Genomic DNA, 57,671 nt, shown 5'->3' with positions numbered 1-57,671 from the left:
CGCTATGGCTTTCGCTCCATTATGCCGGCCGGGCTCAAGCTGCTGAGCGGACCAGGCTGCCCCGTCTGCGTTACCGCCAACCGCGACATCGACCATGCAATCGCGCTCGCCAACATAGACGGCGCCATCATCACCACCTTTGGCGACATGATGCGCGTGCCCGGATCGTCTACCTCGCTCGCTGCGCAAAAGGCGACAGGGCGCGACATCCGCATCGTCTATTCCCCGCTCGATGCGCTCGACATTGCCGAGCAAAACCCCGATCGTCCGGTCATTTTTATGGGCGTGGGCTTTGAGACCACAACGCCCACCATCGCCGCCGCCATCTTGGAAGCCGAGGCGCGCGGGCTTTTGAACTTTTCGGTCTATTGCGCCCACAAGACCACGCCGCCGGCGTTGCGCGCCATCGCCAACGATCCCGAGACCACCATCGACGGCTTTATCCTGCCGGGCCACGTCGCCACCATCACGGGCTTGGCGCCCTTTGGCTTTTTGATCGACGAATTCAATACCCCGGGCGTGGTCACGGGATTTGAACCGGTCGATATCCTGCAAGGCATCTGCATGCTGGTCCAGATGGTTGTCGAGGACAGGCCCGCGATCGGCAACGCCTACCGCCGCGGCGTCAACGCAGACGGCAACCCCGTGGCGCGCCAGCTCGTCGAGCAGGTGTTTGAGCCATGCGACACCACGTGGCGCGGGCTGGGGCCGATTGCCAACTCGGGCCTTTCCATCCGCCCCGAGTTCTCGCGCTTTGATGCCCGCACTCGCTTTGACGTGCCCGTTGAGCCGACGGTCGAGCCGCGCGGATGCCGCTGCGGCGACGTGCTGCGCGGGGCCATTGCACCGAGCGGCTGCCCGCTCTTTGGCCGCACCTGCACGCCCGAGCATCCCGTCGGCCCGTGCATGGTGAGCTCCGAGGGCAGCTGCGCGGCTTACTACCGCTACCGCAACTAGCCCGGACGCACCCGCACACTGGCACCACCCACGATTGGAGTTTTGGATATGTCCCATAGCATCACTGACAGCACCGTCCTGTTAGGCCACGGCTCTGGCGGTCAGATGATGAAACGCATCATCGATGAGGTCTTTTTGGACGCCTTTGGGTCGCCCGAGCTGCTCGAAGGCAACGACGCCGGCGTCGCCGCGCTGCCCGCGAGCGGGCGCATCGCCATGTCGACCGACAGCTTTGTAGTCTCGCCGCAGTTCTTCCCCGGTGGCAACATCGGCCGCCTCGCCGTGTGCGGAACCGTCAACGACGTCGCGACCTCGGGTGCCAACGTGCGCTACCTATCGTGCGGCTTTATCCTCGAAGAGGGCTATCCCATGGATAAGCTCCGCCAGATTGTGCAGACGATGGCCGAAACGGCGCATGAGGCGGGCGTGTCCATAATCACGGGCGACACCAAGGTGGTCGAGCGCGGCGGGGCCGACGGCGTCTACATCAATACCGCCGGCGTGGGCGAGGTTCCCACGGGCGTGGCGCTCAGCGGCGCCAACTGCCGCCCCGGCGACGTCATCCTGGTGTCGGGCACACTGGGCGACCACGGCATCGCCATCATGAGTCAGCGCGAGGGTCTGGCGTTTTCGAGCACCATCGAAAGCGACGCCGCGCCGCTCAACCACCTGATTGCCGATGTGCTTTCCGCAGCACCCGACACACGCTGCTTCCGCGACCCCACGCGCGGTGGCTTGGCGTCCACACTCAACGAGTTTGCCCAGGCCAGCAATGTTGCCATGGAGGTCGACGAGGATGCCGTGCCCGTGCGTCCCGACGTGCAGGCCGCCTGCGAGATGCTCGGCTACGATGTGCTGCAGGTGGCAAACGAGGGCAAGATGGTTGCCGTCGTGCCGGCCGAGCAAGCCGATGCGGCGCTGGCCGCCATGCGCGCCGCCCGCTACGGCGAGAACGCCGCGATTATCGGCCGCGTGTTGCCACTTGCCGAGGGCGCCCGCCCCGCCGTGCGCGTGCGCACCGGCTGGGGTTCGACCCGCATCCTCGACATGCTCGTAGGAGAGCAGCTGCCGAGAATTTGCTAACGACAAAGGCTCAGGGCTATTAAAGATATTCAGATTCCAAACATGCCCGGCACGCATGCCCAGTATCATGGGGTGCGTTTTACAACTCAAGCGGCAGGAGCACCCATGGCAGCAGCTTTTTCCCATGTGATCTTTGACCTGGACGGCACCATCCTCAACACGCTCGAGGACCTGGCGGCCGCCGGCAACCATACCTGCGAGGCGCACGGCTGGCCCACGTTTGCCGTTGACGAGTACCGCTACAAGGTGGGAAACGGCATGCTCAAGCTGGTCGAACGCTTTATGCCTGCCGAGTATGCGGGCGACAGCCGTATGTTTGAGCAAACGCTTGCCGAGTTTAGGGCTTACTACGGCGAGCACAAGGAGGACCACACCGCCCCCTATGCCGGTACGATCGAGATGCTCGACCGCCTGCGCGCCGCGGGCGTGCAGCTTGCCGTGCTCACTAACAAGGACCACGTCTCGGCGGCTCCGCTTATCGAGAATTATTTTGGTTCCGAGCGCTTTGCGCTGGTGCAGGGCCGCATCGATGCGTTTCCCCCCAAGCCCGAGGCGCCTGTTACGCTGCATGTGATGGAAGAGCTGGGCGCCAATCCGGCGACCACGCTCTATGTGGGCGATTCCAATGTCGATATCCTGACCGGTCACAACGCCGGCCTTAAGAGTGCGGGCGTCAGCTGGGGCTTCCGCGGCCGCGCAGAGCTGGAAGCCGCCGGCGCCGACTACGTGGTGGACACCCAGGACGAGCTCGCAGCGCTGATCCTGGGCGAGTAACGAGCGACACTGCTTAACGCAGCTGCGACAATTCTTCCGCGCAGAAAGCGCATCCCGTTTTGGAGCTCCGGAATGGGATGCGCTTTCCGTTTGAGGCACATCAGGGAAACCGCATCCCGTTTCAGAGCAATATTCCGGGTCGCACTTTCCGCAACCCACCCCATCCGGAAAATGCGACCCACTATTCGGCCAAAAACCGGGTCGCGGTTTCCCAAGCACTCGATGCAACGCTGGCACAAGGAGTGTCCCCAACTGCCGGCAGAAAAGGAACGTCCCCAAGTGCCGCCCCAATGACCACCATGGCAACGCCGCAGGTAGAGAACGGACAGCGAAAACGCCCCTAAGCGAGCAAGGTGACGTGAAATGAAAGGGCGCTGACCTTCTGGTCGCGCCCTTGAAATTGAACGTCAGATTGCCGCTTAGGGGCGTTTGCAGCGTCGAGCAGTTACGGCGTTTGGTAAAACGCCGTAACGAACTACCGCGTAACCCCCTAGTTCAGCATTGCATCCATCATCTCGGAGTTGACGGAGTCGTCGGCAGACCACTCGCCGTCGTCGTTGCAGGTGTACTTGAAGATAACCGTGGTCTTCCTGGGCTCGGTGGCCTTGGTCACATCGACCATAACCTGACCGGCCATCTTGTACAGCTCGTCATCGGAAGGAACCGTGTCAAGCGCGGCGACCTTCTCCTGATACTGGGTGGAGAAGTCCTCGACGATCTTGTTCATAGACTTGCAGGTGATAGAGACCTCGGCGGTCGCGACACCCTTGTCCTCGTCGACCGTCACGTCGCCGATCTTGTAGTCAAAGCCCTCGAGATAGGTCTTGGCATACTCCTTGGGATCGATACCCAGCTGCTCGAACTCGTCGCCCGAAGCTTCCTCCAGACCAGAAAGGAAGTCGTCGCCACCGTTCTTGACCTCGTCAAACTGCGTCGTAAGATCCTCGGTGATGAGCCCCTCAACCGAAGGACCTCCACAGCCGGAAAGCACGACCACGCATGCAACCAAGACGGCCATGAGGGGCGCAAGCAGCAGCTTCTTTTTCATGTTGTTCCTCCCAATGAGCGGCACCGCGCTTCCCGGACGCGGCACACGTTGTAATAAGTAAGCCCATACTATCCACTTATGAACACCCTCGGCAACGCGAAGGCGCGGTCGGTTCGTTTTAGCGTCCGAACGGTTTGCAAGCCCGCCCAACGCGCAATAAAACGCTTCCCCACGGTGCAATAAAAAAGGTGGCCGGAAAACCCGACCACCCTTGCACATCCTTTGAACGCCGCAGTTTACTTGCGAACGACCTTAACGATGGCGTCACCGGCGGCGACGGCGGACTCTGCCTCAACGGTGAGCTCGACGTCGGCAAACTCGGCGGTGTTGGACACGGCCACCACGACGCAGTCCTTGTAACCGGCAGCGGCGATCTTGGCGCGGTCGATCTTGAGTATGGGCTGGCCAGCCTTCACAACGTCGTCGGCCTTGACGAAGCCCTCGAAGCCATCACCGTTCATGTTGACGGTATCGACGCCAACGTGCACCAGAACCTCGATGCCGCTATCGGACTGCAGACCCACGGCGTGACCCATGGTGACGGTCACCTTACCGTCGCAGGGAGCGTAGACCAGATCGTCCTCGGGCCACACGGCACAGCCCTTGCCCAGAACCTCGCCACCAAAGACGGGATCGGGCACGTCGGCCATCTTGATGACCTTGCCCTTGACGGGCGAGCACAGCACGTCGGCGCCGGCAGAAGCAGAGATGGAGGCCGGAGCAGCGGCAGCCGCGGGCTCAGCCTTCTTCTTGAACATGTCAAACAGACCCATACGTTTTCTCCTCTTGATTAAGCGCAACGTTGTGCGCATGCCTATGGTGATTATAGTGCCAAATGGTTCAAATGCTAAGGTGGGGACTCGAATCGCGAGCCCATCCCAACGCTTTTCCCCGGTGGCACTCATATTGTCGATTAATCCAGGCCCTCGGCACCGTTGGACTTGATGATCTTCTGGTAGGCGTAGAAGCTGTCCTTGCGGCGGCGCTCGTAGGTGCCGGTGCCGTCGTCGTACTTATCGACGTGAATGAAGCCGTAGCGCTTGCGCATCTCGCCGGTGCCGGCGGAAACCAGGTCGATGGGGCCCCACCAGGTGTAGGCGATCAGGTCGACGCCGTCGGCAATGGCCTCGCCCATGGCCTTGACGTGGCTCTGCAAGTAGGCGATACGATACGGGTCGTGGATGGAACCGTCCTCCTCGACCTCATCGTAGGCGCCCATGCCATTCTCGACCACCATCAGCGGAATCTCGTAGCGGGCGTAAATCTCGTTGAGGGCGATGCGCAGACCCAGCGGATCGATCTGCCAGCCCCAGTCGGTGGACTCCAGATAGGGATTCTTGCCGCCAAAGGTCATGTTGCCCTCGGTCATCTCGTGATCCTTGTGGGTGCCCACAGTGCCGGACATGTAGTAGCTAAAGGTGTAGAAATCGACCTTGCCGTCGGCGATATCCTGCAGGTCACCGTCCTCCATCACAAGCTCGACATCGTTCTCGGCCCAGAAGCGCTTGGCATAGAACGGATACTTGCCGCGCACCTGCACGTCGGAGCAGTACCAGTTCATGGTATTCATCTCCTGCTGCGTGGCGAACACGTCGGCCGGATCGCACGTGGCGGCATAGGAGAGGATGAAGCAGTCCATGTTGCCCATCTTAAACTGCGGATAGTGCTCGTGGGCATAGCGCACGACGCGGCCGCTGGCGACAAACTGGTGATGCAGGGCCTGCATACGGGCCTGCGGCGTGGTGTGGACCGCCGAAGCCGGGCCCTCAAAGCCCTGAATCATGCTGGTCTCAAAGAGGTTGCCCATGTCCTGAGTGCCGCAGTTGATCTCGTTGAAGGTGAGCCAGAACTTGACCTTGTCCTGATAGCGGTCGAAGACGGTCTGGCAGTACTTCTCAAAGAAGCCGATGAGCTCGCGGCTCGCCCAGCCGTTGTATTTCTCGACCAGGTGATAGGGCATCTCGTAGTGCGACAGGGTCACGAGTGGCTCGATATTGTGAGCGCGCAGGCAGTCGAAGACGCGGTCGTAGAAGGCGAGGCCGGCCTCGTTGGGCTCGGCGTCGTCGCCGTTGGGGAAGATGCGGCTCCAGGAGATGGACATGCGGAACATGTTGAAGCCCATCTCGGCGAACAGCGCGATATCCTCCTCGTAGTGATGGTAGAAGTCGATACCGTCATGGTTGGGATAGAAACGGTCGGGGTCGATGTCGATCGTGATCTGACGCGGCTCCTTGTAGCTGCCGCCCAGGAAGTGGTCGTCGACGGAAGGGCCGCGGCCGTCCACGTTCCAAGCACCCTCAAACTGGTTGGCGGCGGTGGCGCCACCCCAATAGAAGCCCTCGGGGAACTTGATGTTTGCCATGAGCATCTCCTTTGCATCGCGGTTCGATAAGCCGAGTATCGCCCACGCACGCGACAGGCAGGGGCAGGGGTGCCAAACCCGACACTTCTTTTCGCAGACGCGCGCTGCAACAGCGCTGCAGCTGAAACTTTTTGACACCGAAGGAGCGAAGACGATCCGCCCCGCGCTTACCGGCGGTATGCCGCGGGGGTGCAGCCATACTTGTCGTGAAACTTACGGTAGAAGAAGCTCATGTTTTCATAGCCCACCGCATGCGCAGCCGCCCCGGCCGTGGCGCCGCCGCGCAGAAGCTCGGTCGCACGTACCAGGCGTCGCTCCTGCACAAGCTGCCTAAAGGTCTTGCCCACATGGCGCTTGAGAAGCGCCGTCGCATAATTAGGGCTCAAGCCAAACTCCGCCGCCATCCCCTCGAGGGAGCATGCAGCGAATTCGCGATCGATATAGCCAAGCATTCCCGTCACCAGGGCAGTGGGCCCCGCCGTGCCGTCCGCCGCGCCGCGCACCAGCTCGCGCTCGTAGCAATCCATGAGCTCGGCCAAAAACAGCTGAAACAGACGCAAGACGATCTCGGGACCGTTGGGGCTCGGGTCGTACAGCTCGCAGAGCATCTCCTGCATGTAGCGCCGAATCCGACGGCTCTCGCCGCAATGAAAACGGACATGGCCCCGATGGTCCGTCTCGCTGTTGAGCGCGTTGAACAAAAACCGCGAGACCGCGCTCTCGCGCGAGAGGCTCGACTCGAGACTCCGGCGCAAAAAAGAGCGTGAAACGGTCATGCTTAGCATGATGTCGTCCTCACCAAGCGCCGCCACGGCATGCGGGCAGAGGGCGTCGAGCAAAAGCACCTCGTTGCGGCCCAGCTCGAGCCTCTCCCCCGCCACCGTCTGCGGGCAGCGTCCGCGATACACATAGCTCAGCTCCACGTAATCATGCACGTGCTCGGGAACTGCATTAAAGCGCGAGTTTTTCCTTATCGTCAGGCCACGCGGCATGCCGGGCTGGGCATAGGCAAACCCTGGCTGCCCAATCTTGCGCACTGGGCATCCGTCGATTTCGACATGCTCGGTCATAATCGACCAATCAAATGCCATGCCGTCTTTATAAGCGATCTCACTGGTGCTCAGTTCGCTGAGCCTACGCTCGAGCTCGTCGATCTCCATGGCTTGCCAATCGTTGATTTGGTCATAGTTCGTCGTGATTCAGATATTAGCAGAACGCGCCGACGCGTCCATAATCTGTGCTATGCAGCAGATCGATCGAGCCAAGGAGGATCCATGACCGCGTACTATCAGCAGGTGCTCGAGGGCACATACGACAACCACGTGCTTCCGTTTTTGTGGATGAAGGGCGAGAGCCATAAGACCATTGCCGAGTATCTGGAAAAGATCGCCGGCGCCGACATCCACGAGGTCTGTCTCGAAAGCCGCCCACACCCCGATTTTTGCGGCGAGGGCTGGTGGCGCGACTTGCGCTTTGTCATTGACGAGTGCAGGCAGCTGGGCCTTAAGCTCTGGATCTTGGACGACGCGCACTTCCCCACGGGCTTTGCCAACGGCGCCGTCAAGGAGGCCGTGCCCGAGCTCCGCAAGATCGTGCTCACGCACCGCACGTTCGACATCGTGGGCTCCACGTCCGCCGCGAGCATCGCGCTCGCCAACATGCTCGACAAAACGGAGCGCTTCTACGGCGTGACATTTATGCAGGACGGCAGCCCCGTCGACGTCGCTTACCGAGTAATCGACGATGCAGACGGCAACCCCAGCCGTCTGGTCTTCGATGCACCTGCGGGCCTCACGCAGGCATGCGTGATGTTCACGAGCGGCAAGACCTCCTACAACGAGGACTACATCAATATGGTCGACCGCGCCTCGGTGGCGCAGCTCATCGATGCTGTCTACGAGCCGCATTTTGAGCATCTGGGCGATGAGTTTGGCAAGACGATCCTGGGCTTTTTCTCCGATGAGCCCGGATTTGCCAACGAGAAGGGCACCACGGGCCCCGATGGCATCTCGGACACGCTCATCGGCAAGGCCACCGCGCCCCTACCCTGGTCGGCCGAGCTTGAGCGTCGCCTACGCGCGGCACTGGGCGAGCGCTACCTGGCCGAGCTCCCGCACCTGTGGGACCGCGAGCCGGCCGGCGCGCACGTACGCCACGTCTATATGGACATCGCAAGCACCCTCTATAAGGAGTGTTTCTGCGACCAGCTCGGCGACTGGTGCCGCGCGCGCGGCGTGCAGTACATCGGCCACGTTATCGAGGACAAGGACTGCCACGCGCGCCTGGGCGTGGGCGCCGGGCACTACTTCCGCGCCGTGGGCGGTCAGGACATGGCGGGCGTCGACATCGTGATCAACCAGCTGGTACCCGGCATGGACCGCGGCCTTCACAGCTACGGACGCGGCGTGTGGGACCTCGAGTTCTATAACTACGTGCTGCCCAAGCTGGGCTCCTCGGCAGCACACCTCGACCCCAAAAAGCAGGGGCGCTGCATGGCCGAGGTCTTTGGCGCATTTGGATGGCACGAAGGCCTACGCGAGATGAAGTGGATCGCCGATCATTTTTTGGTGCGCGGCGTCAATTGGTTTGTGCCGCATGCCTTTAGCATGGCCGCCTTCCCCGACTGGGACTGCCCGCCGCATTTCTATGCGCATAGCCAAAACCCCCAGTTTGCACACTTTGGGCAGCTCATGAGCTACATGAACCGTACGGCGAGCCTGCTGAGCGGCGGGCGCGCAACGACCCCGGTGGCGCTTCTCTACCATGCGGACGCCGAGTGGGCAGGCAAGGCGAACTTTATGCAGCATGCCGCCTCCGAGCTTTTGCGCGCGCAGGTCGACTTTGACATCGTGCCGGCAGAGGCATTTGAGGACGCAGGGCGCTATGCCGTTGAAATTGCCGCAGACGGTAGCGGCTTTAGCGTGAACGGCCAGGCATACCGCTGCCTGGTGATGCCCGGAGCCGAGTTTGTCGGCGGAGCCGTGCTCGACTTTGCCGCGCGTGCCGCAGCCGCAGGTGTTGCCGTGCACGCGCTGGATGAGTTGCCGAACAAGCGCTACGACGGTGACACTGCAGGCCGCGAGGGCTTTGCCTCCCTGGATGCAGCCGCGGTCGCCGACATCAAGCTCCTGGCGACCACCGAGCTCGCAGACACACTTGCCAATACCGGCATGCAGACCGTGGTTTGCGCCGAGCCCCAGCCCTGGCTGCGCGCACTGCGCTACGAGCGGGCGGGCGAGAGCTATCTGATGCTCGTCAACGAGCATCCCAAGCAGGGTATCTCCACTCAGATTGCGCTTGCCGACGGCACACCCGTTGCAGGCGCGCGCCTCGACCTGCTCAACGGCACCGAGCCCGCCGCCTTTGACGGCACGCTCGAGCTGGCTCCCTACGAGAGCTGCATCGTGGTCCTTGGGGCTACAGGTTCCGTTGCTGTGGCAACCGCCGAAGACGAAGCCACATGCGTCGACGGGCCCTGGACGGTTGCCTTCTCTACCCCTGGCACCGATGCCTTTGGCGAGTCTGTTGAGCTTGCGGACCTGCACGACCTTTCCTCGGCCGAGTTCCCCGGCAAGGCCGGCACATTCCGCTACCGGGCTTCCTTTGTCCTGGGCGAAGCGGCCAGCCGCACCGTCATCGACCTTGGGGAGGTCTTTGAGACCGCAACCGTCACCCTCGACGGCAAATCCCTCGGCACACGCATCTGTCCGCCTTACCGCTTTGAGGCCGGCGCGCTTTTGGCCGGTGAGCACGCGCTTACGATCGATATCATCAACACCCTCGACCACGCCGTCCCCGACATGTTCGGCATGACCGAGCCCTCCGATCCCAGCGGCCTCTTGGGGCCCGTACGCGTGCTCGGGTAACGCCCCGGGCGCAAACGGCCCAACAAGGACAGCGCCCCTATGTTGGCCCCGCGCAGCGTCGAGCGGTCCGTCGTTCATAGACCGGCGGACCAAAACTCCCAGCCAAGCCGAACGTTTTATTTATCGCTATGATTGGTTTATCGCGACGCAAACGCATAGGAGCCATATGGATATCAGGCGGAAGATCACGCAGGGCAAAAGCCTCACCCCCACCGAGCAACAACTTGGGCGAACGGCCCTCGCCATGGGTGAGGATGTGCGCGGGCTTTCCATTAAGGAATTTGCCGCGTGCGCCAACGTTTCGGTCGCGAGCGTGCACCGCTTTTGCAAAAAGCTCGGCCTCGAGGGATTCAAAGACCTCAAGGTCGAGCTCATCCGCCAGGCGACCGAGGCGGGCAACCGGCGCGACGTGGACATCAACTTTCCCTTCGATGCCACCTCCACCCCTGCGCAGGTGATGGAGCGCATGGAGGGGCTCTACCAGACCACCTTGGCCGAAACGCAGGAGCTGCTCGACCCTGCACAGCTCGACCACGCCGCCAAGCTCATCATGCGCGCCGGCACCGTGGACATCTACACGGGCTCGCATAACCTGTATCCAGCGGGAATGTTCCGCGATCGCTTGCTTTCCGCCGGCAAAAGCGCGACGTGCCACGACAGCGTCGAGGCGCAGGTGCGCACGGCGCTCGCCTCGGGTCCCGACCATGTGGCAATCGTCATCTCCTACAGCGGCCTTGCCCCCAACCTCAAGGAGATCTTGCCGATCCTTAGCAGTCGACATGTCCCGGTCATCGTCATCGGCACGCCGCACTGTGCCCGCATTCACCCCGGCTTTGCCGCCTATCTCACGGTAAGCGACCACGAGAGCATAACGCACCGCATCACGCAGTTCGCCAGCCATATCGCCGTGCAATACGTACTCGATTCGCTCTATAGCAGCTACTTTGCCAAAGATTACGCCCGCTGCTCCGAGTTCCTAGAGCGCTCGTTCCCCTACACCCGCCTGCCCGGACTCAAGTAGCGACGAGCGTGGATTTTCGGACACTAGCCTAACGAGCGTGGATAATCTCCCATTTTGAGCCCGCACACAGGCCAAAACCGGGAGATTATCCACGCTCATTTTGGGTCCCCCGGGAACGCATGAGGAGGGCGGATAGACAGCCGTTATTTGCGAGGCGTCAGCGACGTAAAGAGTCCGTGTTGGTTGCAGTAAAGATATATCCTGCCGCGCCCGGTAATATGGAAGCGCGGCTGCACCGATTGCTCTGGATAGAGCTTCTTAAAGCAGATGCCGTCCATAGTCGCATATGCCACAAAGCTAATGTAGTGATCCTTGGTCATGGGATGATCGAGCGTGACGTACCAATCGTCCTCGATGCGCTCGATGGAAAAGGCGTGGTCCGCGTCCGGCTCTTCGGCCTCCTGGGGAAACATCGTGGAGCCACAGCAGCTAAAGCTGCCTTCTCCGAGCGCGTGCACAACGTTTCCGCAGATAGGGCAAACGTAAAAGACGCCTTTGAGCATATTGCCTGCACGGTTGGCGTTGGCCCGAATGTCACCAGCCAAAAGCTCGGCCACGCTTATGCCGAGTCTCTGGGCCAAAGGCTCAACGAGGGAAATGTCGGGAAGGCCGCGGCCGGATTCCCACTTGCTGACGGCTTTATCGGTCACGCCAAGGCTTTCCGCCAGGGCGCGCTGGGTGAGGCCGCGCTCTTCGCGCAGCTGCTTGATGGCATGCGCTGCCAAAAAAGTATGGGAGGCATTGGTTTGCCGTGTCTGGTTCATGGGCTGTCCAATCAAATTGAAGAAATGGAGTGAACCGGTTCGACAGTCAGTATCCATTTGAAGGCCAGGCTCGACAACCTACGCTGCGCAGACATGCGCCAATCGAACGAGCGCGGATTTTTGGACGCTCATCCTGAGTAGTCATTTAAGAACGTCCCTAATGACCACCCCAACAAGGAGTGTCCCAAACTGCCGGCAGAAAAGGAACGTCCCCAAGTGCCACATTTGGAGCAAGATGACGCCGATGTTTTGGTAGCGACAGCGAAAACCCGCCAGAGCGAGCAAGGTGCCTTGAAACGAGGCGGCATTGACCTTCTGGTCATGCCGCCGAAGTTGAAAGGCAGATTGCCGCTCTGGCGGGTTTGCAGCGTCGAGCTGTTACGGCGTTTGGTAAAACGCCGTAACTACTCTCGGGCTCCGTACTGCTCGTAGTAGGCGTCGATGGCTGCCTTGAGCTCGTCATCGATGACGACCTTGCCGTCGATCTCGTGGTTGTAGAGGGTCTCGACGACCTCGGCCATGGAGACGATGCTCGCGACGGGGAAACCGTACTTGGCCTCAATCTCCTTCTGCGCGGTGGTCACGCCGCCCTTGCCGACCTCCATGCGGTTGAGGGAAACGATCAGGCCCTTAATCTCGACATCGGCAGCAGCCTTAACCTTGGGATAGGTCTCGTCGATGGACTTGCCGCTGGTGGTGACGTCCTCGACCATGACCACGCGGTCGCCGTCCTGGGGCTCATAACCCAGCAGGTTGCCCTTATCGGCACCGTGGTCCTTGGCCTCCTTGCGGTCGCAGCAGTACTTGACCTCCTTGCCGTACAGCTCGTGGTAGGCAATCGCGGTCACGACGGCCAGGGGAATGCCCTTGTAGGCCGGCCCAAACAGCACGTCAAAGTCGTCGCCAAAGTTATCGTGGATAGCCTGGGCGTAATACTCGCCCAGCTTCTTGAGCTGGTAGCCCGTCACGTAAGCACCGGCGTTCATAAAGAACGGGGACTGACGGCCGCTCTTGAGCGTAAAGCTGCCGAACTTAAGGACGTCGGACTCGACCATAAACTTGATGAACTCTTGCTTGTAAGCCTCCATGCGGGCTCCTCTCGTAATCGCGTACGTGCTCTCCAGTTTAGCGCAGGCGAAGCGTCGATGCGGGCGCGCTTTGAGGCCACGGCATTCTGTAAAGGCTTTGTCAGAGGGAATGGTTTTCCGAACAATGGGGTTGACATGTCAAACCCCCTCATCAAGAATACGGGCGGATTAAAAAGGGGTACGAGATACCCAAAGCGCGCTGCGCTCAGCCTTTAGGAGGTGTGCCATGGAAGGCAGTCCTAGTCGAAAAACCTGCATGTCGCCCTCGGCACGCCGCGAGGACTCCGCACACGCATAAACGCCACCGACAGATCGTCAACCCCCCACAAAGGCGCCTGCCCCCTTTGTGGTGGTTCGTGAGCTTGACGTGAGCGACATCTAGGTTTTTTGCAACTCAATACGACACGTACGCTAACTCCCTTCAACAAGGAGGACCCTATGCTGATGCTCAAAACCGCCACGGTTCTCGAAGCCATCTCCAAGCGCCGCCGCACGGCACGCCCTGCCGCTCACACCGGCCTGTCCAAGAACACCATATTCGCCACCACCCATAGTGCCGATGACGCTCTCGTACTGCTTGACGCCACGGCAAACGGCCTCACCGCCGAGCAGGCAACCGAGCGCCTGTACGCCTCCGGCCCCAACACCATCGAGGCACCGACCAAGACGCTCGCCCGCCGCATCGCCGACGCGTTCATCGATCCCTTCGCCGGCATCCTCGCCGCGCTTGCGCTGGTCTCGCTCTACATCGATGTGCTCGCCGTGCCCGAGCCGCAGCGCGACCCCTCCACGGTCATCGTCATCGGCATCATGCTGCTGGTATCGGGCGGTATGAAGTTTATCCAGGAAGCCCGCAGCGGCAATGCGGCCGAGGCCCTCAAGGACCTGGTCTCCAACACTTGCACCGCCCTGCGCGACGGCGAGCACATCGAGATCCCCTTCGACGAGCTCGCCCCCGGCGATGTGATCCGTCTCTCTGCCGGCGATATGGTGCCGGCAGATGCCCGCATCATCACCGCGCGCGACCTGTTTGTCATCGAGTCCGCACTCACCGGCGAGAGCGAGGCAGTCGAGAAGACCGCTGCCGTCACCGTCGTCGAGGGCGCCGACGGCTCCGCGCTGCCACTCTCTGCCTGCAAGAACATCGTCTTTACCGGCACCTCCGTGCAAAATGGCACCGCCATGGCACTTGTCGTTGCCACCGGCTCGGACACCTACCTGGGCGGTATCGCCAAGATGCTCAACGGGCGCAGCGAGAAGAGCGCGTTTGACCGCGGCGTCTCGAGCGTCTCCATGCTGCTGGTGCGCCTGATGCTCGTTATGGCGCCGGCCGTCTTTGCCATCAACGCCGCCACCAAGGGCAACGTCATCGACGCGCTGCTGTTCGCCACGAGCGTGGCCGTGGGCATCACGCCGCAGATGCTTCCCGTCATCGTGACCACGAGCCTGTCACAGGGCGCCAATGACCTCGCCCGTCGCCAGGTTATCGTCAAGGAGCTGCCGGCGATTCAAAACCTGGGCGCCATGGACGTCCTGTGCTGCGACAAGACCGGCACCCTCACCGAAGACCGCATCGTACTCGAGCGCTACCTCAACACCAACGGCAACGAGGACACACGCGTGCTGCGCCATGCGTTTTTGAACAGCTTCTTCCAGACCGGCCTCAAAAATCTTATCGACCTGGCCGTAATCGACCGTGCCGATGTGACACCCTCGACCGTCGCACCCGATTCCATGCTGGGCCAGAGCCTGCGCGACCGCTATACCAAGGTCGACGAGGTGCCCTTCGATTTCTCGCGCCGTCGCCTGAGCGTAGTTGTCTCCGACGCCCAAGGCAAAACACAGATGGTTACCAAGGGAGCTGCCGAAGAGATGCTCGAGATCTGCTCCTTTGTCGAGGTCGATGGCATCGCCCGGCCGCTCGCCGAAGACAAGCTCGCCCAGATTCGCAAGCAGGTCGCCGATCTTAACGCCGAGGGCCTGCGCGTGATTGCCGTGGCACAGAAGACCGATCCGCGCTGCGTGGGCGAGTTTAGCATCGCCGACGAATGCGACATGGTGCTGATGGGCTTTTTGGCCTTCCTCGATCCGCCCAAAGCAAGTGCCGCGGGAGCCGTCGCCACGCTCGAAGCCAAGGGCGTGGCGGTCAAGGTCCTGACCGGCGACAACGACCGCGTCGCCGCCACCGTCTGCGAGCAGATTGGTATCGATGCGAGCAACGTCTTGCTCGGCTCCGAGATCGATGCACTCGATGACGCCGAGCTTGCCGAGCGCGCCGAGAAAACCCACCTCTTCGCCAAGCTCTCGCCACTGCAGAAGGCACGCCTGGTGCGCGTCATGCGCGAGATGCTCGACCACACCGTGGGCTTTATGGGCGACGGCATCAACGACGCCGCCGCCATGCGTGCGAGCGACTGCGGCATCTCGGTCGATTCGGCCGTCGACATTGCCAAGGAATCCGCCGATATCATCTTGCTTCAGAAGGACCTGGGCGTGCTCGAGCGCGGCATCATCGAAGGCCGCCGCACCTACGGCAACCTGCTCAAGTACCTCGAGACCACAGTGAGCTCCAACTTTGGCAATGTGTTGTCCGTGACCGTCGCGAGCCTGTTCTTGCCGTTTTTGCCCATGAGCGCCCTGCAACTGGTGCTGTTGTCGCTGGTCTACGAGATCGTATGCATCGCGCTGCCGTGGGACACCGTCGACGACGCCTGGACTGCCCGTCCGCGCGCCTGGGACGCCGCGTCCATCAAGGGCTTTATGCTCGAGCTGGGCCCCGTGAGCTCGCTGTTTGACATCGTGACCTTCGCCGCGCTCTTCTTTGTGGTGTGCCCTGCCACCGTAGGCGCAAGCTGGTCCGAGCTTGCCGCCGCGGGCAACGTCACGGGCATGGCAGCCTTTGCGGCGCTCTTCCAGAGCGGCTGGTTTGTCGAGTCCATGTGGTCGCAGACGCTTGTGATCCACATGCTGCGCTCCCCGCGCCTGCCGAGCCCGCGTGACCACGCCGCGCCGGCACTGTGCGCTCTCACCGTGCTGGGCCTGGCGCTCGTCACCTGGCTGCCAGCAAGCCCCATCGCCGATGCGCTCGGTCTCATGACGCTACCCGCGAGCTTTTTCGCGCTGCTCATCGGCATCGTCACCGCCTACATCGCGCTCACCCAGCTGGCAAAGCGCCGCTACATCGCCCGCCACGGCGAGCTGCTGTAGCACGGTGAACCGCCTCAGTAGACAGCCCAAGGGCAAAACCACCACAAAGGTGCCTGTCCCCTTTGTGGTGGTTTTGGTGCGCTATGAGGCGTTAGTCAGGCGGCTCCAGAGCTCGTCGATATCGATTTGGTCGCCGCCGCTCAGATAACCGGTGTGAATAAAAGACTCACTATAGATATAGATGTCATGCGCGCTGTCGCCATCATCTTCGGTGTCGTAGGCCGAAATCACGTAACGGCTGCCGTCGAGCGCCTTGACCAGCCAATACACGGAATCGTCGATTGTGCACTTCTCCTGCACTATCGCCGCATCGCCGATTGCGCCGGTGAGCGCACGATCGCCCGTCGTATAGCCGCCCACCGAGAGCAAAATCGCCACGCTATCATCTCCGCCGCCCGGCTCAAGTTCCTCGTACTCGGACTCCGAAAGCGGTATCGCGCTGTTCGCAAGTTCGTCCACGTCATCCGAAATCTTAGAAAAGGTAAAGGCGAAAAGCCCCGCGTCATCGGCGGCACCGTAGCCCACGCTCTCGCCTTGCCACTCATAGTTTTGATGCTTGAGCAGGCGCACCAGGTCGGCGCCGTCCAAGTTGATCGCAGCATAGACCGTCACGTTGGCGTTGTCGTCTACACAGGCGGCGTCCGCCGTGGTCGCCTTCTTGGCACCGCCCGCGCCGCCCAATCCGCCCGAGCAGCCAGCCAGCGCACAAGCCAGCACGCCCGCGCCTGCCACAAAGGCCGCACGGCTCATCACCACTTCATTCATCATGTTCGTCCCTCGCTATGGTATTGGCCACGTCGCACCTAGCCGAGCGCGCGTCCAGTCTTTTCCTGCCAAAATTCGTCTATCGTCGGAGCACCGCCGCCCTGGGTAAACCTACCGGTCTTGATAGCCTCCTCGGTAATGAGATCCAAGCGGTAGTCACCGTTTTCCATCGGGCTCACCATGGCAACGTGCCGCGCCATGTTGGAACCGTATACGCACGCGATCCATGAGCCCGAAGTAATCTGCGCCCGGTCCTCGACCGGCACGGAAAAGCCCGCGATAACATCCTCGCAGCTCGAATAGCCCGAAAGTTGCAGCGTGAACATCACGGTGCTTCCGGTGCCGCCCTTGTCGAGCTTTCCGATTTCGTCCTCGCCGAGCCATTCGGTCGCGCCGTCCTTGCTGATATTGCAGACGCTGAGCACGTGTCCCGCCTCGTCCTCGTACATCTCGAGCGCGTCTTGCCAGGTATAGCCCTGCTGCGAGGCAAACTCCTGCAACTGCCAGCCCTTAAGCTCGAGGAGTGCCGAGATGCTGATGTTGCGGTGCGCATCCCAGCAATCATCCGACCACGTATCGAACGCATCCGCCGAGCCGCTGTCCGCGCCCGAGCCGCTGTCCGCGTCGCCGGAATCGCCCGACGTCGCACCCGCGTCCATCTTGTCCTTTACCGGGCGGTCGTCGTTAAAGCCCGTCGCATCCTGCGTCCGCTGTCCGCCGCACCCCACAAGCGTCAGCAGCGCCGTTCCCGCCGCCGCGACAAATGCCGTGCGCGAAAGTACCGTCTCCCTCATCATTGTTCCTTTCCCGTTCTTTATCACCATGCCGAGAAACACACCCGGCATCGATTCACACATAAGCCGCCTCACGCTATTGACGAGGCAGCTCCGTCCAGCCAAAACCGGGTTCAAAACCATCGCGTGTACCGATCACATCGCCCGAACCGTTGACCCAGGCCTGGTCGGCCATCACCGAGACCTCGACATCGGTGCCGTCGGGTCTGGCGTAATGGTTGACCCCGCGAATGGCATCGGAATACGAGGCAGCGCCCGTCCCCACGCCCGCGCTGGAAAAATTGGCGGCGCTGGCAGCCATATTCGCGGCGTGCTGACGGTCGCTGCGATCGAACCACGCCTGCTGGTAGCTGTCGAACGCCGCCTGTTGCGAGGCATGCATCTGTTGCCAGGCTGCAAACTGCTGTTGCTGCTGGGCAATGTTCATCTGCGTGCGTTGGCGCTGCTCAAGCACCATCTGCTGCTTTTGAGCGCACGCTTCGCGCGCAATCGACGGGTTGAGCCGCAGAGTCGACGCCATTGAGGCAAGCGCCGTGGAGGCCGCCTCGTCCAGACGGCCTTCCGGCGCAACCAGGCAGAAGCTGTCCCTGATACGCCACTGCAACAGGTCTGCCGCGCCCAGCTTGAACGGCGCCCCGTCTGGGCAATCGCCCTGATCCGGAGCCTGATCTTTCGCGGCGCGCTGACCCGCCGCCGCAGCTGCCTGGCGCTCGCGCAGGCGCTTACCCAGAACGCCACCGATCAGTCCGCTCGAAAGGCCCGCGCCCAGCAGCGCCTCGGCCCCGGCGGCAACGCCTTTACCCACAGAACCCGCGACTCCACCGATCGAGACTACATAGCCCTCGACCTTTGCCGCCACTGCAAGCTCGGTAGGCGCCGGGACGCCCGCGAGCCGATATCGACGCATGCGGCACTCATAGACCACATCGCTCGGTTCCATCGAAAAGCCCTGAATCGCAAAGTCGTTTGCAGCCTCGCGCTTTACGCGAGCACGCTCATGTTCAATATCGCCTGCCGCGCTCGACGGATAGGGTTGCTCGGCCACAACCTCCGCCCGTGCGCCCAATTGCGCCGCGCAGGCTTGAGCTAACTCGTCGCACGCCGCCTCCACGTGCACAAACGCCTTGCGCTCGGTTTGCGTGGGGATACGCTTGGCAACGGCGCCCGCGTCCACGTAGCAGAGCTCGGAGCGATACATGATGCGTTCGCCCGCCGGGCCTGCCGCCGTCACGCCAACTGAAATCGGGCAGTCGAAACTACTGCTGCGCTCAAGATGCGCCTCTTCGATACGCCAACCCCGCGGCAGCGCCACTTGCGCGAGCGCTTGGCCGCCAGAGGCATCGCATGCGGTGTGGAGCTCAAGGTCGCCGACGCGGGGAGCATCCGCTGCGGCCACGTCGCGGACCGGCGACGCGGCGTCGGCATCCTGCATCGGCACATCGACCGGCGCGTTCGCGCTCGGCTCACAACCTTCGCCCGCGCCATCATCGGCAGCCGCCCCATTTGCGTGTTCCGCGACACCCGGGTCATCCTCAACGCTCTCAAGCCGAACACCGCAGCCCGGGCAAAATCGCACCGGCACGCCGGCGACCCGCGGCAGCTGCATCCCGCACGCCGGGCAGAATCTCAAATCACTCATCCCGTACACCCCTCATTTCATTGGCTGTTCTTGATGGCGGCTAGCTGTCGCCACAGTTCATCGGCACCGTCAAGGCGATATGCCGTCTTGTCGAGCACGATATTCCCGCCCTCGAACTCCACCGATTGCTCCGAGCCGTCTTCATAGACAAAGACGAGCGTGCGACCGGCATCGCTCATCCGCTCATCCACCGCACCTCCCACGGTGCAGCCATCGAGCGCGGCAAAAGCCGATGCGACCAGTTCGGAATCGTCGGTCTCATAGACCGTCCGCGCCTCCCCGTCCTCGACAAGCTTGACCGCCACCGGAACGGCAGCGCAATCGTTGAGCGACACTTGCGCGGCAGTCTTTCCTTGAGCGCCATGGTCGCCGGCAACGTAAACTCGCATAAGTGTCACCGCCGCGGCAAAGACCACCACGGCGATAAGCGCGCCCGCAGTTTTATTAGACGCGCAACCCCGAGACGCCATAGGTGCACCCCCTCCGTTCTGCTCTGCTCAGCATCACATTCATATGCCTTTGAGCACCAAAACGGCAGGTGACAAATGTCTCATATTCATATTTTTGCAGATAAAAAACCACCACAAAGGTGCCTGTCCCCTTTGTGGTGGCTAGCTAGTCTTGGGGTGTCCAGGACCAGAAGAAGTTGATGAGGGCTACGCGCGAGGAGGCACCGGTCTTTTTGTTGATCGAAGCGATGTGGCGATAGAGCGTGGAGCGCGAAAGGAAGAGTGCCGCCGCCACGTCCTGCACGCTGTCGTCCGAAACGACCAGTGCCTCCAGAACATCGCGCTCGCGCTTGGTGAGCCCAAAGGCGGCAACGAAGCCATCGAGCCGATCGTCAAACGAAAGCTCCGGCGCCTCCAGGGGCACCGTGTCGGCCCGGCCGGGCTCACAGCTCACGCCAAGATCGTCGGTGGCAAGCGCTAGCCCGCCGTGCGTCGCCTCGCCCTCACCGTCTTGTCCAAACTGTCCCAACAGCGAAATCGCGATGCCGACAAACAGCACGAGCACGACGCTCACTGCCGCCAGCACGTTTTGACTCGAGACAATCGCCACCGCCGGAGCCGTCACGAGTATCGAGCAAACGTTGTTGATAACACGGCCCATGCACGGCCATAGATACGCCCAGCGGGCATACATCGAAATCGCGGCGAACTTCGCGGTGAAGAACACCACGAAAAAGCCCGTGCCAAGGTAAAAGATAATCGTGGCGGCAAGCGTGTTGCCACCGTTGCCATCGGTGATAAGCACAAAGAACGAGAGCGTGGACAGCATGGCGGCGCACGTCATGATGATATTCATATACGAACGCCCACGCAGGTCATACAGGACGCCGGCGGCAAGGGCGCTCACAACCAGCAGCAAGCGCGGCCAGTCGCCCAGATCGATAGCGCCAGCGGCATGCGAGGTCGTAAGGCCGGCATTGAGGGCCGCGAACACGCCGGTGAGGCAAGCGGTCGCCACCGTCAGACGTACCACGGCACCCTGAAAGGCCGCCTTTGCCTCGGGGTCATCGTGCCACCTGGCGCCACGCTCCGACGCATCGACCGATAGCTCGGCAATCTCGAACTCGGACGCAGGCTCATCACGCAATTTAGCGCGGCGGGCACCGTGAAGCAGCCCCACCAGCGCAATCGCACAGGCAATGAGAACAGACTTCTGGGGAATGCCCGCAGGCATCACCATATGGTTGAGCACCTGCACCAAAATGCCCGCAGCATAGGAAACCGCCACGGCGCGCGCCAGGCAGGGCGTCTGCGCAAAACGCCGCGCAAGATTGGCATGGGCGGTCGATCCGCAATAGCCCAGCGCACAGCACGCCACCAGGCCGCCGGCAATTAGCACCTCAAACCGCACTGCCATAATCATCAGCAGCAACGCCGATACCAACAGCACGCCTGTAATATCGCTCGTCGCATCGATCGTCTGGGGACGGCGATAGTACAGAAATGGGCGCACGAAAAAGCCAATCACGCTCGCGCCGACGACGATACTCTCGTAGATAACGACCTCACTCGATGGCACGAACTCGGCTATGCGCACATCAAAGAGATACTCGCACGTCAAAAACGTGAAGAAGAACAGCGCCAGGCATATAATCTCCCGAATGCCCCGACGCAAATATGCGGTTGTGTCTCCCAGGTCCCTCATGGTAACCCCCACCCGCTTAGATGTCCGGAAAACCATTTTAATGGAGAATGGGTCTTAGTATCCACGCAATGCCCGAACTGTTACGCATCCGGCGCAAATGCCCCAACAGCAGTTGCGGTGAAATAGTTCCTGTTTGACCCCCCCCGGGCTGTCATTTAGGAACTATTCCACCGCAACATATAAAGGGGACTGGGTTGTTGATATCGGAAAAGGGAGGGAGGTGCCCGGGCCGAGGGAGCAACTCGGGATCGAAGCTCGAGCGTTAGTGCTCGGGCGTCAGGATCACCAGGGCGTCGTGCTCAAAGGAATGCTGAGCCACGCGCACGGTGCCGTCGCCATTGTCGCGAACGGGCAGCTTGGCGATACGCTTGGCCTCCATGTCGAGGGCCGTCGCCGACCAGCCGCGCACACTATCGAGCTTAAACTTGAGCGCCGTGGTGCGCGGCAGGTACGTGACGACACGATCGCCAACGCGCGCCACACGAATGGCCTCGCGCGCGTCATCGAGCAGCTCCTGCGCCGGAACCACGGCAAGTGCGTCATCGCCAGCCGTAGCGCCCAGGCCGGCAAGCACATGCTCGATCGCGCCAAAGTCCCAAACGCCCGCAAACTGCAGGCACTCCTGCCAGCGGAACGGCATATCGAAGCCCTCGCCCAGCACCGAGCCCTGGCTCTTGCTGGTCTGCCAGTTCCAAACGCCGTGCGCGCCATAGGTCACACCTGCACTGGCGCCGGCGAGGATCGACGACCACACGCTCGCGCGGCAGTCCTGCGCGGTGAACCGCCAGTACACGTTGCGCGAGGCGCCCATCTGCTCGTAACAGGGCTCGGAGTTGACCATCGGCTTTTTGGGATAGTTGGCGATAAAGTCCTGCGGCAGGCGCCAGGCCTCGGGCTGGCCCTCGTAGTTGTGGCCGGGCTGGAACATGTAGAAGTCCAGGCGGTCCAGGTACTGCAACGGAATGGTGCGGTTGCCGCGGTTGATATGCATGGTGCGCAACGCTTCGGGCGCGCGCTTGACAACTTCGTCGAGGGCATCCTCGTAATAGGCGATCGCCTCGTCGCTGGTAAAGTCGGTATCGCCCGTCACCACATAGACGGGGTCGAACTCGCCCAGGTTCTCGACGACGCGGGCAACGTGGGCACGGACCTCCTCGCGCGGCATAACCTCGGCACCGCAACGCTCAGCAATCTTGGCGCCCCAGGTACCGGGCACGTAGTTGCACCACATAAGCACGAGTGCCGGACGAATGCCGTGCTCGACGGCAGCGCGGCACATGGCAGCAGCACGGTCCCAGTACGCCTGGTTGGGACGGGACCAATCAAAATGCACGCCGTCCTCGCTGGCATAGGGCCAAATGCCCAGATCGGGACAGCAGCGGTCCCACTGCGGCAGCGTGTTGATCTGCAGCACGTTCATGCCCTGCTCGGCGCGACGGGTCAGATAGTAGTCCCAATCGGCCTCGGTAATGCTCGTAAACGCGCTCCAGCACGTATCGGCAAACCAAAAGAACGGTTTGCCCTCGCACAAAAAGCCGTCCTGACGACCGTTAACGGTCAGCTTTCCCAAACTCATCTGCATGTCCTTTCGTTTGATAAAGGAGTTGCGAACCGGCAGATTCTTTCGCGGTAACCCTGCGCGAAAGCCCCTGGCGCTTAGCAAGCCCCGGCGAGCAGACGCCACGCGCCCCAATCAGTCTACCTTGTAAGAAGGGCCCCGCCGGGCTTGCGCCTGACGGGGCCCTGTCGTGTAGGTAAGGTCATAGACGACCGAATGGCTTGGCCTTAGGCCTCCATCTCGGCGAGCTCCTCCTTGGAGAAGCCAGTGGCAAAGACGACGGCAGCGGCGATGACAAAGGAGATCGCCATACCGACGATAGCCCAGACGGTGTTCATCTGGCCACCCTGCAGGTAGTTGGTGAAGACCAGGAAGTTGGAGGCACCGCCGGCCAGGTAGTAGGTAACACCCATGAGGCCGGAGAACACAGCGCCGATGGCACCGCCGATGAACATACCGAGCATGGTGCGACGGAAGCGCATGAGGATACCGAAGAGTGCGGGCTCGGTGACGCCGCCGGCGATGGCGGAGATGACGTAACCCAGGGCAAGACCCTTCTCGTCGGGGTTCCTCATCTTGAGGAAGGCACCGAAGGCGCAGCCCCAGACAGCGGCCATAGCGCAGTTGGTGGAAACGAAGACGAAGGGATCGTAGCCGGCGGCGATGATCTGAACCTGAGCGAGCAGGATGACGGGCATGTGCATGCCGCAGACCACGAAGAGCTGCCAGAAGGCGCCGAGGATGGCCATGACGATCAGGATACCGATGCCGCCAAGGTCGGCAAGACCAAAGAGGGCGTTGGCGATGAGGCTGCCGATCTCGTTGCCGATCGGTGCAAGGACGATGAAGGCGATGGGGATGGTAACGATCATGGTGCAGAACGGCGTGAAGACCGTGGACAGCACGTCGGGCATGACCTTCTTAAAGAACTTCTCGACAAAGTACAGGACGGGCACCGAGAGGATGATCGGCAGGACGGACTGCTGGTAGTTGGCAGCGGCGATCTGGATGCCGTAGACGGAGATGATTCCGCCACCCTCCTGAGTCGCGACACTCACGACGGACGGGGCCATGAGAGCGCCGCCGAGGAGCATGCCCAGAACCGGAGAGGCGCCGAGCTTCTTAGCAGCGGCATAGCCCAGATAGATGGGGATAAAGGTAAACGTGGCCTCGTACAGGGTGGTGTAGAGGAACGTGTAGGTCGGATCGGTATCGGAGAGAACGCCGAGCATGGTGGGACCAAGGACCGCAGCGATGGTGCGGAACAGACCGCCGGCCATGAGCAGCGGAATCAGCTGGGTCATGGAGCCCGACAGATAGTCGAGGATGATATTGGGCAGGTTCTTGAGCTCGAACTTCTCCTTAGGAGCGTCGAGGTTCTCGTCGACCGCGGCACCCTGCTTGACGCCGGACATGGCGACGAACTCGGCGAGCACCTTGGGCACGTTCTGGCCGATGATGACCTGGAGCTGGCTGCCGGCGAACTGGCAACCCAGTACACCCTTGACCTTCTTGATCTTCTCCACGTCGGCCTTGTTGTTGTCCTTGAGCGTCAGACGCAGGCGCGTCATGCAGTTGGTGGCGACGGAAACATTCTCCGCACCGCCCACGAGCTCGAGGACATCGGTGGCAATCTGCTTGTTATCTACTGCCATGGGACCCCTCCCCATATCATCGTGTGCCTACTCGTTTGGGCGTAGGCACGCCTTTGGCTCGGCGACTATAACCCCTTACGGCCACCGAACCCTTGGATACGCTGTCGTAAACAATGTGTTTACTGAACGTTTACGGGCTTTAGTTTACACGGAACGTCTAATTTGTGGCAATTTTGCCGTCTGTAGTCCGGTGAACGGTAGGAAATCGGGGGTGAACGTACTTGAACGGTAAGGGATTGTCTATTTGACGCTCTGCTGCTAAATGCCTATTTACGTGGTCTTTTAATTTGGTAAACACCTCTATTCTTTGTTGACCCATAAACAAAAGCCCTGCTAAATGGTGATAAACGAATGTTTAGTAATTTGTTGAGTGTTCATTTTGACCGTTTACCGAGTTCATCTGCCTGTTCTGTAGCTCTGCATTAAACTAAACATGTTTAAGTTGTATTGCCGCTGATGTTTACCACTCGCGGCGCAGAGGAGGCAGCTCATGGAACTCAAATCGTGCACCTACGCAACCGTCACCACGCTGGGAGACTTTGGCCCCTGGATCAGCAAAGTCGTGCTCGACCTGCCGTGCACCGTTCACGCCAACGATATCGATGCGCGCACCTTCCATATATATGTAGAGCGCCATGAACGCACGGGCGAGATCCTGATGCGCAAAGAGCGCGGCGCCGACCACGCCGCACCTTCCGTAGGCTATGTCGACGTCCTCGCCGCCTATCCGTGCGATGAGTGCGGACGCAAGCTCGCCTTTGGCACCCATGTGGCGCTCGAGATCGCCGAGCAGCGCCTGACCAAGAAGATCGAGGGCAGCGTGATGGGCTCGCGCTTGCTCGACGACCAGCTGCGCATCACGCAGCTCGCGGCCCTTCCCGGCAATGACGGTGACGATCCAACCTGCGGCCTGGTCTTTGACACCTGCCGCGGCGACATCTGTCCCGCGCTCAAGGGCTGGAGCAATGCCACGCAAAAGACCGCCGTCAACGGCATCGCGCTCGAGTACGGCTTCTTTGAGCCCAGCTTTAAGGCCGAGGACTCCGCCTGCTTCAACCCCTTCGCGCCCGAAACGACAGTCGTGCCCCAGAAGGCCCCGCTCGTGGTGTACCTGCACGGCGCTGGCGAGGGCAAGGGCGCTACGCAAGGCGAGGGCGCCACGCGCGCTTATATCGGCAACCGCGTGACGGCCATCAGCCAGGCGCAGATCCAACGCTACTTTGGCGGCTTTGCCTGGGTTCTCGTGCCGCAGTCGCCCACGTTTTGGATGGACAACAGCACTGAGCAGCTCGGCCACTCCAACCAGAGCATCTACTCCCCCGTCATTAAGGCGCTCATCGACGAGTTTGTCGCCGAGCATGCCGACCGCATCGACACCGACCGTATCGTGGTCGCCGGCCTTTCCAACGGCGGCTTTATGACGCTGCGCCTGTGCGCCGACTACCCCGATTTCTTCGCGGCGGGCCTTCCCTGCTGCGCGCCGTGGTACAACGCCACGGACGAGGACGTGACCGCCCTTGCCAAGACGCCGCTGTGGTTTACGCACTCCAAGGGCGATGAGCTCGTGATCCCGCAGGAGACCGTGCTGCCGCTCACGGCTCGCCTGCGCGCTGTCGGCGCCAACGTGCACCTCACGTACTTTAGCCATGTCGAGGACCTGACCGGGCGCTACCGCGAGGCCGACGGCTCGCCCAAGAAGACGTTCAACCATGGCGTGTGGATCCACCAATTCAACGACCTGTGTTATCAAGACTTCGACGGGGGTAACGTACTCATCGACGGCGAGCCGGTGGGCTGCTGGGAGTGGTCGGCCAGAGTTTCGAGGTAACCATCCCATCGGGGGCCCTGACCTTTAGTTTTGTAAACGTCCTCGCGCCTGAGCCCCGCTTATCCTGCTCCTTCGGAGCATCGGATAAGCGGGGCCCGCGCTGCGGAATGTTTACAAAACTAAAGGTCAGGGCCCCCTAAGTTAACGTTGTTCGAAACGCTGGCCGGGCGCTTCCGGCAGCACGCCGGGTCGGTGGCGGTGAGGGCGTGGGTCCCGTCTTGCCTTGCGCGTAACTGGCTAAATTGATTTTGATTGGAGCTGTTCCTATGTCCCAGAAGTTGACTCGGGTGATTGTTACTACTGATATGGAAGTCGATGATATGAACTCGCTCGTTCATTTGGCTCTGTATCTTAACTTGCTTGATGTGCAGGCTGTGGTGTATACGGCTTCGCAGTATCACTTTCTTGGGGATGGCGTCCATACGCTCGGCGAGGTGAATCCGCATTGGCGGACTAAAGGGCGTCGCTCTTATGAGTGGGATGTTGTGCCCCATGAACCTGATCCCACGGCTGGGGAGCTTCGTGAGTATCGGCCGTTTCCTGAGCATTGGATTGAGAGTCTCTGGAGCAACGAGTACGCCCAGGCTTGGCCTCAGTTGCAGGCCAATGCGGCCGCTGCCGGCGAGCCGCCATTTCCCACGCCGGCTCAGATGATTGAGCGTACGTTTGTGGGTAATGTTGCCTTTGAGGGCGATGTGTGTGAGGAGACTGAGGGTTCGCGCGCAATTGCTCAGGCAATCTTGGACGATGACCCGCGCACGCTTTGGCTGCTCAGTTGGGGCGGTATGAATACGATCGTTCGTGCGCTCATGAGTATTGCTGAGCGCTATCGCGATACGCCCGAGTGGCCTTCCGTGCAGCAGCATGTCTATCAGAAGGTGCGCGTGATGGGCGTTGCCGATGGCGTGGGGCAGGACAATTCTTGGCTCGACCATGGGCGTGAGCTCTTCCCCGATCTCATCTTTTGGTGTGTGCCCTATATGTATGGCGGCTATGTCGATGCCAAGATGGCTCAGCCCGATACGCTGCCGCTCTTTCAGGCTCCCTGGCCCGAGCAAAATCTCACGCAGGGCAACGGTCCCCTTATGGCGCGCTATATGCTCTATGGCGATGGCAAGGTGTACGAAAACGAGCCCGAGAGGTTCCAGTTTGGCAAGCATGCCCGCTTGGATTGGGGCTTAGAAGGCATGCCCGCGATGCAATTTGAGCGCGGCGATTTTATGGCCGAGGGAGACTCGATGACCTATATTCCGCTGCTGCCGTTTGGCCTGCGCGGCATCGATAACCGCGACTTTGACACGTTGCTCGGCCGCATGTTCCTTGACGGGCATCCCGACTCAGATGCGCCTGCCGGTTTTGCTGCCATAGGTACGCCGGTGGACGGCAACCCCAACCCCTATCTGCGCGCCTACCAGGAAGACTTCGCCGCTCGCGCGCAGTGGTGCGCCCATGAGCCCGCGGCCTGCTCGCATCCGGCGTATGTTGCCGAGGTCACGGGCGACATGAGCGCCGCGGCCGGCGAGCGCGTTGCTCTTGCAGCGACCATCGTCGACCCCGATGGCAGGGGCTTCGATGCTCATTGGAATGTCACCATGGGACCGTCGCGCTATGCAGGCGCTCAAGATCTGTCGCTATGGCAGGAATGCGCGACGGACGCCACGTTCACCGTACCCGCCGACGCGCAGCCCGGTGACCGCTTCGTGCTCACCCTCAGCGTTAAAACCCGCGCCGAGCGCCCCTGCACCCGCTACGCCCAGGTCGCCATCGCGGTATTGTAAGCATTCCGTTACTGCGGCTTTCTTTACCACGCAGCCTAAAAACAGCGATGACAACCACGGCGTAGCCGCGTGCACCCCCTCAGCGCAACGTCCGCCGGACGCCCTGGCTGTGAAATGATGTATCGGCATCCATCGCCAAAACGATATTCACGTCAGAGACTCGTGCTCGAGGGGGCAGCAGGCCTAGCCGAGAAACACCGTCGCAACCGCCATCACCACGGGCATGGTGACGAGTGAGGCAAGGGTGCTCAGGCACACGCAGCCGCTAGCATAGGTGTAGTCGCTATCATTCTGCCGCGCGAAAATCGCTACGTTCGTCCCGACCGGGGCAGCCGCCGCAAGCAATAGAGACAGCTTGAGATCGGTCCCGCCCGGAGCAAACGCAAGAAGTGCGACGCTCAGGAGCGGGACAACGAGCAGCCGTTCCATCGCCACCGAATACAAGTTCCCTGTAGAGAGCAGCATCCGCAAATCGCTCTCCGCGAGGTAACAGCCGAGAACTATCATCGCCAGCGGCGAGTTGAGCGCCGCCACGTCGTCTAGGACCGTACCGACCAGAGCCGGTAGGGGCATTGCCATGCCGTAGAGCGCAAGGCCCGCAACCATTGCGATGAGCATGGGGCTCAGCAGTATGGAACGAATATCGGGTCGATTGCGCGCGCCCGAGAGCAGCCTCTGCCCATATGTCCACTGCAGCACGTTGAGCAACGCGATAAACGGTGCGATGAAAAACACTGATCCATCGCCGAGTACAGCGCGGGCAAGTGGAATGCCTATGAAGCCCGCATTGGAAAAGGCGACTGAGAAATCGCCCACGGGATGTCGAACCTGCAATGCACGGCCGACCGCCATCGCCAATGCGAGCAACACCACCGAGATGGCGAACGACTGGACGAGCTCCCCGCCTCGCCCATCGCCCGCCGCCGTCCAAAACGAGCGCACGACCACGGCAGGCAGGACGGCATTGACGAGGAGCTTTCCCAAATCCCCAGATGATTCAGCACCGAGAATGCCACCTCGACGCAGTAGATATCCTATCGCCATGAGGGCAAACATGACGATAACCTGTTGGAAGAGCGCAACTGCAATCTGCATCGTTCCACCTAAAGTGCCGCATGCACGGCATCTATAACGCGCTCGACAAAGCGATCGGCCTGCCCGCGTGCCGTGCGCGCATTCATAGTCTCGAAGTACTTGCCATAGTCTTCCTCGGGGACCAGGTAGTTGCAATAGGTGTTGGCATACCCGATAACGATAACCTCACGCCCGGAGAAAGCGTGCTTAATCTTAAGGCCGAGCGCGCTGCAGGTGTCGCACGGCATCGTGACGACAACCAGGTCGCCCATAACGGCATAGCGCGATATCAGCGTCATCTCAATAGGGCTAATCTGCCGCTTGAAAGCAACGCGCTCGATAATGAACTTATTCCAAGGAACGTCCGGATCGGTTTGCGCCCTCTCCAAGGCAGAAGCGCAATCGGCATCGATGCGCGCGTCATATACCACCGGCATGCGGATCTCTCCGCTCACCGGCAAATCGAGATCAATCGCGACAGGCGTGAGCTTCGCGACAATCTGCCCGGCCAGCTCCTCGGCCGTACGCTCGAGCTCCGGAACTCCGGAACCCTGGCGGTAGAACCTTGTGGACACGTCTCCGCATATGCCGTTGGCACAGACAACGGACACGCCCCACGCGTCCTCTAGACGCATGCGCGCTTGCCCGATCAAGTCCGCGGAGAGCATGAGGTTGCTTCCGCTGAGGATGGTCGGGTGCGTCGATATATTAAGCAACTTGCCCAAAACCTTGCCGTCGTCGCCGGTGAACGTCAGCACGGTGCAAGACTTATCAGCCAGTCCGCCCTCGATATTGCGGTTGCCGTAGAGACCCTCGACCTCCATACGTTCCATCGTGCACACCGCAGGCCGTAAATCCGCCACGGCATCAATGCAGAGCCGCGTCGTACGGTCGAGCAGCCGCTCGGTCAGCCCCCCCTCCGCCGGGGTCTCCTCAAAGGCGAGCTTGAAGAATGCCGGGGCCGAGTGAGTATGAATCGCACAAGCGACGATGTTCGCGCAAGGAACGGCGCAGGCCTCCGCGACGCGCGCCTGGAGACGCCGGGCAAACTCCTCGGACACCATGATCGAATCGAGCACAGCGAGGACAAACGGCACGCCGCCCACCTCAGCCGCGACAACGTTCACTTCAATGGGGTCAAGCACTCCCTCGGAAAGTTTTTTTCGGTTATATCCGCCCATGCGGCACGGGCGATTGGGGGTGACGTCGGCGCGCGCAAACGCGACCCTCAACGATTGGCTCCCCATGATTCCTCCTCGTTAAAAGAGGCCACCCGTCCCAAGGCGGGCGGCCGAGATAGCCCCTATCTTATGGACGACAGCTCTACTGGCGCTCGAAAACCGGGCCGTTCTCGAGCTCGTCCTCGGTGAAGCCAAAAAGCATCACGAGCACGAAAGCCGTAACAAACGTAACCGCAGCGACGCCGACCGCGCACATGAAGTTCATCGGATCCTCGCTGATATAGGACACGATGCCGAGGAACGTCGAGTTGCTGGGCATGTAGAGCGTCACATGAAGCATGGCGCCAAGGATGCCGGCGATGAAACTCATGACGAACTGGATCTTGAAGAGCCTGCGATATCGGAGCATGAGGCCATAGATGCCCGGCTCTCCGACGCCGCCCACGAAGTTAGCGATAAAGTAGCTGAACGCGTTGCTCTTTTCCTGCTTGTCGCGCAGCTTGATGGCCGATGCGAGCCAGATGGCATAGATGCCCCAGACGCGAAGGTTCGTGGCGACGAGGATGAAGGAATCGGAACCGACAGCCATGAGGTTGGCGAAAGCGAGCATCACGATAGGCCCATGCATACCGGTAATGATGATGGGCAGCCACAGGGCGGAGAGGACACCGGCCGCGAGAATCGTCGCGACACCGCCGGCGTTACCGGCCGCATTGAGCACCGCGGCAATCGCCGTGCCGCACCACTGACCGATCGGGCCAAAGAGACAAAGAGCAAGCGGCGTGGCAACGACCATGGTGAGAAGCGGGGTGAACACTGTGGCCAAGGCCTCAGGAACATACTTGCGGAAGAACTTCTCAATCACGCTCATGCCCGCAACGGACAGCAGGATGGGAAGCACGGTCTGGGAATACACCTCAGGCATGCAGGGAATGCCAAACACTGAGAACGATGCCCCGTCTTTTGCGAGCTGCATAAACGTGGGCTCGATCAGGATGCCGCCCAGCAGCGCACCGAGCATCGGTGTGACGCCGATCTGTCTGGCCGCGCTGTAGCCGAGATAGATCGGCATGAAGTAGAACGACGCGTTGTAGACCATGGTAAGGAACACGTAGAGGTCGCTCGTGTCGGAGATGACGTTGAGCATCGTCGGCCCCAGGATGCAGGCGAAGCACTTGAACAGGCCGCCCGCCATAAAGGCTGGGATAAGTGGGACCATCGAGCCGGAAAGATAGTTGAGGACTTTCTGTCCCACCAGTTTGGGCGTCAGCTTCTCCTGGGGTGTATCGAGGTTCTCGTTGATTGCCGCGCGCTTGGTGAAGCCGCCCATATTGCAGACCTCGTCATAGACCTTGGGCACGTTCTGCCCAACGATCACCTGGTACTGCCCGCCGGATTCCTGAACTCCGATAACGCCTCTAATCTTTTTGACCTTGGCGGTATCGGGAATCCCCAAATCCTTGAGCGTAAAGCGCAGACGTGTCATGCAGTGCGTAACGCTCGTGACGTTTTCCTTGCCGCCGACGGCTGCTAGCACGTCCTCGGCAATCTGCTTGTTGTCGGCCATAAAGACCTCCCTTTTTCTACTGGCGAGGCTTGCCCCGCCTAGTGCACGAGGCACCGAGTCAAACCCGTCGCCCGGTTGCCGCGAGGATAGGGGTTGGGGTCTCGCTGCAGCCTCAGGCCGGTTTACCTGCGACGATAACCGTCGTCGCCACGGTATCGCTACGCCCGCGGGCGTGAGATCCGCATGATATGCATAAGCACGTAGAGCTTCTCAGAGTCGGTGATCTCCTCATCGAACTCAGCACGAATCAAATCTACCGTACTGTCTAGGCAAGCAGCGCCGATTTTGGACTGCGAGCGAACAACGCCGTAGAGCTCGGAGCCATCGGTACTCATGGGCTCACCCTTGCGAATGCGGCCGAGGAGATAATGAATATGCGTGGCGAACCGCGCAAACTCAAAGCCCTTGCGGTCAACCTCGATACCATATTCATCCTCGATAATCCTGGTGATTCTATCGACGATCTCGTTGTCCTTCTCCGCCTGCGCAACGGTGTCATCTTCATTCGCGGGCGTGAGAGAGGCATTGAGCAGGGCCATCGCAATGCCGACCGCCTCGCTCTTAGGCAGATCGACCATGAGTTTGCGTGAAATTTGCTCAACGGCGTATTCGCCCAGTCTGTACTCAGCGGAATACATTTGCGCCACATCGTAGGCGAGCGGCATCCGAATATCGATGCCTTTCTTGGCGCGTTGAATAGCAAAGGTGATGTGGTCGGCGAGGGCAAGTACGGCATTGGGGCTCAGCTCGTAGGGCAGCTCAAAGTCAGCAGCCTCGATAATGTCGGCAGAGAGCGCCAAAACAGGAGGATTAAGCTCCTCAAGCAACGCCAGATAATGCTCGTCAACATTGTAAAAGGTGCGCTCGATAACAGAGAGCTTGAGGTCGCCCGTCTCCTTGTCGATGGCAAAGGCGATTCCCTTGCCGAAGGCGACAACGCTTCGCCCCTTGGAGTCGATGCACATCACGGCGTTGTTGTTGATTCGTTTGACGACTTTCATAGACTCCCCTCGCAGCTTCTGCACGGCATGATACCGTGGATAATGTGAGCTGCTCGATCATGCCTCACGGGGAGTCGCACTCAAGCGTGCTTACGCATGCTTTATTTAAACACCCACGCCCCGCACGCTCGAGTTGAAATCAGTTTTAACCCTGAGCGGTCAAATTACTCGGTAAACGGCGGATTGCTTATCGCCTAAACGCACCGCTCCATGTTCAACAAAGACTGTCCCCCACGACTAGTCGTTTAAGAACGTCCCCAATGACTAGTCAAAAATGGGCCATGTGTCCCAGTTGTGGAGACCTCTTGAGCCGTCTGGGTATCGTGAAAGATCGTGCGCTCCCCCATCATCAAAAGTGACACACGCTACCTGTTGATGGGAGGCAGCCATGGGCTTCTTTGACAAGATGTTCGAGAAGAAAGAGTGCGCGATTTGCGGTACCGAGCTGGGACTTCTAGGTAAGACCAAGATCAACGAAGGCTACCTGTGCAAAGAATGCGTCGGCAAGCTCTCTCCCTTCTTTGGCGGTTATCGCTCTAGCACCGCGGACGACATTCGCGAGCAGCTCGCCTATCGCGAGGCTAACGCCGAGCGCCTGGCATCGTTCAACCCCACGCGCACGCTCTCGGCCGGGCGCACCAATATTATGCTCGACGAGGACGCGGGCCTGCTGATCATTACCTCGCAGACGCGCTGGCGCGACGCCAATCCCGACATCATCGAGTTCTCGCAGGTACTCGGCTGCGATATGGATATCGACGAGCATCGCACCGAGATCTATCGCGAGACCAAGGACGGCGAGCGCGAGAGCTACAACCCGCCGCGCTACGACCTGGATTACGACTTTAATCTGACCATCCACGTCAACACGCCGTACTTTACCGAGATCAACCTGCGCGTGAACGACTCCACCATCGATCAGCGCGGCTCCATCGAATACCGCGAGGCCAAGCGCCAGGCAACCGAGGTCCGCGACGCGCTGGTGCAGCTGCGTCAGGAAACGCGCGACAGCGTCGTGGCCGCTAAGGCCCCCAAGACCGCGGTCACCTGCCCCTTCTGCGGAGCCACCACCATTCCCGATGCCAGTGGGCGCTGCGAATACTGCGGCGGCGCCATCGGCGCATAGCCTCCGGCACGGAAAGGACCGATCATGGCCTTCGAGAGTGTCAACTATCAGTGCCCCGCGTGTGGCGGCCCCCTTCACTTTGCCAGTGCCGAGCAAAAGCTCGTCTGTGACTACTGCGACTCGCGTTTTGAAGTCGAAGAAGTCGAGGCCCTCTATCGCGAGCGCCAGGACAAGGCCGATGCCAAAGCCGATGCCGCAGCCGCGGCCCCCAAGCCTGCTGTCGACGATGCCGTGCAGGAGCTGGCTCAAAACGCCGGCTACATCTGCTCGTCGTGCGGTGCCGAGCTGGTCTCGGACGGCACCGTCGCCGTTACCACCTGTCCATACTGCGGCAACTCCGCCGTGGCACCCGGCCAGCTCTCGGGCGACTTCTCACCCGACCTGGTAATTCCGTTTAAGCTCGGGCGCGACGACGTTATGGCCGCACTCAAGGAGCACTACAAGGGCAAAATCCTGCTACCCAAAAGCTTTGTCACCGGCAACCATATCGACGAAGTCCAAGGCGTTTACGTGCCGTTTTGGCTTTACGGTGCCCACGTGGACGGCGAAGTGCACTTTGATGCGACCAACGAGACCGTGACTGAGGAATCCGACCGCACCGTCACGACCACCGACCACTACGACGCCTACCGCAAGGGAAACATCTCGTTTAAGCGCGTGCCCGTCGACGGATCCTCCAAGATGCCCGACGGCCACATGGACGCCATCGAGCCGTTTGACTACGACGCGCTGCGCCCGTTCTCGGTCGCCTATATGCCCGGCTACATCGCCAACCGCTATGACGAGGATTGCGAAACCTGCAAAGCGCGCGCCGAGCGTCGTATGGAAGAGAGCACGATCTCGGCCCTGCGCGAGACCGTCGTCGACGAATATGACGATGCCACGGTCGAAAGCAAGCAGCTCGACTACACCTGGGAAGACAGCGACTACGCCCTGTTCCCCGTCTGGATGCTCTCCACCTCGTGGAACGGCAAGAGCTACCTGTTTGCCATGAACGGCCAGACCGGTCGCATGGTCGGCGAGCTCCCCTGCTCCAAGCCCAAGCTCGCCATCGCCTCGGTGCTGTTCTTTGTGATCGGGTTTGTCCTCTCCCAGATTCTCTTTATGGGTGGGAATGCCTTCGATCCGGACTACCTCACCTTTGATGTCGAGGGCATCCTCATCAACATCGTCGCGCCGTTGATCATCGTGATTATCGGAGACGTGCTACTGGTAGGCCAGCTCAAGACGGCCAACGAAGCAACCCATGCCGATGAGTATTGTGGCGAGCTCGACCTGACCGAGAAGCACGACACCTTCAGCCACACCGAGACCACCGTTGTCATGAAAGACGACAAGGACGACTAAGCAATCCGACCAATACCACCCAGCCTTTGACGAGAAAGGAAGATCACCATGGGACTCTTGAAAGCTGGATTGGGAGCTGCCGGCGGCGTCATGGCCGACCAGTGGAAGGAATTTATCTACTGCGAATCGATGCCTGCTGACGTCTTGGCCTGCAAGGGCAGCAAACGTACCGGTGGCCGCAGCTCCAACACGCGCGGCGAGGACAACGTCATCTCCAACGGCTCGGTCATCGCCGTCAACGACGGACAAGGCATGCTCGTGGTGCAAAACGGCAAGATCATCGAAGTCGCGCTGGAGCCCGGTGAGTTCGTCTTCGACACCGGCAGCGAGCCGAGCGTCTTTAGCGGCAACCTGGGCGATTCCATCAAGGAGACCTTCGCCAATATCGGCAGCCGTTTTACCTTTGGCGGCGATGCAGGCAAGGACCAGCGCGTCTACTTCATCAACACCAAGGAGATCATCGGCAACAAGTACGGCACCGCCTCGCCCGTGCCCTTCCGCGTGGTCGATAACAACATTGGCCTGGACGTCGACATCTCCGTGCGCTGCAACGGCGAGTATTCGTACCGCATCACCAATCCGCTGCTGTTCTACACCAACGTGTGCGGCAACGTGACCGATAGCTACACGCGCGATAAGATCGACAGTCAGCTTAAGTCCGAGCTGCTCACCGCCCTGCAGCCCGCCTTTGCCAAGATCTCGGAGATGGGTATCCGCTACAGCGCCATCCCCGGCCACACCACCGAGCTCGCCCGCGCGCTCAACGAGGTCCTCTCTGCCGACTGGCGTGACCTGCGCGGCGTCGAGATCGTGAGCTTTGGCGTCAACTCCATCGCCGCCTCGCAAGAAGACGAGCAGATGATCAAGGACCTGCAGAAGGCCGCGGTCATGCGCGATCCCACCATGGCGGCAGCCAACATTGCCAGCGCCCAGAGCGATGCGATGCGCGCGGCAGCCGCCAACCCCAACGGCGCGATGGCAGGCTTTATGGGCATGGGCATGGCAGGTGGCATGGGCGGCATGAACGCCAGCCAGCTGTTCGCCGCCGGCCAGGCACAGCAGCAGGCCGCTCCGCAGCCGGCTCCGGCTCCCGCCCCCGCACCGGCTCCCACCGCCGCACCGGCTCCCACCGCCGCACCTGCGGCCGGCGCATGGACCTGCAGCTGCGGCGCCACCAACACCGGCAAGTTCTGCTCCGAGTGCGGCAGTCCCGCACCCGCCCCGGCACCGGCCAAGTGGTTCTGCCCCAACTGCGGCAGCGAAAACGGCGGCAAGTTCTGCAGCAACTGAGGAACGCCTAGGCCCTAGCCCCTCTATCTGGTAATTGGCGGGGGGTCCGCCACCCCCGCATTTGCTTCTATGGGTTTCGTTCGATAAAGGAGGACACCATGAAGACAACGTTCAAAAAGTCCGTGCTCGCATTTCTGACATGCGTCCTGGCGCTCGCCTTTGCCCTGACGGGCTGCAGCGGCGGCGGCAAAGACCCCAAGGCCAACTTCGTCGGCAGCTGGCAGTACTCGGGTGGAACCTTCGATGGCGAAGAGCTCACCGATGAGTACATGGACATGCTCAAGGAGTGGGGCGTCAACTGCATCCTGATCCTCGATGAGGACGGCACGGGCACCCTTGACTTGTTCCTTGAGGTCGACGACCTGAAATGGGAGGCCAAGGACGCCACCACCGTAACGATCACCGCCGAAGACGAGTCATACGACCTGAAGCTCAAGGACGACAAGCTCGTCCTGGAGGTGGAAGGCGACAAGCTCATCTTCACCAAGTCCGACAAGGATCTGTCCGGTACGGTGAAGAAGGATCGCGAGAACGTCGAGAAGGAAGAGGAGATCGATGAGGCCGTCGAAGACGACGATGTCCAGAGCGTCGAAATCTCCCCCGCCGTCACCGTCGCCGATGACGATCTGTGCACCATCACCATCACCGAGAAGTTCAAGGACGACTGGGGCGACATCGGCTTTGTCGTCAACATCACCAACAAGAGCGACAAGGACCTGACCTTCTACGCTCCTTCCGGCAAGACCAACGTCAACGGCACCATGAAGGAACCCTGGTTCTCGGCTCACCTGATGCCCGGCACCAACGCCACCGAGGAATTCACGTTCTCGAACGGCGAGCTTGACAGCCTTGACGACCTGGTCAACACGACCATCGGCATCGACGCCTATCTGACCGATTCCTACGAGGACGTCGCCTCTTACACCGCAACCATCGCGTAACGGCACGTAACATCAGCCGCGGATTGGCGGACACATCCGCGCACTTGCCAGGCGGGGCCGCAGGAGTTAATCCTGCGACCCCGCCGTTTTTATGCCGATGCGCGACGAGCTTTAGCGCTCCATGTTGGGAACGATGCTGCCCTCGGTCACCGCGTGCACGGCCAGGCGCATGATGTTGTCGTAGCCGGTCTTGCTCAGGATCTCCGAGATGCGACGCTTGATGGTGCCCTCACTCATAAACAGCTCGGCCGCGATCTCGCGACGGCTTTTGCCCTCGCAGGCAAGGCGCAAAATCGATAGCTCGACATCATCGAGTGCCGCCGTACCCGAAAAAATGCTCTCGGGCGGCTTGGGAAACGTGCAATAGCCCGCCAACGTGGAGCGCATCACGGCGAACAGCTCGTCGATACCGACGTTCTTGTACACAAAGCTATCGACGCCCGCCTCGCGAGCCTGATCGACAAAGGTGATCTCGGGCATGCCCGTCATGATAATGATGCGACACTCGGGCAGCTGCTCCTTGATGCGCGCCGCCGCCACGATGCCGTTTGAATCGTGTTCGGTGCACACGTCCATCAGTATCATGTCCGGGCGCTCCCTGAGTGCGACGCCCAAGGCCTCGGAGGCATCGGCAATCGCGGCGACGACGGTCATATCGGGCTGGTCACCAACGGAGCGTGCCAGGCTCTCGCGCAGAATGGCCTGGTCTTCGACTATAAGAACGCGGATCATGAGCTTCTCCTTTGGGACGTGTCGTTGGCGTTAAGCGGAATGGACACCGCAAGCGTAAAGGGCGGGGCGGCGTGGACCTCTAGGCTGCCACCCAGATCTTGTGCGACATGCCTCATACCTGGGATACCCGTTCCCTCGCGATACGATACGGGGGCCGGGGACCCGTCGTTAGAAATCGTCATGCGCGCGACGGCTCCAGCATCCGCCCCCTCCTGCCACAGACGCACGTGGACCCGATGTGCCTGCGCATGCTTGGTGGCATTGGTCGAGGCCTCGCGGATAATCTGCAAAAATGCGGCGGCGACACGCGCGTCCTCGGGCAGCACACCCTCAACATCGATCTGCACACTCACCAGGCCAAAAGCATGGACGATATCACCCAGCTGCTCTGCAGGCTCGCTGGCACCGCCACTGCGCAAATCGGCGGCGATTGAGCGCAGCAACGGGTCAATCTGCTCGAGCGACTCATCGTCCAGACGTCCCTCCTCCAAATAGCGATGGAGAATGGACAGGCGCTGCCCGATCACGTCGTGCACGCGGGCACGCATACGTAGGTAGGCCGCATTGTCGGCAACCTTTTTAACTTCTTCGATCTGGGCCTGGAGCTCTTGGCCCGCGAGCTCAAGCAGGTGGTTGGCTTGCGCCAGGCGGTCGTAGGCGTGTGCGTATTCCGTCACGTCCAGGCCGATAATGCGCTCAAAGAGGCGGCCCGAAACCATAACCTCGTCGTGCACAAATAGGCGAATCTCGGCGGGAGAAATCTCGATCACCGCGCGAGCCTCACCAAAACGGTCCAAGTTAATCCGCACACGGTTCCTACTGCTTTCGGGCATTTGCATGCTAAGTTTGCGCAGGTCGTTCCAAGTGCCGCTCATGTCACCTAGATCGGTGGGCATATGAAGTTCCACCAGGTTTTTGCGCATGCAGCGGTTCATGAGCAGCGGACGGCCCCTCGGGTCCAGATACAGGATGCCCACGGGAATCACGTTGATGGTTTCGATCGTCGAGAACGCGGTGACATCCTCCTGGCGGTTACGGACGTCCATCAAGAGTGCCGCGATGGAACGGAACAGGAAGAACGCTCCCTCTGCGATAAGGACAACGGCCCACGCCGAGCCCATGGCAAAAACCATCGGCGGTGTAACGGCGACAACAAGCAGCAGCTCGACCAGCATGACGGGGCGACGATAGTGCACCATAAGTACCACGCCATAGGCAAAGATCGCGGCATTGAGCCACAACGCTCCTCCCATTGCCCTGGCGCAAACGTCAAGCGGCGCCACCAGATACGAGCCAGACGACGCGAATAAGATCAGCGCCGAAATCATCAGGTGAAGCACAAGACTCGCCTCGTAGGCGCAAATCACCTTACGGTTATAGGACGAGCGGCGCGATGCGATGAGCGGGACGTGGATCGTCTGCAGGCACGCAGCCAGGGCAAAGACAACATCGAGCGCAACGATTTGGGGAAGAATGAGCGAAATCTGCATCGTCACTCACCCGCCCTCGGCATCAAGACGATCATGCGCAGCTGACCGGGCTCGCCCTCAAGGCGGTATGCCACGTTTCGCCCTTGCAGAGCGCCTTCGAGCTCTTGCGCAGCGGGCGTCTGCGAAAGATCTTCATCATCGTTGGAAAAAAGCGTGGCGCGCAGCTCGACACTGCATCGGTCATGGTCGCCCAAGTGATACATAAGCGCCGGATGGTCGGTGGTGTAGGCAAAAAACGCAAAGTCATACACGCAGTCGTACAGGGCGCTTACCGTACTGGCGTGCAACGGGCGCCGTATGGCGATAATCGAGGCGCAATCGATATCGATCGTGCGCAGGTCGCTTGCGAGCTCGTTGGCGATGAGCTGAATGCGGTCGCGATCAAAACCGCTCTCCCCGTGCTGTGCCAACGTGAGCGACCCTTTGCGTTTGCAATAGGCGACGAGCATCTTGGCGCGCTGCAGCATGCGGTAACGCTCGTGCGAAGACGCTTCGTCGGTCAACGGCGGCAGCGAGCTCAGCAGGTCGTACATCCCTTCGAACGCGCGGGCAAGCGCTTGGTCCACGTCTTGGACCAGCAGGGTCTCGGCCTCTTGATCTGCCAAATGCGTCTTAAGGTCGTAGTCGGCGGCGAGCAGCTCGTTTTGGCGCTGCAGCTCCATGCGACGATGTGCCAGTTCACGGTTAAGCTCGTTGAGCTCCGACACGTCTTGGGCAAGCAGCGCCGATCCGCCCAGCAGTGGAAAGGCACGGTACATTACATCGGGATCGGACGCCACGGCAAAGGCATGAGCGCGCCCGTGCTCCTGGGTCCGCAACTCCTCGCGCACGCCTACCGGCATTGGCTTTGACACCGGCGTGGCATAGGCCTCCTGCAGGTCGCGCGTTAGAACTTTGAGGTCGAGCGGCAAGGTGTCGAAGATGCCAGCGATGTCGTGATATGACGGAATGACACCGCAATCGAGACAGATTTCCATCGCCACCACGCACAGGACGCAATAGACGAGCGAGAAGTTGAGCCTCCATGCCCAGGGCACGCGCAGAGCATATGAGATGGCAAAGAATGCGCCGCCCAGCAGTACGAGCGCCGCCGTGCCCGAGAAACGCTGGATGCGAAAGGACGAGGACCGGCCAACCAGGATAAAAAAGGCCACGAAGTTAAAGGCCGTCCACACGAGGACGGCGAAATAACCCCAGCCGTACGTGTAGTCGTTGCTCCAGGTGTCGCTTGTGCGGTCAAAGCGGAAGACCTGCTGGTGAAAATCGTTGGTGAGCACAAATCCGATAAGCAAGATGGCCACAATCCACAGCGCAGCGCAGTAGCGGCGACCCAGGCGGTGCTGCTCCAGGCCCGCAAGGCGCAGACCACACAACTGGTAGAGCAGCGGAATGAGCGTCATGGGCACGTAGTACAGGTACCACAGCACGGTGGCATAGAACGGCGTGAACGACTTGTACTTGAGAATGACCTCGATCATCCACAGGGCGCAGATGGTGGCGATGGCAACAAGGCGGCGGCGCAACACATAGTCCAAACAGCGCAGATAGACCGATACGCCCCAGATCGAAAATACAATTGCGGCGACAAGCAACGGCAGAGAGCTCGAATGGACGAGCGCATCCACGACCTCTTCGGACACCTCGCTATAGGCGGGCACGGTGTTAGAAAGTTTGGGGTCGAAGGCGAACAGCGCCGGCAAGACTGCCAAAAGCATGAGGAACAGCGCGGTGATGGCGCCGGCGATAGCAAAGACGCGGTGACGGTACACCTGATGTGTTATGCCAACAAGGAATCGCGGCATGGCGAAGAGCCTGCCGCCCCTGGGATCCGCCACGGGTGCGGATCGGGCGGCCGCGTGGCCGATATGTCGCTCGCGGGTACCCATAGTGCTTTTAGTGTAGCGACAGATGGGCTCAAAAAACGGGCCGCATGTCCCAAAATCCGCCGACGGCAAGGCTCGGCAAAGAGTGTCCCCAAGCGCCGGCGGAAAAGGAACGTCCCTAAGTGCCAACTCCGACAACGGGCGATGGGCGCATTCCCTTGCCAAACGCAACGAAGCTTCGCCCCTTTGAGTCAGCAGACATGAAGCGGCGCGGGCCGACCCGCACAGCGCATCGACCCGCAGCATCAACAAATTACGCAAAGGGATTCTCAGTCGGATACGGCAACCCGGCCGGTTGGTTGTAGGCGATGTCTTCGATCCCCAGATAACGGAAGACATCAAAGAGGGCACGGCCGTTGTGGCCAAAGGTTACCGCGCCATGGTGCGGGTAGCGCTTCTCGATGAGCACGTGGCGGTAGAAGCGGCCCATCTCGGGAATCGCGAAGATGCCGATGCCGCCGAAGGAGCGCGTGGGCACGTCGAGGATCTCGCCCTGGGCGATATAACTGCGCAGGCATCCCTCGCTATCGCACTGAAGGCGGAAGAACGTCACGTCGCTCGCAGCGATGTCGCCCTCGAGCGTACCGCGGGTGAAGTCGGGCTCGCAGCCGTCCTCGAGCAGGCGGTTCTGGATGAGCTGATACTTGACCGCGCGGCTGGCGCACATCTTGCAGCTGGGGGTGTTGCCGCAGTGGAAGCCCATAAAGGTGTCGGTCAGGCGATAGTCATACTTGCCCGCGATGTCCTCGTCGTAAATGTAGCGCGGCACGGAGTTGTTGATATCGAGCAGCGTCACCGTGTCATCACTCACGCACATGCCGATGTATTCGGAAAGCGCGCCGTAGATATCTACCTCGCAGGCCACGGGGATACCGCGGCTCACCAGGCGGCTGTTGACGTAGCAGGGCTCAAAGCCAAAGGTCTCGGGAAACGCCGGCCAGCACTTGTCGGCAAACGCCACGTACTTGCGGCTGCCCTTGTGATCGCACGCCCAGTCAAGAAGTGTGAGCTCAAACTGCGCCATGCGCTCGAGCAGGTCGGGATAGTACTTGCCCTCCCCCATCTCGGCCGCCATGTCGGCGCACACGTCGGCGATGCGCGGGTCGCCCTTATGGGCCCTATAGCTTACGAGCAGATCGAGCTCGGAGTTCTCCTCGACTTCGACGCCCAGCTCGTAGAGCCCCTTGATGGGAGCGTTGCAGGCAAAGAAATCCTGCGGGCGCGGGCCAAAGGTGATGATCTTGAGGTCGCGCACGCCCATATACGCACGTGCCACGGGGATAAAGTCGAGCATCATCTGGGCGATATCGACAGCCGTGCCCACCGGATAGCTCGGGATATGTGCCTTGAGATGGCGCATCCCCAGGTTGTAGCTGCAGTTGAGCATGCCGCAGAAGGCGTCGCCACGACCGTTGACCATATCTCCGTCACCCTCGGCGGCGGCAACATACATCACGGGGCCGTCAAAGCGCTGGGCGAGCTGCGTCTCGGGCGTCTCGGGGCCAAAGTTGCCCAGAAAGACCGTAAGCGCGTTGACACCCGCGGCGCGAGCCTCCTCCAGAGCCGCGAGCATATCGGCCTCGGACTCGACGGCGCGCTTGACCTCGACGACCACAAGGCCGCGCTCGGCACAGGCGGCGACGATGGCGGCGCGGCGACGCTCTGCGAGCTGGACGGGGAAGCAGTCGCGCGAGACGGCGACGATGCCGAGCTTGACGGTAGGCAGGTTGGACGATTGCAGCATGGTTTGATCCTCTCTTATTGCGGGCACCGGCGTTGTGCCCTGGTTATCCTTTTGAGTACGTAAAGGCGGTACGACAGCGGAAGCGACGCGCAGCGTCAGCACCTACAGGTAGGGCGCGATGTCGATGTTCTCGCCCGCAAGGCCCACGCGGGCGCCCTGGGCGGCCTCGACGGAATCGGCGTGTGCGAGCAGCCACTTGTCGGCCGCCCAAAGATAGGGGGCGTCACCTGCCGTCGCGGCCTTCGGAGGCAGCTGGGGCAACGGCCCGTTGGTACCCGCGGGCAGGGCCACCAGCACGCGAAAGCCCTCCGCATCTACCATGCAGGGCGCATAGTGAAGCGTTGTGGCAAATACCTCCACAAGCACCCCCGCCGGCGCGCGAAAGGCCTTGACGCGCGCGGTGTCGAGCACGCCTCCCTCAACCTCGTCGAGCTTGGCGAGGAGCAGGATAAAGTCGCGCGAACCCAGGTTGAACTCACTCGCGCGGTGGTACTCCAAGCAGTTGAGGCGCGTGTTGTGCCCATTGCACCACCCAAGCTGAGCCGTGCGGCCGCCAAACAGCAGCATCTTGAGCCCGTCCGCAATGTCGAGCCCCTCGAGCGCGGGCTCACTCGCCACGTAGTCCGTTGCCTCGGGCAGAGGCGTCGAAGCATCGAGTGCCGTCGCGACGGCATCCGTGTACGCGGCGGGCGCGTCGGCCCAGACACGACCGTATGCCGCAAACTCCGGGTCCAAAACCGAATAGATCTTCAAAGTTCCTCCTTAGATCACATGGCCTGCAAACGCATGGGTCGGCCTTGTCGTGCAAGACGGCCCCGTGCTAAGCCGGCACCCCGCGACCGGGATGCCGACTTAGCTATGCAAGGCGCATTTAGCGCGCCATCTGCCGATAGATGGGCTTGAGCGCGGGATACATCTGGCGCCAGATCTGGTAGCGCTCCTCGTAGGCGGCCACCGCCTGGGGGTCGGGGACAACACTGCCGCGCATGCGGACGATGCGCCCGACGCAGGCCTCGACACTCGGAGCATCACCCGCGGCGACCATAGCGAGCATGGCCGCACCGTAACCCGGCCCCTGCTCGGTCTCGGGGAGGTCGAGCTCGATATTTAAAACGTTTGCAAGGGTCTGGCGCATGAGGGCGCTCTTGGAGCCGCCACCGCAAAGCGTGCTCCGCTCGATGCGGATATCCTCGCCGCGCGCCACCTCGACGCAGTCGCGGATGGCAAAGGCAACGCCCTCGCGCACGGCGCGCACCATTTGGGCACGCGAGGTATCGGCGCGCATGCCGACAAATGCCCCGCGGGCGGCGGTGTCGTTATGGGGCGAGCGCTCGCCCATCAGATACGGCAAGAAGTATGGGAGGTCGACGGTTGCCACGGCGGGGTCGGAGGCCGCCTCCTCGGCATCAAAGTCCTCGGCCTTGAGCACGTCACCCACGAACCAGCCCGAGCAGCTCGCGGCCGAGAGGATGCAGCCCATAAGGTGATAGCGCCCCTCGACGTAATCGAAGGAATGGAGCGCGTTGTGAGCGTCTACCCTAAAGCCGTCGCTCGGGATAAAGATAGTGCCCGAGGTGCCCAGGCTGATATTGCAGCTCCCGGCGGCGACGGCACCGCACCCCACCGCCGCGGCAGCGTTGTCGCCCGCACCCGCAGCGACCACGGTGCCCGCCGGCAGGCCCAGCTCCTGAGCCGCTGCGGCGCTAAGCGTGCCCACGGCCTCCGCGCCGTCCATGAGCCGCGGCATCTGCGCCTCGGAAACACCGCAGATCTCGAGCATCTCAGCACTCCAGCAGCGATGCTCCACGTCGAGCAGAAGCGTGCCCGAGGCATCCGAATAGTCGGTTGCGAACTCCCCCGTCAAACGAAAGGTCAGATAGTCCTTGGGGAGCATGATGTGGGCTATGCGCGCAAAGTTATCGGGCTCGTGCTTGCGCATCCACAAAAGCTTGGGCGCCGTGAAACCCGCGAAGGCGATATTGCCCGCGAGCCCGCTTAGGCGCTCGCGGCCGATCGTCTCGTTGAGAAAGCAGACCTCTTCCTCGGTGCGCCCATCGTTCCAAAGGATGCAGGGGCGGATGACCTCGCCTGCCGCATCGAGCGCCACGAGCCCGTGCATCTGCCCACCCGTACCGATGGCGCGGACCTGCGCGGTGTCGACGCCGGCCATGAGTTCGCGAGCGCCCGCCGTTACGGCCTCCCACCAGTCGGCAGGATTCTGCTGGCTCCAACCCGGACGCGGGTACTCGACCGCATAGCTTTTGGAAACGGTGCTCGTGATCGAGCCTTCCTCGTCCACGAGCAAGAGCTTGACCGCCGAGGTTCCCAAATCGATTCCGATGTAATACATCGCATGCTCCTTACTGCTGGCCGTGCGAATCCGGCGCCATGTGGCTCTGCAAAACCGCAGGGGCCCATCCGCCCCGGCGCGCCCCAACTGTCTTCTTTGCGGCCCTAACTTCTGTAAGGCTATTTTATAAATGTTTTTATAAAAGTTGTTGATAGAATTAAGACATTGGAAAAATATCGGTAAACGGTCGCTTGCACTAGATGAACGAAGCTGCGACCGCGCTCGCGCAAAGGAGAACCATGGCAGCACCAGAGCAACGCGGCGCCGTTGCGCCCTCATGCGCTTCAGCCGTTTTCACTCAGCTGTTCAATGCGACCCCCCCCATGACCAAACAAGAGGTTGCAGCCGCCGTGGGCGTGAGCCTGCCCACCGTCTACCAGGCATTCAACGCACTCGATGATCGCGGCCTTCTGGCCCCAGGCGAGGAGCGCGGCAGCACCGGAGGCCGGCGCGCGGCAACGTTTCGGATCCCACATGACGGCACGGGAGCCATCGGCATCTCGGTCACCGGATCCGAGATGCGCGCCGTCGTCTGCAACCTCTACGGAGAGCGATACACGGGACTCGTCATCGATACGGAGCTCGCCGCGTCCTCAAGCGCCGCCGCGCTCAACACGGCCCTGCGCAAGCTCGTGGATGAGCTTTTTGCCAAAGCGGAGAGACGCGGCATCGAGATCGTAGGCACGGGTATCGGCCTGCCGAGCGCCATCGAGCCCGCGACCGGCAGGCTCATCAACACCAAAGTCCTGCGTCTCACCGACAGCACAGTCCTTGCGCGCGACATCACCGCGGGCATCCCGGGGGCCGTGGACGTCTTCAACGACGCCGATTGCGGTGCCTTTGCGCAGTTCTGCCCTGCCGGGGGCGAGGGCTACCACGCGGACGGTTGCGGGTTTGTCGGATCCGCCCGCACCATGGCCTACCTCTCCCTCGAGCGCGGCGTGGGCGGATCCATCCTCATCAACGGCACGCCGTTGCATGGCGTGCGCAACCTGAGCGGAGAGTTTGGCCATATCTGCGTTGAGACGGGCGGCCGCGCCTGCACATGCGGGCAGCATGGCTGCCTCGAGGCATACTGCTCGACAGCAGCGCTCGCAGAAGAACAGGGTTGCACCCTCGAGGACTTCTTTAACCGCGCGGCCGAACGCGATAGGCGCGCGCTCGAGGCTCTCGACAGCTACCTCGGGCACCTGGCACGCGGCATCCATGCCATCCGTATGGTGCTCGACTGCCCCGTGGTCATCGGCGGCATCACGTCGTATTACCTGCAACCCTATATCGGCAGGCTCGATGCGCTCGTGCGCGACCTCGACCCCTTTGCAAGCGCGGGACAGCAGCCCGTCATGACCTCGCTCCACCCCTTCCACGGCGTTGCCTTTGGAGCAGCCCTGCAGATGGTCGAGCGCTTCATCGCCACGCTATAGAAAGCCGCGAACGAGCTCGCCCCCGCCTCCCGCCTTGGGACAATCCCCAAGGAGTGTCCCCAGCTGCCGGCAGAAAAGGAACGTCCCTAAGTGCCACCCTTTGGCAAAGAGTGTCCCCAGCGATCAGTCGTTTAAGAACGTCCCCAATGACTACCTAACCAAAGCGCCCGGCGGGCATAGCTGCTCGTCGGGCGCTTTGGTTAGGAAGCTATTGCTGTTGGGAATCCCTAGGCCAGATCTTCGCCGTTCGTCTCGATGACGTGCTTGTACCAGTCGAAGCTCTTCTTCTTGGTACGCTTGAGGGTGCCGTTGCCCGCGTCGTCGCGGTCGACGTAGATAAAGCCGTAGCGCTTGGACATCTCGCCGGTGCCGGCAGATACCAGATCAATCGGACCCCAGGTGGTGTAGCCCAGAAGGTCCACGCCGTCCTCGGTCACCGCATCGCGCATCGCGGCGATATGCTGGCGCAGGTAGTCGATACGGTAGTCGTCGTTGATGGAGCCGTCCTCCTCGACAACATCCTTGGCGCCCAGGCCGTTCTCGACCACAAACAGCGGCTTCTGATAACGATCGTACAGGTCGTTGAGGGTGATGCGAAAGCCCAGCGGATCGATGGCCCAGCCCCACTGGCTCTGCTGCAGGTAGGGGTTCTTGGCGCCGGCGAAGGCGTTGCCCTGGGTCCTCTCGACATCGGGGTTGTCGGCACCGGCAGAGCAGCGGGTGCTATAGTAGCTAAAGCTGATGAAGTCGACGGTGTTGGCGGCTAGGACCTCGCGATCCTCTTCGGTCATCCCGATGTCAATGCCCAGGCGCTCGAGCTTCTTTAGCGCATAGGCCGGGTAGTAGCCGCGGCTCTGGACGTCGACAAAGAAGTAGTTGTCCTGATTGTCGAGCTGCGCCTGACGCACATCGCTCGGACGGCAGCTGTAGGGGTAGTAGCTACCCGCGGCGAGCATACAGCCGATCTTGACCTCGGGGTCGATCTCGTGGGCAATCTTGGTTGCCCAGGCGCTGGCGACGAGCTCGTTGTGGGCGGCCAGGTACTCGACAGCCTCCTTGTTCTCGCCCTCCTCAAAGACCAGACCGGCACCCATAAACGGCAGGTGCAGGATCATATTGATCTCGTTGAAGGTGAGCCAGTACTTCACCAGGCCCTTGTAGCGGGTGAAGATCGTGGTTGCGAGGTTCTTGTAGAAGTCGATGAGATTGCGGTTGCGCCAGCCGCCGTACTCCTTGATGAGGTGGATCGGGCAATCGAAGTGCGTTATGGTCACGAGCGGCTCGATGCCGTGCGCCTGGCACTCGCGGAACACATCCTCGTAGAAGGCCAGGCCGGCCTCGTTGGGCTCGGTCTCGTCGCCGTTGGGGAAGATGCGCGTCCAGGCCAGGCTCATGCGGAAGGTCTTAAAGCCCATCTCGGCAAAGAGGGCGATGTCCTCCTTGTAGTGGTGGTAAAAGTCGATGCCGGTCTGCGCGGGGTAGTAATAGCCGTCCTCGAAGTCGAGCATCTTGCGCTGGCCGGAGACCACCGCGAAACGCTCCGAGCCGTGCGGCGCCACGTCCACGTTGGCCAGACCGCGGCCGTCCACGTTGTAGGCGCCCTCGCACTGGTTGGCAGCCGTCGCGCCGCCCCACAGGAAGTCATTACGGAAAGCCATGCATCGATCCTTTCATACGCTGCTTGTCGTGGTTTCAGTATCCCCCACAAACAGCGCGCCGCTCAACGACAACGGCACAGGTCGACACTTCTTTTCGCCCCAACGGCCTCATCCGCCCGCAGCGACTGACACTTCCTGATACCTCGCTTCCTCCCCTGGCAACAGGTTCGCCTCTCGAAGTCTTTCCTCCACAGGAACCCGTCCCCGGGGAGGAAAGGAAGTGAGGGGCCGGGCGGCAATGACTGCGGCTAAGCGTACGTGATGGCCTCCAAACGAAGAAGCACGGGAGAGCTATAGCGCATAATGGCGACCTCGTCGCCGTTGAGACGGCAGTCGCGCACCCACGCGCCGTTCTCAACGGTCCCCGTCTCGAGCGACGCCACATCCACATGCGGCTCACCCGCCGCGTGCGACTCGAGCGCCAAGCCGCAACGAAGCGCAAGCAGGTACACGGCGCCGTCGGCGGCGCGAAGGGCCGCACACGCACCGGGCAGGGCACCCTCATCAAAGCTCACCTTAATTGCTATGGAACCCATATCGAGCAGGCCCTCGGCTGCCACCTCACTCGTCACGGCATCGAGCGTCGCGTACGCGGCATCGTCCTCGGCAAGTTCAAATAACTGAGCCAGCCCACGCGTGACCTCCGCATATTCCTCCCGGTCCTGAGGCGTGAGCAAAGCGGGGTCGCTCGTATCCATGCCAAAGAGAATACCCGCCGAATCGCCAAAGGGCTCGCCCATCTCCTCGTAGCCAAAAGGAGCGAAGCACAGGGCATGGTGATGGGCCACCGCCCAGACCTGGCGCGCGGCGGCGTAGGCGTGCGTCGCGGTCTCGGGGATAAAGAGCGGGTTGTCCTCGCACGCATATCCGTCGCAGACCTTGCAAAACGCCGGGATGTAGATATCGGGGCCCAGCATGTCGATGCTCGGGGCGGCATGCTTCCACACGCCCATCACGCGCAGGTTGGGACCGCCCGTGGGAAAGCGCCCAGGCTTGTGACCCTTGTCGAGCCAGCAATTGCAGGCCGTGGGCAGCGGATGCTCGGCGCGGCCCGCTGCGGCGACCGCCTCCACGTAGCGAGCCATGTGGTAGGTGGTAAACATCTCCTCGGCATGCTCGCCAAAAACCTGTTCCCACGAACCAGAGCCGGCGCCCGCTTCAAGGGCTTCCGCAAGCTCAGACGCCAGGGAGGTAGGATCGACCGCAAGCGTCTCGATCAGCTCCGTAGGCACGCTCTCCGCAAAGGCGGCATCCGCCCAAGGCGAGTGCTCACGTGCCGCGACCATCTGGCCGCACTCGTTTTCTACCTGCACGAGTATCACCGTATGATCTTGCGCATCCACCTCGCGCAGGTGCGCCATCAAAGCCGCGTAGGCGCCGGCATCCGCCGCGCGCGTCTCCTCGCAATAGAGCGAAAGCGCCGTGATCTCAAAGTTATGGAACTCGGCATAGCGAACCTTGTTCTGCCCGGGCACCATCTGCGCACGGCGAAAACGCTCGATATCGCGTTTGACCCACGCGGGCGCATAGTAGCACTGCGCATTTTTGTACGCGCCAAACCACAGCACGCCCAGGCGCAGCCCGAGCTCGCGGGCAAGCTCGAGCATCATGTCCACTTGGCCAAAGTCAAACTCGCCCTCTGCGGGCTCCAAAAGCTCCCAGGTAACCGGGGCGAGCACGGTATTCATACCGAGCACCCGCGCGCGATCGAGAGCATCCGCAAAAGCGCGGCGCCCACCCGAGGCGGAGTTATGGCACTCGCCCGCAAACAGCGTATAGGGCCGGCCGTCCACCATCAGGCGTTGCCCGCCGCCAGCACAGGCGTACAACTGCGGAATCTCCGCCATGGCAACTCCATTCTTCCGTTTTGTTTCAACCCCCTGAGGGCCGAGCCCTGTTGAGAGCACCGGACTCGCGACCAGGACCTACCTGTCGTCCGTGCGAGCCCGCCCCTCCGATGGGAGATGGGTTAAAGGACGGCAAACGAGGCGAGATCGACCGAACCGACGCCCTCGATAGCCAGGTAGAGTGCATGGTCACCGGCAACGGTCTTCGTCAGGGATGCGACCACCGTGCACCAGCCCTCGCCTGGCACGAGCTCGACGCGCGTCAACTCAGCGCCATCCGGCGCGTCCAAGCGCACACTCACCACACCGGCAAGATCCCCGCGCACCTCGAGCTCCACCGTGCGCTCCGCACCGGAAAACGCCAGGTATTTGTAGCCCACGCCCGCTCCATCGCAGAGGTTGGCCACATGGGTACGTGCCGAAGTCACACAGCCCGCATCGACTTCCTGGGTAATCACCGGATGGTTATCGGCGATTTCCAGATTGCCGGAATAGTGAACCGCGCCGGCCGGCCCCACCAAGTAGCAGCAAATACTCGCCGGGTACGCGCGCCCGCAAGGAAGCGCTCCGCCATTGAGCCCACAGCTCGTTATCTCTACTTGTTCGATATGTCCATCGGAAGCAATCTCGATGGGCTCAGCGCACCCCTGGCGCGCGTGCTGCGCACCGTGCGTATGACGGTGATAGAAGATGTAGTCGCGCCCGGCAATGCGCGCCATGCCGCCATGGTTGTTGCCCAGGTCCATCACAGCGGCGTCCTCGGCCTCGTGCCCGGGCAGGCCCACATCGCCGTTGGAAACGAGCACGCCGCCGTAGGTTACCGGACCTTCCGGCGTTGGCATCGTGGCCCAGCAGAGCTCATGTCCGTTTTCGCTCGAGTAGACAAAGTAGTAGCGCCCGTCGAGCACGCGGATGCTCGAGGCCTCAAAGAAGGCATGCCCTTCAAAACCCGTGTCCGCCGCCTGCGTCACTGCCGGAGCCAGATGCTTGGGTGCCGCAGCCATCGTGCGCATATCGGCGCCGAGCCGCACCACGTAGCCGCCCTCCATGGAACATGCGGGCATGCGCGAGCTCGGCTTCTTGGCGCCAAACCCATAGTAGAGCCAGCAACCCCCGTCCCCGCAGGGAAGGACTGCCGGGTCAAAGGGCATACCCCAGCCCTCCTCGCCCGCAAACGGCGAGCCGTCGGGCTTGGCAATAGGGCCCAGATAGCGGTAGCGTCCCGCCGGCTCATCGCACACGGCGACCGACATGATGCAACCGCTCGTCATGCTTAGCGTGAAGTAATACAGATAGAACCGCCCGTCGGCACCCTGGCACACATCGGGCGCGCCGTACCCGGTTCGATCGACATTGGCCGGGTCATCCTCTTTGCGCCAGATGGTCCCCTCAAACGTCCAGGAGCCCAGATCGTCCACCGGAGCTGACCAGCACACGTAGTCACCCGGGCAGTATGCGGTGCCCTCGGGTGCGTCATGGCTTCCATACACGTAGACTCGGTCACCAAAGACATGCGGTTCGCCATCGGGGATATACTCCCATCCCGGCAGATACGGATTGGTTGCGATATGAGCCATGTCAGACCCCTCCTATCGATATCGGGCGCGGTACCGGACGGACGCCGGCGACAAGACCGAACGCCTGCCGCGCACCGCGTGCACCATTCGTTAAGCAAATGCAGCTAGACGAGCTCGAACACCCCCACCAACAGGTCGCGGCTGTTAGGCCCCGCCATGACCTCAAACGCGCCGGGCTCGCTTGCCCAGCCGTGCTCGGGCGTCCAAAAACGCAGGGCCTCCTCGCGCAGGATAAACGTCACCGTGCGGCGCTCACGCGGCGCAAGCTCAACACGCGCAAAGTCACGCAGTTCGAGCATGGGGCGCACGCGCGTTGCCACCTTGTCGTGGATATAGAGCTGCACGACCTCAGTACCAGCAATATCGCCCTCATTGGTCACGTCGATTGAGACCTCGAGGACACCGTCCGCCGTAAGCTCGTCCGCACTCAGGCGCAGGTTATCGTAGCGCGCCGTATGATACGAGAGTCCGTAGCCAAAGGGGAACATCGCATCGTTAGGGCAGTCCATATAGCGGCTCACAAAGCGACCGCTATGCGTTGATGTCTTAGCGGGACGTCCGGTGGAGAACTGCGCATAGTAGAGCGGCTCCTGGCCCACGTTATGCGGGAAGCTCACCGTGAGCCTGCCGCTCGGATTGACCGTTCCAAAGAGCACGTCGGCTACCGAACGCCCACCAGCCGTACCGGGGAACCACGCCTCTACGATCGCATCGCAATCATCGATCACGTCAGTGAGGGAAAGAGGACGCCCGTTAAAGAGCACGAGCACCACAGGCTTGCCGAGCGCGCGCACGCGCTTGAGCAGGCGCTTCTGCGGAGCCGGTATGGTAATGTCCGTACGCGCTCCGCCCTCACCGCTCTGCAGCATGTGTTCTCCGAGCGCCATGACCACCACGTCGCTCGATGCGGCCAGCTCGAGTGCCTCGGCAGCCATCGTCTCTAGATCCGTGCCCTCGCCCGTCGGCGCACCGAACGCGGGAATCTTGCCAAACTCCCCAAGCTCGCTGTAGTCGTCGAGCGTGGGACAGCCTTGGGCCCACGCAAAGCCGTCGTCGCCCAATACCTCGGCAAATGCCTCGGCAAGCGTTACGGAATGAGTTTTATCGGCATGAATCGCCCACATGCCGATGATGTCTCGGCTGTTGGCATAGGGACCGATGAGCGCCACGCGCGGAGCGTTGCCCCAGGTCGTAAGCGGTAGCAGCCCGCCTTCGTTTTTAAGGAGCACGAGGGCCTCGTCGCACGTTTTACGCGCGCTCTCAAGACGCTCCGGCGTGCACGTGACCTCCGTACGGCGCTCGGGCGAGCACGTACGATACGGGTCCTCAAACAGACCGAGTCTGTTCTTGAGCTCGAGCACGCGCATGCAGGCGGTATCGATCTGCTCGAGCGAAACCTCACCCGTTTCGATGAGGGCCTCAAGCTCATGTGCGTAGCAGGGCGTCTTCATGTCGATGTCCACGGTGGCATTCATGGCGAGCTTGGCCGCCTCGCGACGGTTTGCCGCCACACCGTGTGCCCTGAGCTCGTCGATCGCCGCGTAATCGGTGATGATGGGACCGTCAAAGCCCCACTCGTCGCGCAACACGTCGTGCATGAGCCAGCGGTTTGCCGTGGCGGGGATGCCATCGATGGTGTTGAAGCTCGTCATCACCAAATCGCAACCAGCCTCGACCGCCGCACGGTACGGAGGCAGGTACTCGTTGCGCAGGCGCCACTCGCTCATATCCACTGTGTTGTACTCGCGACCCGCCTCGGGCGCACCATAGCCCGCAAAGTGTTTGACGCAGCTGGCCAAGCTCTTCTGCGGCGTACCGTCACCCTTAAAGCCCTCGACCATCGCGCGAGCGAAGCGGCTGCTTAGGTACGGATCCTCGCCCGGCATCTCCAGGCAGCGACCCCAACGGGCATCGCGCACCACGTCCACCGGCGGGCTAAAGGTCACCATGCAGCCATCGGCCACGGCCTCTTCGGCAATAAGGTTGTAATCCTCGCGGATAAGCTCTGGGTCCCACGTGGCTCCCAGGCCCAGGGGGATTGGATAGCAGGTTTGATAGCCATAGATCACATCGGCCATAAAGACGAGCGGGATCTTAAGACGGCTGCGCTCAAGATATGCATCTTGGATACGATGCACTTCCTCGGCGCCCAACACGTTGAGCACGCTGCCGCATACGTCAACATCTTCTTGCGTCACGCCCAGCTTGGCACGCGGACCAACCGCTACGGCATCGGTGCCAAAGCACCCACCGTCAAGCTGCACCAACTGCCCGATCTTCTCGCGCAGGGTCATACGCCCCAAAAGGTCAACGAGCTCGGATTGCTTCATGGCTACCTCGTTTCTGCTGTGTGCCCTTATGGGAGGACGCCGGATTCGTGTAGGGGTCAGCGCCCTCCCATAAGGGCACACGGGGCGCATCTGGCGCCGCGCCCCGTGTGCTGGCGTCCAAAGACGCCGGTTTCCCAGAACTAGTTGTTCTCGAGGATCATGTCGTCGTTGAAGCCGAAGGTCAGCGTGCCCACAAAGGTGAGGACGGAGGCGACGGCGAGCGCGATGACGTCCTCCATACCCACCGAGCCGATGATGGCCGGGATGGTGATGAGCGAGGTGGTCATGAGCGCGGGCTGGTGCAGGCCAAAAGTGGCAGCAATGGCACCGCAGATGCCGCAAGAGACGATTGCGATCACAAACGGGCGCTTGTACTTGAGGACGGCGCCGTAGATGGCGGGCTCGGTGATGCCGGCGAGGAGCGCAGAGATGGCGGCAGCGCCGGCGAGCTCCTTGAGCTCGGTGTTCTTGGTCTTGAGGAAGATGGCAAGGACCGCGAAACCCATGGCAAAGTTGGTGCCGACGGTAATGGGCAGGATGACGTCATAGCCGAGCATACCGATGTTCATCTGGATGATGGGGATAAAGGCCCAGTGCATACCAAAGATGATGAGGCAGGGCCAAAGCAGACCGATGAGGAAGCCTGCGGGCAGCGGGGCAACCTCAAGCAGGGAAGTCAGGCCGTTAGCGATGAGACCACCGATGAAGTCGGTGACGGGGCCGATGATGTAGAGGGTGAGCGCAGTAGCCACGACGAGGGTCGTGACGGGAACGATCAAGCCCTTGAGGATATCGGGGACGACCTTATTGAGGCCCTTCTCGATCCAGGACTGCGCGTACACGGCAAAGATGATGGGGATAACCGAGCTCGTGTAGCTGATGAGCGTTACCGGGATGCCAAAGAGGTCAACCGGGTCGCCGGCGCTAAAGAGCGTGGAGAGCGTGGGGTAGCACAGCGCAACGGCGATGGCCATGGCCGTCCAGTCGTTGCACTTGAACTTCTTGGCCGCAGTGCGGGCAAGGAAGACCGGCATGAAGTAGAAAAAGCCGTCGCCGATGGCGTAAAGCAGCTGGTAGGTGGTGGACTCGGCCGCGAGCCAACCAAAGGAGTTGGCCATGATCACAAAGGCCTTGAGAAGGCCGGCGGCGGACATGGCGGGAAGCATCGGCATAAACATGCCGCTGATGAGCTGGATGGCGCGGTTGACGATGCTGCCACCGGCCTCGTCCTCGACCTCGCCGCCAAGCTGGATGTTGGAAACCTTGGGCAGGGCGTCATACACGTCGGTAACGTGATTGCCGATAACAATCTGGTACTGACCGGCGGCCACTAGAACGGAGATAACGCCCTCGGTCTGGTTGAGCCTCTCGGTCTGGGCCTTCTTCTCGTCGTTGAGGGTAAAGCGCAAACGGGTAATGCAGTGGGTGACGGACTTGACGTTGTCCTCGCCACCGACGAGTTCAACGATGGTACGGGCGAGAGCCTCGTAATCGCGTGCCATGTGAAACCTCCTTGTTTCACTCGTTACAAAGATATCTGCAGCCCCGGCGCCTTGGAGCTTAACAGCAGGTTGCGCGGCGATGCCGCGATGTCTGCCGACGCAAAGCCGGCCAGTTGGGCAGTTAGACGGGTGCCCGGCCTCCGTATCAATGTCCCGGGCAAAGCCGGTTGATATGCATCATCAGATAGAGCAGCTCTTCGTCCGTGCAGTGCCAGCCGCAGGTTGCCCTCATGTATTCGTCGATTGCGCGTGCACAGGCGTACGCGTCTGAAAACTCGCTGGTCGCTCGTTTGAAAAGATCGCTATTGCGCGTCTCCTCGTCCTCACCCTTGATAAGGCGGCTGATAAGAAAGCGCATATGGGTCACAAAGCGCGCATAGCTATATGAGCAGCGGTCGATGGTCTCGCCAAGCGTACGCTCGATAATCCCGGTAACCGCATCGATGACCTCGGTACTCTTTACGACCAAGTCCATGTTGCCCTTTGCGCCCGCGTTCTCGTCATCGACCATCTCGGCGTTGACGATATGCAGCGCAATCGAAGCGGCCTCGGTCTCAGGAAAAACAACGTCCTCGGCCACAGCCATAACGAGCTTGACGCCGCGGCGACCGACCTCGGCCTCGCGCGGATAGACGAGGCGGACTTCCTCGTAGAGCGGGTTCTTGATCGAAGCTCCCTTGCGGGCGCGGTCGATGGCAAACTGAAGGTGGTCGGCGAGCGTAAAGACTAGATTGGGATTGAGCGTGCAGTTGAGCTCGTTGCGTGCGATATCCACGATACCCGACGCGATAATGATGACATCGTCCGAAAGCGATGCGACAGCATCGTACATCTCAGGGCTGATATCGCGGAAGCTCCGCTGGATGGAGCTTTCGTCCTCAATATAGGAAGGGGCGCCGCGAAAGCCAAGGCCCTTGCCAAACAACACGAGCTCGCGCCCGGCATCGTCCTCCGCAAGGACAACGTTGTTGTTTATTGCCTTGGTTATCAGCATGAAAAAACTCCCCTGGGCTCCACTTGGACATCTCGCCACACCGGCTCTCGAGTCGGCGGTTGCTATGACATGTGCTCGTGGCGCCTCCCGAGGAGTAACGCGGTGCAGTTGCCAGTATAGAGGTTTTGCTGGGTTATTAAAGTGATTTTATAAAAGTTACCGTTCGCCCCTGTTTTTCTACCGTTCATCCCTTGACCCATTACAGTCTGAAATAGGCCATCGATAAATTTCGATGGCGAGCATTCGGCGCATTGCCTACGATACGGGCAAGC

General features: G+C 61.2%; 42 protein-coding genes (1 of these 42 running past the window's edge). 13 read left to right on the top strand and 29 right to left on the bottom strand.

Features of this window, described 5'->3' with window-relative positions; translation table 11 throughout:
• The 3 genes from hypD to ABHT90_RS03280 all read left to right on the top strand — a co-directional run.
• Positions 1-957 carry the 3' portion of a hydrogenase formation protein HypD gene (hypD, locus tag ABHT90_RS03290; RefSeq protein ID WP_346981606.1) on the top strand. The gene continues 156 nt to the left of window position 1, outside the view, so the window shows 957 of its 1,113 coding nt (coding positions 157-1,113); the start codon falls outside the window, past its left edge; the stop codon is at positions 955-957.
• A gap of 48 nt (positions 958-1,005) precedes the next feature.
• Positions 1,006-2,040, top strand: a complete 1,035-nt coding sequence (gene hypE / locus ABHT90_RS03285) for a hydrogenase expression/formation protein HypE (protein ID WP_346981605.1) — start codon at positions 1,006-1,008, stop codon at positions 2,038-2,040.
• A 105-nt stretch (positions 2,041-2,145) separates the two neighbouring features.
• Entirely contained in the window at positions 2,146-2,814 is a 669-nt protein-coding gene (locus ABHT90_RS03280) for an HAD family hydrolase (protein ID WP_346981604.1), read from the top strand.
• Between the two features lie 490 nt (positions 2,815-3,304).
• Here ABHT90_RS03280 and ABHT90_RS03275 read toward each other — a convergent pair whose 3' ends face one another.
• The 4 genes from ABHT90_RS03275 to ABHT90_RS03260 form a co-directional block, all read right to left on the bottom strand.
• Positions 3,305-3,862 carry a hypothetical protein gene (locus tag ABHT90_RS03275; protein WP_346981602.1) on the bottom strand — a complete coding sequence of 186 codons (558 nt, stop codon included), beginning with the start codon at positions 3,860-3,862 and terminating at the stop codon, positions 3,305-3,307.
• A gap of 236 nt (positions 3,863-4,098) precedes the next feature.
• Positions 4,099-4,635 carry a PTS sugar transporter subunit IIA gene (locus ABHT90_RS03270; protein ID WP_035136613.1) on the bottom strand — a complete coding sequence of 179 codons (537 nt, stop codon included), beginning with the start codon at positions 4,633-4,635 and terminating at the stop codon, positions 4,099-4,101.
• Positions 4,636-4,775: 140 nt separating this feature from the next.
• Positions 4,776-6,224 (bottom strand): glycoside hydrolase family 1 protein, encoded by a 1,449-nt coding sequence (locus ABHT90_RS03265; protein WP_346981601.1) that lies wholly within the window; start codon positions 6,222-6,224, stop codon positions 4,776-4,778.
• 167 nt (positions 6,225-6,391) lie between these two features.
• On the bottom strand, positions 6,392-7,384 hold the full coding sequence (locus tag ABHT90_RS03260; protein ID WP_346981599.1) for an AraC family transcriptional regulator: 993 nt from the start codon (positions 7,382-7,384) through the stop codon (positions 6,392-6,394).
• A 114-nt stretch (positions 7,385-7,498) separates the two neighbouring features.
• On the opposite strand from ABHT90_RS03260, the gene ABHT90_RS03255 reads away from it, so the two are divergent.
• Both ABHT90_RS03255 and ABHT90_RS03250 read left to right on the top strand, forming a co-directional pair.
• Positions 7,499-10,090 (top strand): hypothetical protein, encoded by a 2,592-nt coding sequence (locus ABHT90_RS03255; protein ID WP_346981597.1) that lies wholly within the window; start codon positions 7,499-7,501, stop codon positions 10,088-10,090.
• A gap of 166 nt (positions 10,091-10,256) precedes the next feature.
• Positions 10,257-11,111, top strand: a complete 855-nt coding sequence (locus ABHT90_RS03250) for a MurR/RpiR family transcriptional regulator (RefSeq protein ID WP_346981595.1) — start codon at positions 10,257-10,259, stop codon at positions 11,109-11,111.
• A gap of 143 nt (positions 11,112-11,254) precedes the next feature.
• Here ABHT90_RS03250 and ABHT90_RS03245 read toward each other — a convergent pair whose 3' ends face one another.
• On the bottom strand, positions 11,255-11,875 hold the full coding sequence (locus tag ABHT90_RS03245) for a helix-turn-helix domain-containing protein (RefSeq protein ID WP_055250846.1): 621 nt from the start codon (positions 11,873-11,875) through the stop codon (positions 11,255-11,257).
• A 404-nt stretch (positions 11,876-12,279) separates the two neighbouring features.
• Positions 12,280-12,963, bottom strand: coding sequence for an orotate phosphoribosyltransferase (pyrE, locus tag ABHT90_RS03240; protein WP_117630014.1), 684 nt, complete (start codon positions 12,961-12,963; stop codon positions 12,280-12,282).
• A gap of 438 nt (positions 12,964-13,401) precedes the next feature.
• On the opposite strand from pyrE, the gene mgtA reads away from it, so the two are divergent.
• Positions 13,402-16,170, top strand: coding sequence for a magnesium-translocating P-type ATPase (mgtA, locus tag ABHT90_RS03235; protein ID WP_346981594.1), 2,769 nt, complete (start codon positions 13,402-13,404; stop codon positions 16,168-16,170).
• An 81-nt stretch (positions 16,171-16,251) separates the two neighbouring features.
• On the opposite strand, the gene ABHT90_RS03230 is transcribed toward mgtA, so the two are convergent.
• The 7 genes from ABHT90_RS03230 to ABHT90_RS03200 all read right to left on the bottom strand — a co-directional run bounded on the left by ABHT90_RS03230 (position 16,252) and on the right by ABHT90_RS03200 (position 24,735).
• Positions 16,252-16,938, bottom strand: coding sequence for a hypothetical protein (locus ABHT90_RS03230; RefSeq protein WP_055285325.1), 687 nt, complete (start codon positions 16,936-16,938; stop codon positions 16,252-16,254).
• A gap of 35 nt (positions 16,939-16,973) precedes the next feature.
• Complete coding sequence (locus ABHT90_RS03225; RefSeq protein ID WP_346981593.1) at positions 16,974-17,729, bottom strand: hypothetical protein; 756 nt, start codon at positions 17,727-17,729, stop codon at positions 16,974-16,976.
• Between the two features lie 76 nt (positions 17,730-17,805).
• Positions 17,806-19,368, bottom strand: a complete 1,563-nt coding sequence (locus tag ABHT90_RS03220; protein WP_346981592.1) for a hypothetical protein — start codon at positions 19,366-19,368, stop codon at positions 17,806-17,808.
• A 17-nt stretch (positions 19,369-19,385) separates the two neighbouring features.
• Positions 19,386-19,838, bottom strand: a complete 453-nt coding sequence (locus ABHT90_RS03215) for a hypothetical protein (RefSeq protein ID WP_346981591.1) — start codon at positions 19,836-19,838, stop codon at positions 19,386-19,388.
• A 145-nt stretch (positions 19,839-19,983) separates the two neighbouring features.
• Positions 19,984-21,522 (bottom strand): helix-turn-helix transcriptional regulator, encoded by a 1,539-nt coding sequence (locus ABHT90_RS03210; protein WP_346981589.1) that lies wholly within the window; start codon positions 21,520-21,522, stop codon positions 19,984-19,986.
• A gap of 262 nt (positions 21,523-21,784) precedes the next feature.
• Positions 21,785-23,098, bottom strand: coding sequence for a glycoside hydrolase family 140 protein (locus ABHT90_RS03205; RefSeq protein ID WP_346981587.1), 1,314 nt, complete (start codon positions 23,096-23,098; stop codon positions 21,785-21,787).
• A 209-nt stretch (positions 23,099-23,307) separates the two neighbouring features.
• Positions 23,308-24,735, bottom strand: coding sequence for a PTS transporter subunit EIIC (locus ABHT90_RS03200; protein WP_346981585.1), 1,428 nt, complete (start codon positions 24,733-24,735; stop codon positions 23,308-23,310).
• A 490-nt stretch (positions 24,736-25,225) separates the two neighbouring features.
• Here ABHT90_RS03200 and ABHT90_RS03195 point away from each other — a divergent pair, with 490 nt between their 5' ends.
• Both ABHT90_RS03195 and ABHT90_RS03190 read left to right on the top strand, forming a co-directional pair.
• Positions 25,226-26,563, top strand: a complete 1,338-nt coding sequence (locus ABHT90_RS03195; protein WP_161160612.1) for a prolyl oligopeptidase family serine peptidase — start codon at positions 25,226-25,228, stop codon at positions 26,561-26,563.
• 266 nt (positions 26,564-26,829) lie between these two features.
• Positions 26,830-28,341 (top strand): nucleoside hydrolase-like domain-containing protein, encoded by a 1,512-nt coding sequence (locus tag ABHT90_RS03190; RefSeq protein WP_346981583.1) that lies wholly within the window; start codon positions 26,830-26,832, stop codon positions 28,339-28,341.
• A 183-nt stretch (positions 28,342-28,524) separates the two neighbouring features.
• Here the strand turns inward: ABHT90_RS03190 and ABHT90_RS03185 are convergent, their stop codons facing one another.
• From ABHT90_RS03185 to ABHT90_RS03170, 4 genes are all read right to left on the bottom strand, one after another.
• A complete protein-coding gene (locus ABHT90_RS03185; RefSeq protein WP_346981582.1) occupies positions 28,525-29,436 on the bottom strand; it encodes an AEC family transporter in 912 nt (303 codons plus the stop codon).
• 8 nt (positions 29,437-29,444) lie between these two features.
• The gene (locus ABHT90_RS03180; RefSeq protein WP_346981580.1) at positions 29,445-30,662 is read right to left on the bottom strand and encodes a hypothetical protein; all 1,218 of its coding nucleotides are present in this window, start codon (positions 30,660-30,662) and stop codon (positions 29,445-29,447) included.
• A gap of 76 nt (positions 30,663-30,738) precedes the next feature.
• Positions 30,739-32,163, bottom strand: a complete 1,425-nt coding sequence (locus ABHT90_RS03175) for a PTS transporter subunit EIIC (RefSeq protein WP_346981579.1) — start codon at positions 32,161-32,163, stop codon at positions 30,739-30,741.
• A 158-nt stretch (positions 32,164-32,321) separates the two neighbouring features.
• Positions 32,322-33,164 (bottom strand): PRD domain-containing protein, encoded by an 843-nt coding sequence (locus tag ABHT90_RS03170; protein WP_346981577.1) that lies wholly within the window; start codon positions 33,162-33,164, stop codon positions 32,322-32,324.
• Positions 33,165-33,552: 388 nt separating this feature from the next.
• Here ABHT90_RS03170 and ABHT90_RS03165 point away from each other — a divergent pair, with 388 nt between their 5' ends.
• The 4 genes from ABHT90_RS03165 to ABHT90_RS03150 all read left to right on the top strand — a co-directional run bounded on the left by ABHT90_RS03165 (position 33,553) and on the right by ABHT90_RS03150 (position 37,868).
• Positions 33,553-34,290 (top strand): DUF4428 domain-containing protein, encoded by a 738-nt coding sequence (locus tag ABHT90_RS03165; RefSeq protein ID WP_346981576.1) that lies wholly within the window; start codon positions 33,553-33,555, stop codon positions 34,288-34,290.
• 24 nt (positions 34,291-34,314) lie between these two features.
• Entirely contained in the window at positions 34,315-35,637 is a 1,323-nt protein-coding gene (locus tag ABHT90_RS03160) for a hypothetical protein (protein WP_346981575.1), read from the top strand.
• Between the two features lie 48 nt (positions 35,638-35,685).
• Complete coding sequence (locus ABHT90_RS03155; protein ID WP_346981574.1) at positions 35,686-36,927, top strand: SPFH domain-containing protein; 1,242 nt, start codon at positions 35,686-35,688, stop codon at positions 36,925-36,927.
• Between the two features lie 98 nt (positions 36,928-37,025).
• Entirely contained in the window at positions 37,026-37,868 is an 843-nt protein-coding gene (locus ABHT90_RS03150; protein ID WP_195247060.1) for a hypothetical protein, read from the top strand.
• Positions 37,869-37,979: 111 nt separating this feature from the next.
• On the opposite strand, the gene ABHT90_RS03145 is transcribed toward ABHT90_RS03150, so the two are convergent.
• The 6 genes from ABHT90_RS03145 to xylB form a co-directional block, all read right to left on the bottom strand.
• On the bottom strand, positions 37,980-38,600 hold the full coding sequence (locus tag ABHT90_RS03145) for a response regulator transcription factor (RefSeq protein ID WP_346981572.1): 621 nt from the start codon (positions 38,598-38,600) through the stop codon (positions 37,980-37,982).
• Complete coding sequence (locus tag ABHT90_RS03140; RefSeq protein ID WP_346981571.1) at positions 38,597-40,096, bottom strand: sensor histidine kinase; 1,500 nt, start codon at positions 40,094-40,096, stop codon at positions 38,597-38,599. Before ABHT90_RS03140 ends, ABHT90_RS03145 begins: the two co-directional genes overlap by 4 nt.
• On the bottom strand, positions 40,093-41,892 hold the full coding sequence (locus ABHT90_RS03135) for a histidine kinase N-terminal 7TM domain-containing protein (RefSeq protein ID WP_346981570.1): 1,800 nt from the start codon (positions 41,890-41,892) through the stop codon (positions 40,093-40,095). The genes ABHT90_RS03140 and ABHT90_RS03135 overlap by 4 nt, the downstream gene beginning before the upstream one ends.
• Positions 41,893-42,226: 334 nt before the next feature.
• Positions 42,227-43,717 (bottom strand): L-fucose/L-arabinose isomerase family protein, encoded by a 1,491-nt coding sequence (locus tag ABHT90_RS03130; RefSeq protein WP_346981568.1) that lies wholly within the window; start codon positions 43,715-43,717, stop codon positions 42,227-42,229.
• A 102-nt stretch (positions 43,718-43,819) separates the two neighbouring features.
• Positions 43,820-44,470, bottom strand: coding sequence for a DUF4867 family protein (locus ABHT90_RS03125; RefSeq protein WP_346981567.1), 651 nt, complete (start codon positions 44,468-44,470; stop codon positions 43,820-43,822).
• Positions 44,471-44,588: 118 nt separating this feature from the next.
• Positions 44,589-46,067, bottom strand: a complete 1,479-nt coding sequence (xylB, locus tag ABHT90_RS03120; RefSeq protein WP_346981566.1) for a xylulokinase — start codon at positions 46,065-46,067, stop codon at positions 44,589-44,591.
• A gap of 323 nt (positions 46,068-46,390) precedes the next feature.
• Here xylB and ABHT90_RS03115 point away from each other — a divergent pair, with 323 nt between their 5' ends.
• Positions 46,391-47,491, top strand: coding sequence for an ROK family protein (locus ABHT90_RS03115; protein WP_346981565.1), 1,101 nt, complete (start codon positions 46,391-46,393; stop codon positions 47,489-47,491).
• A gap of 227 nt (positions 47,492-47,718) precedes the next feature.
• On the opposite strand, the gene ABHT90_RS03110 is transcribed toward ABHT90_RS03115, so the two are convergent.
• From ABHT90_RS03110 to ABHT90_RS03085, 6 genes are all read right to left on the bottom strand, one after another.
• Complete coding sequence (locus ABHT90_RS03110) at positions 47,719-49,149, bottom strand: 6-phospho-beta-glucosidase (RefSeq protein WP_346981564.1); 1,431 nt, start codon at positions 49,147-49,149, stop codon at positions 47,719-47,721.
• Positions 49,150-49,397: 248 nt separating this feature from the next.
• Positions 49,398-50,996, bottom strand: coding sequence for a beta-galactosidase (locus ABHT90_RS03105; RefSeq protein WP_346981563.1), 1,599 nt, complete (start codon positions 50,994-50,996; stop codon positions 49,398-49,400).
• Between the two features lie 122 nt (positions 50,997-51,118).
• On the bottom strand, positions 51,119-52,573 hold the full coding sequence (locus ABHT90_RS03100; protein WP_346981562.1) for a family 43 glycosylhydrolase: 1,455 nt from the start codon (positions 52,571-52,573) through the stop codon (positions 51,119-51,121).
• Positions 52,574-52,677: 104 nt separating this feature from the next.
• Complete coding sequence (gene bglX / locus ABHT90_RS03095) at positions 52,678-54,903, bottom strand: beta-glucosidase BglX (protein WP_346981561.1); 2,226 nt, start codon at positions 54,901-54,903, stop codon at positions 52,678-52,680.
• Between the two features lie 140 nt (positions 54,904-55,043).
• Entirely contained in the window at positions 55,044-56,405 is a 1,362-nt protein-coding gene (locus ABHT90_RS03090) for a PTS transporter subunit EIIC (RefSeq protein WP_346981560.1), read from the bottom strand.
• A 145-nt stretch (positions 56,406-56,550) separates the two neighbouring features.
• On the bottom strand, positions 56,551-57,399 hold the full coding sequence (locus ABHT90_RS03085) for a PRD domain-containing protein (RefSeq protein ID WP_346981559.1): 849 nt from the start codon (positions 57,397-57,399) through the stop codon (positions 56,551-56,553).
• Positions 57,400-57,671 lie beyond the last annotated feature (272 nt).

Source organism: Collinsella aerofaciens (assembly GCF_039758815.1).
GTDB lineage: Bacteria > Actinomycetota > Coriobacteriia > Coriobacteriales > Coriobacteriaceae > Collinsella > Collinsella aerofaciens_BP.
This window is presented reverse-complemented; position numbering and strand designations above follow the sequence as displayed.

What these genes read in the sequence shown, in the direction of transcription:
- hypE (WP_346981605.1), top strand. Translation starts at nt 1,006, where the DNA reads ATGTCCCATAGCATCACTGACAGCACCGTCCTGTTAGGCCACGGCTCT.
- ABHT90_RS03280 (WP_346981604.1), top strand. Translation starts at nt 2,146, where the DNA reads ATGGCAGCAGCTTTTTCCCATGTGATCTTTGACCTGGACGGCACCATC.
- ABHT90_RS03275 (WP_346981602.1), bottom strand. Translation starts at nt 3,862, where the DNA reads ATGAAAAAGAAGCTGCTGCTTGCGCCCCTCATGGCCGTCTTGGTTGCA.
- ABHT90_RS03270 (WP_035136613.1), bottom strand. Translation starts at nt 4,635, where the DNA reads ATGGGTCTGTTTGACATGTTCAAGAAGAAGGCTGAGCCCGCGGCTGCC.
- ABHT90_RS03265 (WP_346981601.1), bottom strand. Translation starts at nt 6,224, where the DNA reads ATGGCAAACATCAAGTTCCCCGAGGGCTTCTATTGGGGTGGCGCCACC.
- ABHT90_RS03260 (WP_346981599.1), bottom strand. Translation starts at nt 7,384, where the DNA reads ATGGAGATCGACGAGCTCGAGCGTAGGCTCAGCGAACTGAGCACCAGT.
- ABHT90_RS03255 (WP_346981597.1), top strand. Translation starts at nt 7,499, where the DNA reads ATGACCGCGTACTATCAGCAGGTGCTCGAGGGCACATACGACAACCAC.
- ABHT90_RS03250 (WP_346981595.1), top strand. Translation starts at nt 10,257, where the DNA reads ATGGATATCAGGCGGAAGATCACGCAGGGCAAAAGCCTCACCCCCACC.
- ABHT90_RS03245 (WP_055250846.1), bottom strand. Translation starts at nt 11,875, where the DNA reads ATGAACCAGACACGGCAAACCAATGCCTCCCATACTTTTTTGGCAGCG.
- pyrE (WP_117630014.1), bottom strand. Translation starts at nt 12,963, where the DNA reads ATGGAGGCTTACAAGCAAGAGTTCATCAAGTTTATGGTCGAGTCCGAC.
- mgtA (WP_346981594.1), top strand. Translation starts at nt 13,402, where the DNA reads ATGCTGATGCTCAAAACCGCCACGGTTCTCGAAGCCATCTCCAAGCGC.
- ABHT90_RS03230 (WP_055285325.1), bottom strand. Translation starts at nt 16,938, where the DNA reads ATGATGAATGAAGTGGTGATGAGCCGTGCGGCCTTTGTGGCAGGCGCG.
- ABHT90_RS03225 (WP_346981593.1), bottom strand. Translation starts at nt 17,729, where the DNA reads ATGAGGGAGACGGTACTTTCGCGCACGGCATTTGTCGCGGCGGCGGGA.
- ABHT90_RS03220 (WP_346981592.1), bottom strand. Translation starts at nt 19,368, where the DNA reads ATGAGTGATTTGAGATTCTGCCCGGCGTGCGGGATGCAGCTGCCGCGG.
- ABHT90_RS03215 (WP_346981591.1), bottom strand. Translation starts at nt 19,838, where the DNA reads ATGGCGTCTCGGGGTTGCGCGTCTAATAAAACTGCGGGCGCGCTTATC.
- ABHT90_RS03210 (WP_346981589.1), bottom strand. Translation starts at nt 21,522, where the DNA reads ATGAGGGACCTGGGAGACACAACCGCATATTTGCGTCGGGGCATTCGG.
- ABHT90_RS03205 (WP_346981587.1), bottom strand. Translation starts at nt 23,098, where the DNA reads ATGAGTTTGGGAAAGCTGACCGTTAACGGTCGTCAGGACGGCTTTTTG.
- ABHT90_RS03200 (WP_346981585.1), bottom strand. Translation starts at nt 24,735, where the DNA reads ATGGCAGTAGATAACAAGCAGATTGCCACCGATGTCCTCGAGCTCGTG.
- ABHT90_RS03195 (WP_161160612.1), top strand. Translation starts at nt 25,226, where the DNA reads ATGGAACTCAAATCGTGCACCTACGCAACCGTCACCACGCTGGGAGAC.
- ABHT90_RS03190 (WP_346981583.1), top strand. Translation starts at nt 26,830, where the DNA reads ATGTCCCAGAAGTTGACTCGGGTGATTGTTACTACTGATATGGAAGTC.
- ABHT90_RS03185 (WP_346981582.1), bottom strand. Translation starts at nt 29,436, where the DNA reads ATGCAGATTGCAGTTGCGCTCTTCCAACAGGTTATCGTCATGTTTGCC.
- ABHT90_RS03180 (WP_346981580.1), bottom strand. Translation starts at nt 30,662, where the DNA reads ATGGGGAGCCAATCGTTGAGGGTCGCGTTTGCGCGCGCCGACGTCACC.
- ABHT90_RS03175 (WP_346981579.1), bottom strand. Translation starts at nt 32,163, where the DNA reads ATGGCCGACAACAAGCAGATTGCCGAGGACGTGCTAGCAGCCGTCGGC.
- ABHT90_RS03170 (WP_346981577.1), bottom strand. Translation starts at nt 33,164, where the DNA reads ATGAAAGTCGTCAAACGAATCAACAACAACGCCGTGATGTGCATCGAC.
- ABHT90_RS03165 (WP_346981576.1), top strand. Translation starts at nt 33,553, where the DNA reads ATGGGCTTCTTTGACAAGATGTTCGAGAAGAAAGAGTGCGCGATTTGC.
- ABHT90_RS03160 (WP_346981575.1), top strand. Translation starts at nt 34,315, where the DNA reads ATGGCCTTCGAGAGTGTCAACTATCAGTGCCCCGCGTGTGGCGGCCCC.
- ABHT90_RS03155 (WP_346981574.1), top strand. Translation starts at nt 35,686, where the DNA reads ATGGGACTCTTGAAAGCTGGATTGGGAGCTGCCGGCGGCGTCATGGCC.
- ABHT90_RS03150 (WP_195247060.1), top strand. Translation starts at nt 37,026, where the DNA reads ATGAAGACAACGTTCAAAAAGTCCGTGCTCGCATTTCTGACATGCGTC.
- ABHT90_RS03145 (WP_346981572.1), bottom strand. Translation starts at nt 38,600, where the DNA reads ATGATCCGCGTTCTTATAGTCGAAGACCAGGCCATTCTGCGCGAGAGC.
- ABHT90_RS03135 (WP_346981570.1), bottom strand. Translation starts at nt 41,892, where the DNA reads ATGCCGCGATTCCTTGTTGGCATAACACATCAGGTGTACCGTCACCGC.
- ABHT90_RS03130 (WP_346981568.1), bottom strand. Translation starts at nt 43,717, where the DNA reads ATGCTGCAATCGTCCAACCTGCCTACCGTCAAGCTCGGCATCGTCGCC.
- xylB (WP_346981566.1), bottom strand. Translation starts at nt 46,067, where the DNA reads ATGTATTACATCGGAATCGATTTGGGAACCTCGGCGGTCAAGCTCTTG.
- ABHT90_RS03115 (WP_346981565.1), top strand. Translation starts at nt 46,391, where the DNA reads ATGACCAAACAAGAGGTTGCAGCCGCCGTGGGCGTGAGCCTGCCCACC.
- ABHT90_RS03110 (WP_346981564.1), bottom strand. Translation starts at nt 49,149, where the DNA reads ATGGCTTTCCGTAATGACTTCCTGTGGGGCGGCGCGACGGCTGCCAAC.
- ABHT90_RS03105 (WP_346981563.1), bottom strand. Translation starts at nt 50,996, where the DNA reads ATGGCGGAGATTCCGCAGTTGTACGCCTGTGCTGGCGGCGGGCAACGC.
- ABHT90_RS03100 (WP_346981562.1), bottom strand. Translation starts at nt 52,573, where the DNA reads ATGGCTCATATCGCAACCAATCCGTATCTGCCGGGATGGGAGTATATC.
- bglX (WP_346981561.1), bottom strand. Translation starts at nt 54,903, where the DNA reads ATGAAGCAATCCGAGCTCGTTGACCTTTTGGGGCGTATGACCCTGCGC.
- ABHT90_RS03090 (WP_346981560.1), bottom strand. Translation starts at nt 56,405, where the DNA reads ATGGCACGCGATTACGAGGCTCTCGCCCGTACCATCGTTGAACTCGTC.
- ABHT90_RS03085 (WP_346981559.1), bottom strand. Translation starts at nt 57,399, where the DNA reads ATGCTGATAACCAAGGCAATAAACAACAACGTTGTCCTTGCGGAGGAC.